Origin of the sequence: Kribbella catacumbae DSM 19601, assembly GCF_000372465.1 — a bacterium.
GTDB classification, from domain to species: Bacteria; Actinomycetota; Actinomycetes; order Propionibacteriales; family Kribbellaceae; genus Kribbella; species Kribbella catacumbae.
Window position 1 is genome coordinate 1 of record NZ_AQUZ01000009.1, and the last position, 55778, is coordinate 55778.

Below are 55778 nucleotides of genomic sequence, written 5' to 3' on the forward strand. Positions count from 1 at the left end.
GGGCATCGAGGTACCCGAGGCTGCGCGTGAGATGGGCGTTGCGGGAGTGGCGGTGCGACCTCGCGGTACTGCGGGGTGGTGGTGCGGGTCCGCGGTGCGGCGGGTGGTGTGGGTTCGCGGTGCGGCGGGTGGTGTGGGTTCGCGGTGCGGCGGGTGGTGTGGGTTCGCGGTGCGGCGGGTGGTGTGGGTTCGCGGTGCGGCGCGGCGGCGGGGGTGGTGGGGGACACAGGGCTTCGCCGTGTTGTGTGGTGGTGGGGTTACTGGAAGACGGTTGGGTTGTCTTGGAGCCAGGTGGTGAACGGGCGGGCGGGGTGGGTGGTGAGGAGTTCGACGGTGGGTTCTAGGGGGTGGGGGGTGCCTACTCGGGATGACCAGTAGGACATCAGGGAGGTGAGTTGGGCTGGGTTGCGCATGATGGGTGAGAGTTCTTCGAAGCCTTGTTCGGGGGTTAGGTCGACGGCGTTGATCGGTACGTCGGTGACTTGGGTGATCAGGTCGAGTTGGTGGCGGCGGGTCATCGATTCGGGGCCGGTCATGGGGTAGGCGCGGCCGTCGTGGGCGCTGCCGGGGCCGTCTAGCAGGACCTTGAGGGCTACGTCGGCGATGTCTTGCTCGTGGATCGGTGCCTCTTCGGCGTCCAGGTAGGGCATGCGGATCTGGCCGGTGGCGCGGAGTTGGTACGACCAGTAGATCGCGTTCGACATGAAGGTGCCGGGTTGTAGGCGGGTGGTCGCGTAGGAGCCGCTGGAGATGACTCGCTCGGCTTCGGCGTGTGGGTCGCCGGTGGCGTGGTCGTTGTCGGCTTGGGCGGACATCGATGAGAGCAGGACGACTTGCTTGACGCCTGCCTGTTCGGCGGATTGGGCGAAGAGGGTGGCGGTGGCGGGGTCGGCGTACAGGAAGACCTGGGAGATGCCGTCGAGTGCGTTGGCGAGGGAGGTCGGGTCGGAGGTGTCGAGGGCGACGGCGCCGGGGAGGTCGGCGGGTTCGCGGGAGGCGACGCGGGCGTCGAGGCCGTGGGTGGTGAGGCCGGCGTGAATGGCGCGGGCGATCTTGCCTCGGCCGCCGGTGATGAGGATTGACATGGAGTGGCTCCAAAAATGTAGTGACTACAATAATGGATCAAGTAAAACATGACGGCTAGGCTTTGGCCAAAGGGATTGCTTGGGCGCTGGGGAGTGGAGGAACGGTGGCGAAGGCTGGAGCGGAAGAAGCCGGCACAGGCGGGGAGGAGGTTGGGCGGCGGGAGCGGAAGAAGTTGCGGACTCGGCAGGTGATTTCGGATCTGGCGACCAGGCTGTTTATCGAGCGTGGGTTTGATCACGTGACCGTTGCCGAGGTTGCGCGGGCCGCTGATGTCGCCGTGCAGACCGTGTTCAATCACTTTCCGGCCAAGGAGGATCTGTTCTTCGACGAGCAGGGCTGGTGGGTCGGGCCGGCGCAGGCGATCCGCGAGACGCCACCCGGCGAAGACGTGATCGAGGCGCTCGAGCAGCACTACCTGAGCGGGATTCAGGCCCGCCTGCGATCCGGGCATCTGGCTACCTGGAAGGAGTTCACCCGGACCATCGAGGAGAGCCCGGCGCTGCTCGCCCGGCGGCGGAAGAATGCCGAGGAGATGGAGACGCTGATGGTCGAGGCGCTCCGGGAGCGAGACCCGCGGCTCACCCCGTTGATGGCGCAGCTGATCGCGGCGCAGTACGCGGCGGCTCAGAAGGTGCTGGAGACCGAGCTCGCCCGGCTGGTGCCCGACAAACCCTCCGGAGTCCAGTTGGCCCACGCCGACGGCGCGCTGACCAAGGCTGTGGGGATCGTGTTCGGGGCTCTGAAGCAGGGCCTGAAGGCCTGAATTCCCGGCCTGAGACACGAAGCGGGTACGCTGCTTGGTTGTGGCTGGACCTGATTTCGACGCTGACCTGAAGCAACTCGACGCGACCCTGACCTCGATCGAGAAAGTTCTCGATCTCGAGGGGATGCGCCGCGACATCGCCGACCTCGGCGAGCAGGTCGCCGCGCCCGATCTGTGGAACGACCAGGCCAACGCGCAGAAGGTGACCTCGAAGCTGTCGCGCCTGGAGGCCGACCTCGATCGGGTCACCACGCTGCGCGGGCGGATCGACGACCTCGGCATCATGGTCGAGATGGGCCGCGAGGAGAACGACGCGGACACCCTGGCCGAGGCGGACAAGGAAATGGGCTCGCTGAGCAAGGCGATCCAGTCGCTCGAGGTCCGCACCCTGCTGTCCGGCGAGTACGACGAACGCGAGGCACTCGTCACGATCCGCTCCGGCGCGGGTGGCGTGGATGCCGCCGACTTCGCCGAGATGCTGCAGCGGATGTACCTGCGCTGGGCCGAGCGGCACGGTTACGGCACCGAGGTCTACGACACGTCGTACGCCGAAGAGGCCGGGCTCAAGTCGACCACGTTCGGCATCAAGGCGCCGTACGCGTATGGCACGTTGAGTATCGAGACGGGCACGCACCGGCTGGTCCGGATCTCGCCGTTCGACAACCAGGGCCGCCGGCAGACCTCGTTCGCCGCGGTCGAGGTGGTCCCGGTGCTGGAGCAGACCGACGAGATCGACGTCCCCGACGAAGAGCTGCGGATCGACGTGTACCGGTCGTCCGGTCCGGGTGGACAGAGCGTCAACACGACCGACTCGGCGGTCCGGATCACCCACATCCCGACCGGCACGGTGGTCTCCTGCCAGAACGAGAAGTCGCAGCTGCAGAACAAGGCCAGCGCGATGGTGATCCTGAAGGCCAAGCTGCTCGCGCTGAAGAAGGCCGAGGAGCGGGCCGAGATCGACTCGCTGCGCGGTGACGTGCAGGGCTCGTGGGGCGACCAGATGCGTTCCTACGTGCTGCACCCGTACCAGATGGTCAAGGACCTGCGGACGCTCTACGAGTCGGGAAACACCAGCGGCGTGTTCGACGGTGAGATCGACGAGTTCATCGAGGCCGGCATCCGCTGGCGCCGGACCGGGCAAACCGCGGTCGAGCAGAACTAGTACTGCGCTCGCCCAGGCAGCCGTGACCCGAGCAAAACCAGCGCGAGCAGATCTCCGTGCCGACTGCACCAACTGCTTCGGCCTCTGCTGCGTCGCGCTGACGTTCGCGAAGTCCGCCGACTTCGCGATCGACAAGGATGCCGGCGACCCCTGCCCGAATCTGCACGAAGACTTCCGCTGCGGCATCCATCAGAAGCTAAGGCCACAAGGCTTTCAGGGCTGCACTGTCTACGACTGCTTCGGTGCGGGACAGAAGATCTCGCGACTGGCCGGCAAGAGCTGGCGTGAACAACCCGGTCAGAAGATGTTCGCCGCGCTTCCCGTCATGCGCCAACTGCACGAGCTGCTCTGGTACCTCGCGGAGGCCGTCGAGCTGGACGAGGCACGCTCGCTCCGTCCGGAGATCCACGAGGCGAGCGAGCGGATCGAGAAGCTGACCCTCGAACCCGACGTCACCAGCGTCGATCTGACCAAAGAACGCCAGCAGGTCAACGTGCTCCTGCTCCAGACCAGCGAACTGGTCCGCGGCAAGCAAAAGAAGAAGGACCGCCGCGGCGCCGACCTCATCGGGGCCAAGCTGCGCAAAGCAGACCTGTCGCGAGCCAACCTCCGAGGCGCCTACCTGATCGCCGCCGACCTCCGCGACGCGGACCTGAGACAAGCGGACCTGATCGGTGCCGACCTCCGTGACACCGACCTTCGCGGCGCAGACCTCACCGGCGCCCTCTTCCTGACGCAATCCCAGGTCAACGCCGCCCGCGGCGACGACGCCACCAGACTTCCCGCGGCGATCATCCGCCCGTCCCACTGGTGACCAGCGCGACCTAAGCTGGTGAGTCAGCGCGATCTGAGTTGGTGAGTCAGCGGCGTCATCAGCAGCGAGAGCGCGGTGATCGCGATGGCTACGGCGGCCAGCGCCCCGCCCTGTCCCCAAGAGGTGCCGGCCAGCGCCAGGTACGCCGTACCGACGGTTGCTGCACCAAGTGCGAGGCAGGTCTGCTGACTGGTGAGCAGGATGCCGCTACCTAGTCCAGCTTGCGCCGGCGGGACCTGACCGATGACCACACCCATCAGCGGGACCATCACCAGGCCGCTACCGAAGCCTGCGATCAGCATGGGGACCGCCAGCGTCCACGGGGTCACGTCGGGCCACAGGGCGAGCGCAGCGACCGCCAGTACGGCGTACCCGACTGACTGCACGATCCAGCCGCGCAGGATCAGCCCAGCGCCGTACCGCTGCTGCAGGCGGGGCCCGTAGATCGAGGTGATCAGGAAGCCGACCGCCATCGGCAGCAAGCTCAGACCGCCTTCCAGCGGGGACATCCCGGCTTCGCCCTGAGTGGCGAGCGCGAAGACGAACATGAACCCGCCGAAGCTCGTGAAGAAGGCCACGGCCAGCGACAAGCCGATCAGCATCGGGCGCAGCCGCAGTACCGACGGAGGGATGAGTGGCGCCGACCCGGCCTTCTCCGACCGATGCTGGTGTACGCCGAGCAGCGCGACGGCCGGGATCGTGGCGGCCAGCGACACCCAGGTCCACGTCGGCCAGCCGAGCGGGCGCCCCTCGGTCAGCGGCAGGAGCAGCAGCACCAACGCGAGTGCGAGCAGAGCGGCGCCGACCAGATCGACCCGCTGGGCCTTGTCGGCGCGAGTCTCCGGCAGCAACCTGACCGCCGCAGCGAGCGCGAACAGCCCGACCGGGACGTTGACCAGGAACACCGCACGCCAGCCAAGGCCGAAGACATCAGCCTCGACCAGTACGCCGCCGAGGATCTGGCCGAGCGCTGCGGCAGCTCCGCCCGCGACACCGAACATCGCCATCGCGCGGGCCCGATGCTCGCCGGTGAGCAGGCTGCTGATCGAGGCGAGCACCTGTGGCGTCATCGCCGCGGCAGCCGCGCCCTGGACGACCCGGGCCGCCAGCAGTACGCCGATAGTCGGCGCGATCGCGCAGATCAGCGACATCACCGTGAAGCCGATGAGCCCGGCGAGGAACAGCCGCTTGCGGCCGAAACCGTCGCCGAGCCGGCCGCCGACCACGAGCAGCGTGGCGTTGGCGATGCCGTAGCTGCCGACGACGAGCTGGAGCTCGCCCGCGTTCGCGTGCAGATCGGAGCCGATCGCGGGCAGCGCGACGTTGATGATGAAGAAGGACAGCATCGGCAGGAACGCGCCGAAGAGCAGTGTCGTGAGCGCGACCGGGCCGAGTGGTGACGAGGCCGGCGGCTGAGGCGTCACCTGGGCGGACTGGAGCTGGTCTGTCATGGGATCCAGCATGCGGCTTGTCCAATCCTGGTGGTGAGAGCCTGGTTATCCTGGTATTGGCAGCACCTGGCACCAGCCTTCTCCTGCGCCGATCGAGCCCGCACGATGGAGAGGTGAGTCTCCTGAGCAGTATGCCCGCCCGCACCGACAAGGCCGGCACCGACAAAGATGAGCGGCGCCGGGCGATGTCTGCGTTCCTGCGCAGCCGGCGGGAGCGGATCCGGCCCGAGGAAGTCGGCTTCGCGCCAGGAGCCAGACGCCGTACCCCGGGATTGCGCCGCGAAGAGGTCGCTCAACTGGCCGGCGTCGGCGTGACTTGGTACACCTGGCTCGAGCAGGGCCGCGACATCAACGTGTCGGCCCAGGTGCTCGAGGCGATCTCACGGACGCTGCGGCTGGACAGGCTGGAGCGTAACCACCTATACACGCTGGCGGGGATCGCGCTCGGAGCGGCGAAGAGCGAGTGCTCCTCGCTTCCCGGGTCGATCCAGAAGATGCTCGACCAGCTTTCGCCGTACCCGGCGCAGGTGGTGAACTCCCGGTACGACGTACTGGCGTTCAACGACGCCTATTGCAAGGTGATCCTCGACATCGCATCGGTGCCGATCGAGGAGCGCAATCTGCTCTGGCTGACCTTCGTGTCGGACGAGTGGCGGTGTGGTTTCGCCGATGCCGAGTCGATCAAGCTGCACATGGTCGCCGGCTACCGGGCCGCGTCGGCCGATCATCTGGGCGAGCCGAGCTGGCAGGATCTCACCGAGCGGCTGCTGGCCAGTTCGCCGTTGTTCGCCGAGCTCTGGGAGCGGTACGACGTGGCCGCGCCGAGCGCGAAGATCAAGGTGCTGGACAACCAGCGGGTCGGGTTGCTGCGGGTGGAGTCGGCGAACCTGTGGCTGAGCCAGCTCGGTCAGCACCGGGCGACCGTCTACACGCCGGCAGACGACGAGACCGAGGCCAAGCTGCACGCGCTCGTCAACGGCTGATTGCCGGGGGCAACTGCTGCCCCCGGCAACCAAAAGGCCGGTCGACGGGGCGGAGCGACCGGTCGGCGGAGACCGGCCGGTGAACCCGAGCGGGTCCACCGGCCGGCCCGGTCAGGGGTGGAGCGTCGTCAGGAGGTCGGGAAGTCGTCCGGTGTGCGGATCCGGTCGCGGACCCAGACGCCGGCCGGCTTCAGCATCGAAGTACCGGTGAAGTTGCTGCCGGCGCAGGTGCCCTCCTTGAAGACCGCGCCGGAGCGGAAGTCGTCGGAGAAGTTCCAGTTGGTCCAGCCGATCTTCTTGCTGGCCAGGAAGTCCAGGTATTTCTGCGAGTAGGTGAAGTCGTTGGCGCCTTCACCGGCGTAGTTCTGGGTGCCGAACTCGGTGACGAACAGCGGGATCTTGTCCGCGGCCCGCGACAGCGCGTTGAAGTACTCGTCGTGGTGCGAGGCGGCGTAGAAGTGGAACGTGTACATGAAGTTCGTCGCGTTGATCGGGTTGTTGATCACGTCGGCCTCGGTCCGGCCGTCGGAAACGCCCAGCGAGGCCCAGCCGTGGGTGCCGACGAACACCACGCCGTCGGAGTCCTTGGCCCGGATCACCGGGATCAGCTGCTCGGCGTACGACTTGATGCCAGCCCAGCTGACGCCGTTCGGCTCGTTGGCGATGTCGTAGATGATGTTGGTCTTGTTCTTGTGCCGGTCGGCGATCTCGGCGAAGAACGTCTTGGCCTTGGCCGTGTAGACGTTGGGGTCACCCGGGCTGAGCTGGTGCCAGTCGACCAGCGCGTACATCCCGCGCTTGGTGGCCTCCTCGATGTAGCCGTGCACCATGTCGGTGAACTTACGCGGGTCGGTCTCGTAGCCGCCTTCCTCACGGGCCACGTACATCGAGATCCGCAGGATGTCGGCCTTCCAGTCGGTTGCGAGCGCGTCCAGCGAGGCCGTCTTGACGCAGTTGGCGTACCACTGCAGGCCGTGGGTGCTCATGCCGCGCAGCTGGATCGGCTTGCCGTACTGGTTGCAAAGCTTGGTGCCGCAGACCCGCAGTTGGCCGTTGATCGAGACCGGAGTGCCGCCGGGACCGGGACCCTGCACGGTGTCCACCGACAGCGAGTCGGCGTTCGGGCCGCCGTTCGAGGTGACCGCGGTGGTCTTGATCTTGTTGGCACCGGCGACCAGTGTCGCGTTGGCGGTGACCGTCCGGTACGTCGTCCAGGCGCCGGTCCCCGGGAAGGCCAGGTCATCGACGGCCAGGGAGCCGTTGACGGTGACGTCGAGCGGGCGGTTGGCCGTCGTACCGTTGGCATAGCGGAAGGTCAGGGTGTACGAACCGGCCGTCGGCGCGGTCACGGTGTACTCCACCGAGCTGCCGACGACGTTGTTGAAGTTGACGAACCCGGAGCCGGTGAAGCCGGTGTGATTCGACTCGACGACGCCTTGGGAAATGGTGGCCGCTTCGGATTCGTAGCCGACCGGGGCGGCGGAACTGGTGCCGACGCTCATGGTCACGAGGGCGGTCGCGGCGAGCGCGACACTCGTGAACAGCGCGGACCATCGGGGGCGGATCATGGGAGGCCTCCTACTGCGTCAGGGGCGGGGACGAGAGGATTACTTATTAGGAAACTTTCCTAATAGATTTCCCCGGAATTTAGTCCTGATGCAAGGCGCTGTCAATTGGTCGCGGACGGTGACCGGGTTAATTCCCGCCTGGCGGAACGTGGTGACAGCGCTAGGCCGTGTCGCGGGAGGCCCAGCCGGACTTGAGGGCGGCGAGGGTGACGGCGATGGCCGGGCGGCGGGCGGTGGCGGTGCGCCAGACGGCGTACAGGCGGCGGCTCGGCGCCGGGTGCAGAGGGATCGCGACCACGCCGTCGGGCAGCGGACCGCGGCCGAGTCGGGGGAGCAGGCCGATACCGATGCCTTGGGCAAGCATCGCGAGCTGGGTCTGGTACTCCGCGATCGAGTAGGCGACCTCCGGCTCCACGCCCGCCTTGCGCATCGTGCGGATCAGCCACTCGTAGCAGATCGACCCGGTCGGCTGGCAGATCCAGCGCTCACCGACGAGGTCGTCGGCACGCACGAACTCCTTGCCTGCCAGCCGATGCGAGGCCGGGACGAGGACGTCGGCGGGATCGGAACCGAGCTTCACCCGGGACAGCTCGTCGGGGAACGTGAGCGGTGTGTTGTGCCAGTCGTGCACGATGGCGATCTGGATCTCGCCCCGGGTGACCGCGGCGACGGCCTCGAACGGGTCGCTTTCTGTCATCCGCACGTCGAGGGCAGGGTTCTCGTCGATCAAGCGGGGCAGTACGGCCGGCAGCAGCCCGCGCGCGGCCGTCGGGAACGCGGCGATCGCCAGGATCCCGGTCGCTTGGCCGCGCTGCTCCTCCAGCGTCAGCTCGGCGCTCTCGACCAGCTCCAGCACCTGTGACGCCGTGGCCGCGAGCTGCTGGGCGGCGTCGGTCAGGACGACCCCGCGACCGCGCTTCTCGATCAGGATCGTCCGCGTCTCGCGCTCCAGCTTCGCGAGTTGCTGCGAAACCGCGGACGGGGTGTAGCCAAGCGCCTCCGCTGCGCCGCCGACCGAACCGTACGTCGCGACGGCGTGCAGCGCACGCAACCGGCCCAGGTCGATCATGTAGCACTCCTACAGAGTTTGGCGTAGCAGGATTCGCTGGTGCTTAACTGTAGCGCGCCCAAGACTGGACCGCATGAACCCTCGTCACGTCCTGCTCGCGATCGCCGTCATGGTTGTCTGGGGCATCAACTTCGTCGTCATCGAGGTCGGCCTGCAAGACTTTCCGCCGTTGCTGTTCTCGGCGATGCGCTTCTTCTTCGCCGCCGTGCCAGCCATCTTCATCCTCGGCAAGCCCGCGGTCGCTTGGCGTTACGTGATTGCCGTCGGACTGGCGCTCGGGCTGGCGAAGTTCGGTCTGCTCTTCGTCGCGATGGACCATGGCGTCCCGGCCGGCCTGGCCTCACTCGTGTTGCAGAGCCAGGTGGTCTTCACCCTGCTGTTCGCAGTCGTCGTACTACGGGAGCGCCCGCGGCCGACGCAGTTGCTCGGCATCGCCATCGCCTGCTGCGGACTCGGTCTGATCCTGGTCGATCGTGGACTCGCGGCTCCGGTCGGCGCGCTCGGCCTGGTGATCGCGGCCGGCGCGTCTTGGGGTGTCGCCAACATCGCCACCAGGCGGGCCAAGCCGCAAGACACCCTGCGGTTCATGGTCTGGGTGAGCGCGGTCGCAGTACTGCCATTGCTCGTGCTCTCCCTGCTAACCGAGGGAGTGAGCAACGATCTGGATGCCCTGCGCAACATCGACCTGACCGGAGTAGGTGCCATCGGCTACCTCTCCTTCATGGCGACCCTGTTCGGCTTCGGCGTCTGGGGTTTCCTGCTCCGCCAGTACGACGCCAGCACCGTCGCGCCGTTCTCCCTGTTGGTACCAGTAATCGGGATGGCGGCGGCCTGGTTGCTCCGTGGCGAGCAGGTCGGCCTACAGCAGGCGATCGCAGCCGCACTGATCATCGGCGGCATGGCCTGCACGGTGATCCGCCGGCGCCCCCGGCCTCAGGCAGCCGCCCCCGAATTGGTGCTCAGTAAAGCTGCCTAAGGGCCGTCACTCGTACTGGTTGGCCGGGGGAGTTACGTTCTGTACTCCGGTGACGGTCAGTGCGGCGACGTCACCGTCGGCGCGCTTGGTCGGCTCGGCCCACTCGCCGGTCACGGTGACCCACTGGTTCTTCGGCGGGGCGGTCTGGCCGCGGGCCTCCACCATGAACGCGGTGCCGTCGGCGACGCAGCAGGTCAGGCCGATCCGGGAGACGTACCAGGTGCCGTTCTTGCCGGGCGTCACGAACCCGGTGAGCTGGAAGTTGCGGCCCTTCATACTCTCCTTCTCCCAGACCGCCCAGACGGCGTAGTCCCGGACTGCCAGCGGTACTGGTGCTGCGCCGGCGGTGCTTTCGCCGAGGAAGGAGTTGCCTTTCGGCACGGCAGGTTTGGCCGCGACGGGTGACTGCCGTTGCGCGGCGTCCGCACCGAGCGCCGGTGGGTCAACGACGAGCAGCGCGAAGATCGGGATCACCAGCAGCCAGGCAGCACGCGGCAACAGGTGACCATGGCCGTGGCCGTCGTCTGCTTGGTGCTCGCCGGGCTTCTTGCGAGTGTCGGCCAGTACGTCGGCGACAGCGAGCACGATGAGGATGGCGCCGGCCGCGAGCAGCATCCAGCGCATTCCTGGCTTCACGTAGCGCAGATAGGTGTTGGAGATGGCGAGCTGCATCACCGCCGCTCCGACGAACACGACGACCAGACCCGCGACATTGCGCCTCACAGCAGCCACCACCCGACGAGAAGACTGAACAGGATCGCGACCACGAACGTGGCCGGCGCGAATCTGACGGCGAACTTGGGTCCGAAGGTACCGGTCTGCAGTGCGATCAGCTTCACGTCCACGACCGGCCCGACCACCATGAACGCGAGCCGCGCGGTGAGCGAGAACTGTGTCAGGCTGGCGGCGACGAAAGCGTCGGCCTCGGAGCAGATCGCGAGCAGCACGGCGAGCACGCCGAGGACGAGCACCGAGAGCAGCAGGTTGCTGGCCACGTGGTCGAGCCACGACCGCGGTACGACGACGTTCAGCGTGGCCGCGGCCGCCGCGCCGACGACCAGGAAGCCGCCCGCGTGCAGGAAGTCGTGCAGCATCGACGAGCGGAAGACCTCGAGCTTCGCGGTGCCTTCGGCGTGCCGGTTCTTCGGCATCTTGAGCCACGAACTGCCCTTGCCGGTCAGCAGCCACAGCCAGCCCAGGACCATCGAGACGGCGAGCGAGCAGATCAAGCGGGCGACCACGACCTTCGGCTGCCCGGGGAACGCGACAGCGGTGGAGGCCAGTACGACGGGGTTGATGGCCGGCGCGGACAACAGGAACGCGATCGCCGCGGCCGGGGTGACGCCGCGATTCATCAGCGCGGCGGACACCGGCACGGAGGCGCACTCGCAGCCCGGCAGGATCACGCCGGACGCACTGGCGACCGGTACGGCGAGAGCCGGGTGCTTGGGCAGCGCCTTCGCGAAGAAGGACGGCGGGACGAACGCGGTCAGTGCGGCCGAGAGCAGCACCCCGAGTACCAGGAAGGGCATCGCCTGGACGGTCACGCCGACGAACATGGTCGCCCAGGTGCGGACGCCGTCGTCGGTGAACAGCCCGGAGAAGATCCTCCGCCCGAAGAGCGCGAGCGCGACCAGCAGGACGAGCGTCAGGGTGAACGCGATCGACGATCCGGCCGGTTCCTTCTCCGCTGGCGGCTCCGGTTCGGTGGAGGGCGCCGGCGGTGGGCCGACCGGTGCGTCGGGATCTGCCGTCGCGGCGGCGGAATCCCGCTCGCCCGTGGCCTCTGCGGAGTCGGCTGGCGTGCTCATGGGCGGCATCCTGACACAGCAGAACGCGCCCGGACGAGTACACACCGCACTCCTGAAATGAAAATCAGCGTCATTCCGCCGAATAGTCGCCATGCCCGGTTGCCGGCTCCTTCGATGACCGGGGGCGTGGCAAGGTGGAACGTATGGATGCCGACGTCGTTCAGGCCGTCAACCACCTCACTTCGCGCTGGGCCCGGGAGTTGCCGGCCGGCAATACCGTGGTGTCCGGGCTCGGGCTCTGGCCGTTGCTCGCGATGCTGGCGACCGCCGCTGATGAGCCCGGGCGTACCGAGCTCGCCGAGGCGGCCGGAGTCGACGCCTCGACCGGCGCCGCGAAGGCCGTCGAGTTGATGCAAGCCGTGGACAGCGCGGCTGACCTGCACGCGGCGCTCGGCGTCTGGGTGCACGAGCAGCTGAAGCTGAGCGAGTCGTTCGACTCCGTAGTACCGGCTGCGTTGAGTGGGACGTTGACGGGCGACCTTGCCGGCGACAAAGCGAAGCTCGACGCTTGGGCTGCGCAGCACACCGACAACCTCATCCGCGAGATGCCGCTCGACGTGACGCCGGACCTGGCCGTAGTACTGGCTTCCGCGCTGTCCTTGCGGACGACCTGGACCCGACCCTTCAAGGCACAGCTCGTGAGCCCGTACGCCGGTCCGTGGGCGGGCGGGTCCTGGCATTGGCTGGAGCGGGACGATCGCGACCTCGGCACGGTCCGCCTGTACGACGGGCTGACGGTGGTGACCGTGCAGGGTGATGCCGACGTGGATGTGCTGCTCGGAATCGGGTCGGCGGAGGCGGCGCAATCCGACGTACTGGCTGGGCTGCTTGCTGCGTCGATCGAACCTGCGAGCGGCCGGTCTGGCGCGGAGCTGATCGAGCACGGGGAGCCTGGGCAGGAGTTGGCGCCGGGGGTGAAGATCGGGCTGAACACCTCCTCGGTGCCTGACGTGAGGGTGTCGCTGCCGTCGTTCAGCGTCCAGGCCGAGCACGACCTGCTCGCCGCGCGTGAGCTCTTCGGCCTGTCTGCCGTGTCGTCAGCGCCGCACGGTTCCGGGCACTTCAGTGCGATCAGCCCGGAGCAGTTGGTGGTCGGGCAGGCCAAGCAGACCGTGCTCGCGCGCTTCTTCGCGACCGGCTTCGAGGCGGCCGCGGTGACGGCGATGGGGATGATGCGGACGTCGATGTCGACCTCTCAGTCGCGGCGGCTCGAGGTCCTCTTGGATCGCCCGTTCGCGTTCGTCGCGGTACACCGTGAGTCCCGGCTGCCTGTGGTGGCCGGCTGGATCGCTCAGCCGACCGAGCCCGCTTCCTAGAAGAGTTTGTTCAGGAGAGCGGACGCCTCATCGACGGCGGCTCGATCGCCGGTCAGCAGCAGGTCGAACAGCAGCCCGCGTGAGGCGGCCAGCCCGAGCCGCGCGTACGCCGGTGCCTGGTCGGCCGGGATGCCCGCGCGGAGGCAGAGGTCGGTCAGGGGTGGCAGCCACACGTTGATCAGGTCTGCCTTGAGGGCCTCGGTGTGGGGGAGGTCTTGCATGGCATGCGCGGACAACTCGAAGAAGAGCGGTCCGTAGATCAGAGCGGCCTCGGTGACGCGGCGCCAGAACCGCTCGGACAGCTCTGCGATCGGCAGGTCCTCGTCGCCGAGTGAGGCAAGCAGTTCGCGTTGCTGGTTCTCGACCTTGCGGACCACTTCGGCCAGCAGGCCTTCGCGCGAGCCGAAGTGATAGATCAGCATCCGATGACTGGTGCCGATGCTGGTCGCGATCGAGCGCAGGCTGGCGTCGCCGATGCCGTTCTTGGCGAAGTGCTCGACGGCGTCTTCGAGCAGCGACACGCGGCTCACGCCTGCTCGCTGACCTTCTTCAGGTTCTCGCCCTCGAGCGCGATGTACTCCCTGGTCAGCTTGGCGAGCAGCCGGCCGAACACCCAGCCGAGCGGTCCCTCCTGGACGATCGTCGAGGTCGCGACCGTGCCCTCGGGCGTCTGGGTAACCCGGTGACCGCCGGTGGTCTTGATGCCGGGGCCGCGCGAGACCCATTCGAAGTACTCGCCCTCGACCAGTTCGGTCACCTCCCAGACGGCGACCGGGAGCTTGGGCTGGCGGATTCGGGTCCGGGCCCCGAGGTGGATCTGGCCCTCGTCGAGCCGCTCGACGCTCTCGATGGTCGGAGTCCACTCGGGCCAGTTCGCGACATCGCTGAAGATCGCCCAGACCTGCTCGGCCGGGGCTTGGACGGTGACGGAGTGTTCGAAGCGCATGTACCAAATGGTACACGGACTTGCGGCACTCACAAAGGGCGGTCACAGCCGGTGGCTGAGCGTAAGAAACCGATCAGAACCCTGGTTGGTGAGTGCTGGCGGTCCGGGCTCCGGGTAGGGTCTGCGCCATGGCTGACCACAACACCACGGACAACGAGCAGGACCCGGGAGCGAGCACGCAGATGTTCCGCGCGTTCGTCGACGAGGGCCAGGCCGAGCCGACGGTAGAGCCGAAGGTCAACGGCCGCACGCTGGCAGTCGTCGGCGGCGTCGTCCTCCTGATCGCCATCATCGCCGCCATCCTCGTCCTCTGACCCAAGCTCTCACCGGGTTGACAGCCGCCGACTTCCACCGCCGACGGCCCTTCTAGCGACCCTGTCGGCGACCCCACCGGGCGCGGTTTCCGGAGGTCGTTGACTTAGTGACCCCGGCGGATGGAGCATGAGGGCTCGTCTAGTTGGGGAGGTCCTGAGCGATGGCGGACGTTGTGCGGGCGGCGCTGGTTCAGACGAACTGGACCGGGGACCAGGAGTCGATGACCAAGGCCCATGAGGAGTATGCGCGGCAGGCGGCTGCCGCGGGAGCCAAGGTCATCTGCTTCCAGGAGTTGTTCTACGGGCCGTATTTCTGCCAGCTGCAGGATCCCAAGTTCTACGAGTACGCCGAATCGGTGCCCGGGCCGACGGTTGAGCGGTTTCAGGCGCTTGCCGCGGAGCTGGGCATGGTGATGGTGCTGCCGGTGTATGAGCTGGAGCAGCCGGGGGTGCTGTACAACACGGCGGCGGTGATCGATGCTGATGGCAAGTATTTGGGGAAGTACCGGAAGAACCATATTCCGCAGGTGAACGGGTTCTGGGAGAAGTTCTACTTCCGGCCGGGCAACCTTGGGTACCCGGTGTTCGACACGGCAGTCGGCAGGATCGGCGTGTACATCTGTTACGACCGGCACTTCCCGGAGGGGTGGCGGGCGTTGGGGCTGGCGGGGGCGAAGATCGTGTTCAACCCGTCGGCGACCAGTCGCGGGTTGTCGTCGTACCTGTGGAAGCTGGAGCAGCCTGCGTCGGCGGTGGCCAACGAGTACTTCATCGGGGCGATCAACCGGGTCGGGATCGAGTCCGAGTTCGGGGACAACGACTTCTACGGGACGTCGTACTTCGTCGATCCGGAGGGCAAGTTCGTCGGGGAGGTCGGGCATGACCACGACCCCGAGCTGATTGTCCGGGATCTGGATCTGAGCCTGCTCGACACCGTGCGCGACCGGTGGCAGTTCTACCGGGATCGCCGGCCGGACGCCTATGGGGACCTGACCAAGCCGTAACCGGAGGAGCCCAAGAATGTCGCTGCTGGTCAAGGGTGGAACCGTCATCGGGCCGACCGGTGCGCAACCGGCCGACGTCCTGGTCGAGGGCGAGAAGATCGTCGCGCTGCTCGATCCGGCGTACCGGGAGGCCGTGCAGGCCGATGAGGTGATCGATGCCACCGGCAAGTATGTGATCCCGGGCGGGATCGACGCGCACACGCACATGGAGCTGCCGTTCGGCGGTACTGCGGCCAGCGACACCTTCGACACCGGTACTCGGGCCGCGGCCTGGGGCGGTACGACGACCATCATCGACTTCGCCGTCCAGCGCACCGGTGAGGTGGTGCAGGACGGGCTGGCCGCCTGGCATGCGAAGGCCGAGGGCAACTGTCACATCGACTACGCGTTCCACATGATCCTCGGCGGCGTCGACGCCGAGGCGCTGAAGGCGATGGACCAGCTCGTCACGGACGAGGGCATCACCAGTTTCAAGCTGTTCATGGCCTACCCGGGCGTCTTCTACTCCGACGACGGGCAGATCCTCCGGGCCATGCAGACCGCCCGGGAGAACGGCGCGATGATCATGATGCACGCGGAGAACGGCATCGCGATCGACGTACTCGTGCAGCAGGCGCTGGCTCGCGGTGAGACCGACCCGATCTACCACGGGATCACCAGGCCGGCCGCCTTGGAGACCGAAGCGACGAGCCGGGCCATCACCCTGGCCGAGGTGGCGCAGGACTGCCCGCTCTACATCGTGCACCTGTCGGCGAGCGGAGCCCTCGAGGCCGTTGCAGCGGCGCGCAACGACGGCCGGAACGTGTTCGCGGAGACCTGCCCGCAGTACTTGTATCTGACGCTGGAAGACCAGTTGGGCGCGCCCGGGTTCGAAGGCGCGAAGTACGTCTGTTCGACGCCGCTCAGGAGCAAGCACGAACAGCACGCCAAGGATCTGTGGAAAGGGCTCAGGAGCAACGATCTCGCGGTCGTGTCGACCGACCACTGCCCGTTCTGCTTCAAGGACCAGAAGGAGCTGGGCGTCGGCGACTTCTCCAAGATCCCGAACGGGATCGGCGGCGTCGAGCACCGCGTCGACCTCGTCTACCAGGGCGTCGTGGACGGTCAGCTGTCGCTGGAGCGTTGGGTCGAGACGATCGCCACGACACCGGCCCGGATGTTCGGGCTGTATCCGCAGAAGGGCATCATCGCGCCGGGCTCGGATGCCGACCTGGTCGTCTACGACCCGAACGGGACCACCCGGATCGGGGTCGAGACGCACCACATGAACATGGACTACTCGGCGTACGAAGGGGTAGAGATCGCGGGCCGGGTGGGCACGGTGATCTCGCGGGGCGAGGTGATCGTGGCTGACGGCAACTACCATGGCCGCAAGGGCCGCGGCAGGTACCTCAAGCGCGGCCTCTCGTCTTACCTGGTCTGAGGGGGAGCAACCGTGGACTTCGGAGTGGTGTTCCAGTGTGATCCGCCCGCGTCCGCGGTGGTGGACCTCGCGCGCAAGGCCGAGGAGGCCGGCTTCAGCCACGTGTGGACGTTCGACTCGCATCTGCTCTGGCAGGAGCCGTTCGTCATCTACAGCCAGATCCTGGCCGCGACCGAACGCGTCATCGTCGGGCCGATGGTGACGAACCCGGGCACCCGCGACTGGACCGTGATCGCATCCCAGTTCGCCACCCTGAACGAGATGTTCGGCAATCGCACGATCTGCGGCATCGGCCGCGGCGACTCGGCGTTGCGCACGCTCGGGGCCAAGCCGGGCACGATCGCCGAGCTGAAGCAGTGCGTCGAAGTGGTGCGCGAACTCGCCGCCGGGCGCACGGTCGAGTACCGCGGCCAGCAGCTCAAGTTCAGCTGGGTCGAGGACGGCAAGCTCGAGGTCTGGGTCGCGGCGTACGGCCCCAAAGCCCTGCAGGCGACCGGCGAGGTGGGCGACGGCTACATCCTCCAGCTCGCCGACCCCGACATCGCCGCCTGGATGATCTCCGCCGTACGCCGGTCCGCCGAGCAGGCCGGTCGCGATCCGGAGCAGATCACCTTCTGCGTGGCGGCTCCCGCGTATGTCGGCGACAACCTGGAGCACCAGCGCGACCAGACCCGCTGGTTCGGTGGGATGGTCGGCAACCACGTCGCCGACATCGTCGCCCGGTACGGCGAATCGAGTGCGGTGCCGCAGGCGTTGACCGACTACATCGCGGGCCGCCAAAGCTACGACTACGCCGAGCACGGGCGGGCCGGCAGCACCCACACCGACTTCGTGCCCGACGAGGTGGTCGACCGGTTCTGCATCCTCGGCCCGGTTGAGAACCACCTGGCCAAGCTGGAGGAACTGAAGGCGATCGGCGTCGACCAGTTCGCCCTCTACCTCCAGCACGACGCCAAGGAAGAGACGTTAGCTGCCTACGGCAAGCACATCATTCCCGCTTTCAACGGGTGAAGTGTCGCCGTGGCAGCAAGTTGCGGGCAATCCCGTGGAATCAGTGACGGGATTGTGAAAGCGTGCCCGGATGGGCATTGAACTGCGACCGCTGACGGACGAGGACCACGAGCTGATCGAGCTCGCGCGGCGAACGGTGGACGAGAACACCGACGGTCCCGACGGCGTGTACACGATGGGTGCGGCGGTCCGGGCCGCCGATGGCCGGATGTTCGCCGGGATCAACCTGTACCACTTCACCGGCGGCCCGTGTGCCGAGCTCGTCGCCCTCGGCCGGGCCCGCGCCGAGGGCGCCCGTGAGCTCACCACCATCGTTGCGGTAGGCAACGAAGGCCGCGGCGTCCAGGGGCCGTGCGGCCGCGACCGTCAGATCTTCGTCGACTACCACCCGCAGTTGCGCGTCATCTTGTCCACAGCCCAAGGCCTCGGCAGTGTCGTCGCCACCGACCTCCTCCCAGAAGGCTTCCCCTGGACACCTTCTGGGGCGGACGTCGTCTGAATCAGGCTGGGCCGTACGGGAAGACGGTGTTCGGGTCGTAAGTCGCCCGGATCTCGGCCAGGCGAGTGAAGGTGCCGGCCGGCCAGGACGCTTCGTACGAACCCGGGACCTTCAGGCCGCCTGCGTAGTTGATGGTGGTCTCGGTCGCGATCCAGGGGCGGAGTGGTTCTAGCAGCGCGTCGGCGGCCGGGGGCAGGACCGTCGCGAACAGGCTGGGGTCGGGGACTCCGGCCATGAAGTACGTGTAGGCGCCGCCGCGACCCCCGACCGCACTGCCCTCCGGTACGTCGCGCCGCGTGGCTCCGCCGAGGTGGCGGATCTCGATGGCGACGAACGGCACCTGCTGGTCGGGACCGGCCGCTCCGAGGAAGGCTTCGACGAAGTCGGCGTCGATCTCGTTCAGCAGTCCGCCGCGATCCCAGCCAGGTCCCGGATCGGTGGGGTCGTTGTGGATGGTCGCGATCGCCGCCGCCGGCAGTTCGGCGACCGCGTCGATGATGGTGGGACCGACGTCGCGGATCGGCTGGAAGAGGCGTTCGCCTTCGGCCGGGTCGCCGACGAACGCGAAGCGCGCGCTGAGCACGGTCTTGCCCCGCAGTGGTTCGGGGATGAACTCCAGCGGCGGCAGCCGGAGGATGATGACGGACGTGGTCGCCGTTTCGGGGAGTGTCTTGGTCCACTCGGCCCAGGTGGACAGCGCATCGGCGATCTGGGGAGCGTCGAAGAACACCGAACCGCCGTACAGGGTGGAGAGCTCGACGAGTTCGAAGTCCATCGAGGTGACGATGCCGAAGCCGCCCTTGCCACCGCGCAGTGCCCAGAACAGGTCCGGGTTCTCGGTCGCGCTGGCCGTGATGACCTCGCCGGAGGCGACCGCGACCCGGAAGGCGCGAGCCCAGTCGGAGGAGAAGCCGTAGGTCCGGGCCAGCGGGCCTAGACCGCCACCAAGTGTGTAGCCGATACAGCCAACGTTGGCGGACGCGCCGGCGATCGGCGCGAGACCGTGTTCGGCCGCGGCCTCGATGACGTCGGCCCAGCGGCAGCCCGCGTTGATGTGGGCGATTCGCTGATCGGCGTCGATGGTCACGCCGGCAAGCCTGGACGTGGTGGCGAGGATGCCGCCGGTCACGGGAGTGGCGGAGCCGTGGCCGGTGGCGAGCACGCGCACCGGAGTACCGGCTGATGCTGCCAGCCGGACGAGGGCTGCAGCGTCCTCCTCCGAGGTGAGGCCGACGGCGACGTCAGGGGTGTGCAGGGTGGCCGTGTTCCAGGCCGCGACCTCGGCAGCGAAGTCGTCGTCGCCGGGGCCTAGCACCGGGCCTGCGACAGAACTGCGGAGTTGGTCGATCAGGGTCATGATTGCCTTTCTTTCTGGGGTCATTCGCTGATTCCCGAGCGCTCGACGCCTGCCACGATCCAGCGCTGGAGGAAGACGAACATCACCACCAGCGGCAGGATCGCGATGGTGGCGGCGATGAACAGTTGGGGGAGGTCGATGGTCTGGGCGGTGAGGAAGGTGGACAGGGCGATCTGGACCGTCCAGGCGGACTGGTCCGGTGCGATCACCAGCGGCCAGAGGAACGCGTTCCACGATCCGATGAAGGTGATCGTGGCGATGGCGGCGATGAACCCCTTCGAGTTCGGGACCACGATCCGCCAGAAGGTGCCCCAGTACGCCGTACCGTCCAGCGCCGCGGCTTCTTCCAGCTCCCGGGGGAAGTTGAGGAAGTACTGCCGGAACAGGAAGGTCGCGAAGGCCTGGAACAACCCGGGGATGATCAGTCCGCGCAACGTGCTCACCCAGCCGAGCGACGACACCAGCACGAAGCTCGGGACGAACGTCACGGCCGCCGGGATGAGCAGCGTCGCGACGATGAAGTAGAAGACCGCGTTCGCGTATCTGAACGGGATCCGGGCCAGGCCGTAGCCGGCCAGGCCGGAGATCACCAGGACGCCGACTGTCTGCACCACCGCGATCACCAGTGAATTGATCAACGATCTGAGCATCGGGACGGCCGGATTGTTGAACAGTTCAGCGATGTTGCTCCACTGCAGCGACGACGGGAACAATTTCCACGACGGTGACGTGATGTCCTGTTCGGTCGCCAACCCGTTGCGCACTAGGAGATAGAACGGCAGCAGGAACAGCAGCGCGCCGACCGCCAGGACGACGTACCGGATCACAATGCCGGTCTTGTCGGCGCGGGATCGCTGGATCACCGCCATCTCAGTCCTCCCTCCGGCCGAGGCCGAGAAAACGTCCCTGCCCAAGGGCGACCAAGGCGATCAGCAGCGTGAGGATGACGGCTCCCGCGCTGCCATGGCCGAAGTCCTGCCCTTGACCCAGCGCCGCGTAGTACAGGTAGACCAGGGGCGGTCGCGCGTACGGCGGGTACTGCCCGGAGCTGGACAGCAGGTTGTAGAACTCGTCGAAGGCCTGGAACGCGTTGATCAGAAGCAGCAGCAGTACTGCGGTCGACGTGGCGCGCAACTGCGGCAGGGTGAGGAAGCGCAGCACCTTCCACCCGGTCGCGCCGTCGATCGCGGCGGCCTCGTAGAGCGACGGCGCGATCCGCTGCAGCCCGGCGAGGAACAGGATCATGTAAAAGCCGGCCTGCAACCACATCCGGGCGGTCACGATCACCAGCCAGTACCACGGCGGCTGCGTCACCGAGAGCCAGGCGATCGGCTCGATCCCGAACCAGCCGAGCACCGTGTTCATCAGGCCGAACCGGACGCCGGAGAAGATCGACAACTTCCAGATCAGCGACGCCACGACGTACGAGCAGGCGGTCGGCAGGAAGAAGACCGAGCGGAAGAAGGTCTTGGCGAACCGGGCCCGGTTCACCAGCAGCGCCAGGCCGAGCGACGCGACGAACGTGGTCGGCACGATGAACAGCGCGAACACCACGAAGGTGATCAGGCTGGACCGGAACGCCGAGTCCGCCAGCATGTCCACATAGTTGCCCAGGCCAACGAAATTGGCCGGCGTGACCGTGTTGTGCGCGTCGAAGAAGCTCAGCCAGATCGACCACAGGATGGGGATGTAGACGAACACCACCAGGCCGAGCACGAACGGGCCGACGAAGATCAGGAACCAGAGATTGCGGTCGTGCCTTCCGCGCAGTCTGGTGGTGACGGTTGACATCAGCCGGCGACGCGCTGCAGTTCCGCTTCCACGATCGCCTTGACCGCCTTGATCTCTCCTGCCGGATCGGTGCCGTTCTTGATGATCCGGTTGAGCGCGTCGGAGTACGCAGTACCGGATTTCGGTGTCCAGAGCAACGGCGTCTGGGCGTGCCCGTTCTCGTTGACGAACTTGACCGCGTCGGCGGCCGGACCGGACTTCAGCTTCTCCGCCTTCTCGGCCAGGCTCTTGCGGGCCGGGATGTGGAAGCCGAACGACTGGGCCCAGTCGAGCTGCTTGTCGGCCTGGTCCACCCACAGCCACTTGATGAACTTCTTGGCGGCATCGACATTCTTCGACTTGGCGTTGACCGCGGAGCCGTAGGCGCCGACCGGCACGCTCGGCGCGCCCGTCGAGCTGTTCAGCTTCGGCCAGGGCAGTACGCCGAAGTCGTCCGGGAACGCCTTCTGGATCTGCGGGAGAGTCCACAGCCCGGTGAACTGCATCGCCGTCAGCCCCTGAGTGAAGGCCGACGGGTCAGACCAGTCGGTCGGTGCCCCGAGCAACAAGGCCTTCGAGGTGAACAGCTCCCGCAGCTTGCGCAGCGATTCGACCGCGGCCGGGTCGTCGAAGCCGAAGGTGTTGTCTTCCTTGAGGTAGTCGAGCCCGGCCGACCAGAGCGCAGGACCACCGAGGATGCCGACGCCGCCGTCGTTGCCGACGAACAGGCCCTTGACCTTGTCGGTGGTCAGCTTCTTGGCCGCGGCGAGCAACTCGTCGACCGTCGTCGGCGGCTGGATGCCCGCGGCCGAGAGCAGGCTCTTGCGGTAGACGAGCAGCTGCATGTCCGTCACCTGCGGAATCGCGTACAGCTTGCCCTGGTACGTCATCCGCGCGATCAGCGACGGCGTGAAGTCGGACTTGGCGTCGCCGAGCAGGTCGGTCAGGTCGACCACCTGACCGCCTTTGACCATGTCGATGCTGGGGCCGTTGCCGTACTCGAAGACGTCCGGCCCACCATCGGTCAGCAGCGCCGAAGCGGCCTTCTTGTCATAGTCGCCCGGCGACCACTGCACGGTCACGGTGGCGTCGGCGTACTCCTTGGCGTACCGCTCGACGGCCTGCTGGGTGCCGGCTTCGCCGTACTGGTGGTACCACTGCGACAACGCCGGCTTGCTGCCCGAGGAGCCGCTGTCCGGCGACCGGCCTGTGTTGGATCCACAGCCCGCCACTGCCATCGCGGCCATCCCGCCGGCTCCGATCAGGAACTGTCGCCGGTTGAATCCGTTGCCACGAGCACCCGACATCTCGACGTACCTCCGCAGGTTTTCGGCGCGGTCCCACAGCCGCGCACCGATCCTCCGACCCTACGACCGTCGAGGGCTGACGTCGTGCCATTCCGCGCCGTGAATAATCACCTGCTCGACTCGACTTCCTCGGGTAGGCTGCGCGCCATGTTCGATCCCCGTGCCTAGAGAGCGCTCGCCACCGAGCCCGTTCATCGCACCCCGCTCCACTGACGGAGCCGGGGCTCTCTAGGAGCGTCTTCACATGCCTGGCACAACGCGTGCCGGGAGCTACCGTGACGTCCTGCTGCTGCCGAACGCGCTGCGCACCTTCGTGCCAGCGCTGTTCGGCCGCTTGGCGTACGGCCTGCTCCCGCTGTCTGCCCTCTTCACCGTCCACCAAGCCACCGACTCGTTCGCGACTGCCGGCCTGGCCGTCGCCGCCTTCGGCTTGGCCTCCCTCTCCATGCCACTCAAGGCGCGCCTGGTCGATCGCTTCAGTCAGCGCCGAGTCCTCCCGCCCCTGGCCGTGCTCTGCGCATCAGGTCTCGCCGTTGTCGCCTCAGCCGGTACTGCGAACGCCGTGGCGCTGGTGATCCTCGTCGGCGTCGCCGGCCTCTTCGCGCCACCGCTCGGCCCGTCGATGCGCGCCACCTGGCGGCTCATCACCGACAACTCCGACCTCAAGCAGCGCGCCTATGCCCTCGACTCGATCTGCGAGGAGTCGCTGTATCTGGCTGGACCACTCATCGCGGGACTCCTGATCAGCTTCTGGTCCGCGCCGGTCGCGTTGAGTTGCGCCGCTGTACTCATGGTCGGCGGCACCCTCGGAATGGTCGCGACGCCGTTGGCGCGGCAGGTCGCTGAGCAAAAGGCCGGCGGCCGCTTCCTGGATCCCGGCCCGCTGCGCGTCGCGGGTCTGCGGCGGATCCTGCTGGTCATCCTCTTCGTGGCCGGAGGCATCAGCGTCGCCTATGTCTGTGTGGCAGGCGTCGCGCAGGATCAGGGCCTTGCAGGCGCGGCCGGCTTCGTGGAAGCGGGCATTGGCCTGGGCAGTGTGATCGGCGGGCTCACGTGGGACCGCCGTACACACACTCGCTCCCATTGGCATCACCTGGCCGGCCTGATCGCGCTGCTGGCAGTCGGTCTGCTGGCCGCGTCGCTGGCCACGAACCTGATCGTGCTCGGCGTGGTGATGGCCGTCGGTGGACTGGCGGTAGCTCCGCTCTTCGTCGTTTCCTACCTGGCCGCCGACGACCTGACCCCACCACACCAGCGCACCGAAGCCAGTACCTGGATCAACACCGCCAACAACCTCGGCAGCTCGGCCGGCTCGTCGTTGGCCGGCCTGGCGATCGACCGCACCACGCCCTCCCACGGCTTCCTCGCCGCGGGGGTTCTCCTCGCAGTACTGGCGCTGGTCAGTTCTGCGCTGCGAGCACCTTCTCCATCGAGTCGAAGAAGCCGTTGTAGCCCATGATCGTGGCGTCGATCTGCTCCTGGGTGAAGTCGCCGGCGAGCTGAGTCAGCGTCATCTCGGTGCCACCGGCGACCTCTTCGAACACCACGACGATCGGGACGTCGGAGGGGTTCGCGGGGTCGTCGGTCATCGTGAAGGCCAACCGCTCGGGCGGGGCGACCTCGGTGTACTCACCGACCCAGTTGATCTGGTGGCCGTCGGGCAGTTGCATGATGGCCTTCCAGGCGCCGCCGACGCGGACGTCCAGGGCCAGCGTGTCCAGCGGTACGTCGACCGCGTCGGTACCGAACCAGACGGAGAAGTGCTCCGGCTTGGTCCACGCCTCGAAGACGAGCTCGCGGGGTGCGTTGAAGGTGCGGGTGACAACTACGTCAGACATCGTCGTTCTCCTTGGCGGGGTTGCTCTTGGGGTTGGTCTGTTGCAGCCGGTCAAGATAGCTGCCGAGCGATTCGAAGCTGTCGGCCCAGAACTTGGCGTAGTCGCCGATCCAGTCGGACGCCGCGGCCAGCGGTCGCGCATCCAGCCGGGCCGGCCGGTACTGCGCGTCGCGCCCCCGGCTGACGAGCCCGGCGGCCTCGAGCACCCGCAGGTGTTTCGACACCGCCGCGAAACTCATCGCGAACGGCTCCGCGAGCTGCCCGACCGTCGCCTCACCCTCCGACAACCGAGCGAGCATCGCCCGCCGAGTCGGATCCGCAAGAGCCGCAAACGTGCGACTGAGCTGGTCGGTCGACATCTCCTGACTCCTATTCAACTACTTAGTTCTAAACCGATGAGTTGAATATAGCCGACCCAGGCAGATTGTCAAGCGCGCGGGTGGGCAGGGATGGCCGGAGGTGCCGATTTGGTTACGGAGTATATCCGGGTATATATACAGGCGCATATCGTTGTCTACATGAAGACGATGATCGACCTGGATGACGAGGCGCTCGCGCTCGCGGCGAAGGAGTTGGGGACCGTGACGAAGAAGGACACAGTGAATGCTGCGCTGCAGTTCGTCGCCCGGCGGCGTGAACGCATCGAGGCGCTGCTCGACGACCCGTACGCGTTGGGTGTCGGGCCGGACATCGCCGACCCCGACATCATGCGAGAGGCCGATCGTTGAGCACGGTGACCGCCGTCGGCAAGCTCTACCTGGTCGACACGTCGGCGCAAGCCCGCTCCGGCCATCCCGCCGTGCGGACCGTGATCGCCGGTCTGATCGTCGACCGTGCGGCCGCGACCTGTGTGACGGTCGATCTCGAGGCCGGCTACTCGGGGCGAAGTCTGGAGGATGTTCAGAACATCGCCGCACGCCGGAAGTCTCTGTACACGGTCCTGCCTGTCACCGAGGCCATCGCGGAACGAGCCCGCGAGGTGCAGGTTCGGATGGCGGCGCGCGGTCACCATCGCGCCGCGGGGGTGGTGGACCTACTCACCGCAGCCGTCGCGGAGCAGCATGATGCGGTGATCCTGCACTACGACACGGACTTCGAGCACATCGCGGCGACCACCGGTCAGCCGCATCTCTGGGTCGCACCTCGCGGGTCACTCGACTAACTCGCCTGTGCCCTCAGGCGTCCGAGAGGCGGGCGATGGTGGCGCCGGCTCGGCGGACTATCGGGACCGGGCCTTCGGGGAGGATGTCGCCGATGAAGGTGTAGTGGCGGAGGATCTCGGGGTCGACGTTGCCGGGGCGGTGGCGGCTGTGGTCGCGGACCCAGTCGATGATGTCGCCCCAGCCCGGGGCTGCCAGCGAGCCGCCGAAGTGCTGGACGGAGAGGCCGGCGCACAGATTGCCGAAGGCCAGCCGGTGGGCGAGGGGCCAGCCGCGCAGGGTGCCGAGTACCAGTGAGGCGAGGAAGACGTCGCCTGCGCCGGTCGGGTCGTAGGAGCGGACCGGCAGCGCCGGGATGTGCTCCTCCTCGCCCGTCTCCGAGTCGATCGCCAGTACGCCGTCCGACCCGTTGGTCACGACAGCGAGGGGGACTCGCTCGGCGAGTTTGTGCAGCGCGGCCTTGGGGTTGTCGGTGCGGGTGTAGGCCATCGCCTCGCTCGCATTCGGCGTGAAGGCGTGGAACCCCTCCAGCACGTCGAGGACCGCGGGGGACCAGGTATCGGTCGGGTCCCAGCCGACATCCCCGAACAGCAGCGCGCCGGACTCGCGGGCCTCGGCGGTCCAGCTCGGCAGCTCCTCGGCAACAGGCACGATCGCGGTCCGGGTCCGCAGGCCGGTACCGACCAGCTTGCTCGGGTCGCCCGGCGCCTCGTGCGCGTGGGTGACCATCGCGCGGTCCCGGTCGATCGACATCGACACCGTGACGGGCGAGTGCCAGTGCCCGATCCGGCGCGAGTGCGACAGGTCGACGCCCTCCTGGTCGGCCAGCGTGCGCCAGCAGAAGTCGGCGTACACGTCGTCGCCGAAGACGGCGGCCAGCCCGCTGCGCAGGCCGAGCCGGCTGGCGGCGATGGCGAAGTTGGCGACGCCGCCGGGGCAGGAACCCATGCCCTCGGCGAAGATCTCGGTACCGGTGGTCGGGGCGGACTCCAGGCCGGTCAGCACGATGTCGAGGAACACGGTCCCCTGCACGAACACGTCGTAGATGTCCGGCTCGTCCATCTCGGTGACACTGCTCCTTCGTCGGTGAATTCTTGGCGCTGACTGAATTGTCGGTGCTCGGTGGTCTGCTCTCTTCGTAGCATCATCAACCGGCCACCACCATTGATTTGGGAGGAACACGATGAGTTCTGGGGTGTGTTCGTGATCCCGACCTGGATCGCGGTGATCGGTGTCGCCGTCACCGCGCTGAGCCCGTTCGTGGCGCTCGGCGGAGTCGCGCTGGGTGCCTACCTGACCCGCAAGTCCGATCGTGAACTGGACACCTGGCGGCACCGCGAGGAGACGATGCGGATGGTCCGCTGGGCGGTCGAGCAGATCCTGGACGGCGACGAGGCGGGGACGGACGCCGGAGTGGTGACGCTGCGCTCACTGATGCGGTCGGAACTGTTACAGCCCGAGGACTACGACCTGGTCGCCGCGCTGACCGCCGCCGTGGCCATCGACCGGGTCGGTTCGGCCGCGTACGCTGATATCGCGGAAGAAGGCGCCGACGTGGTTGAGGGAGACAGTGCCGATGAGTGAGAAGAAGACCGTCAGGGTCTCCCGCCAGGCAGTGGAGTTGGCCCGCCTGCACGTAGAAGCCGCCCGCAAGGCCGGCCGCAAACCCGAGCCCGGCCTGGCCCGGATCGCGACTGCTCGCCCCGAGCACGGTCCCGGAGCCCCCGCACCCGCCTAGCCGGTACTGCGTACGCCGGGTATCGGACGTGGCGGCATGCCTAGTCGGAGCGGCGAGTTGAAGCACCTACACTGATCGACGGCCGCTCCGGTGGCGTACGGTGCCCTCGTGGTGACCTGACCGCCACTCCCTGTTCCCGACCACGGCCGGAAGCTCACGTGATCCGCTTCGAGAATGTTTCCAAGACGTACGAGGGTCAGTCCAAGGCTGCCCTGCTGAACGTCGACGTCGAGATCGAAAAAGGCGAGTTCGTCTTCCTGGTCGGCACCTCCGGGTCCGGCAAGTCGACGTTCCTGCGCCTCGTCCTGCGCGAGCACCGGACCACCAAGGGTCACGTCATGGTGGCCGGCAAGGACCTGAACCGGCTGGCCAGCTGGCGGATCCCGCAGATGCGCCGGCAGATCGGCACGGTCTTCCAGGACTTCCGGCTGCTGCCGAACAAGACCGTCTCGGAGAACGTGGCGTTCGCGCTGCAGGTGATCGGCAAGCCGCGCTCGCACATCCGCAAGACGGTGCCCGAGGTGCTGGAGCTGGTCGGCCTGGACGGCAAAGAGGACCGGCTGCCCGACGAGCTGTCCGGCGGTGAGCAGCAGCGCGTCGCGATCGCCCGGGCGTTCGTCAACCGGCCGATGATCCTGATCGCCGACGAGCCGACCGGAAACCTCGACCCCGGGACGTCGGTCGGCATCATGAAGCTGCTGGACCGGATCAACCGGACCGGGACGACCGTGGTGATGGCCACCCACGACGTCTCGATCGTCGACCAGATGCGCAAGCGCGTGATCGAGCTGGAGAACGGTCATGTCGTCCGCGACGAGTCGCGTGGCGTCTACGGCTACCAGCACTGACTACAGGGACTGACTGACTGATGCGCTTGAACTACATCCTCTCCGACCTGGGCATCGGCCTGCGCCGGAACCTCTCGATGACGATCGCCGTCGTCGTCACCATCTGGGTCTCGCTGTCGCTGTTCGGTAGCGCGCTGCTCGCCCGCGAGCAGGTCGACCTGATGAAGGGGAACTGGTACGACAAGATCCAGATCTCGATCTTCCTCTGCACCAAGGACTCCGGCGGCCGCGGCTGTACCGGCACCGAGGTGACCACGGAGCAGAAGAACCGGATCAAGCAGGTGATCGAGTCGAACCCGGACACCGCGCCGGAAGGGGTGTTCGGCGAGACCAAGAAGGAAGCGTTCGAGCAGTTCAAGAAGCTCTACAAGGACTCACCGATCGTCAGCACGGTGACCGAGGACCAGATGCAGGAGTCCTTCCGGGTCAAGCTGAAGGATCCACAGCGCTACCAGAACCTGGTCAGTGCCGTGTCGGGTCTGCCGGGCGTCGACACCGTGCAGGACCTCAGACAGTATCTGGATCCACTCTTCAACGCGCTGAACAAGCTCAGATGGGGCGCGTTACTGGCCGCCGGTCTGCTGCTGGTCGCGGCGCTGATGCAGATCTCCAACACGATCCGGCTGGCGGCCTACGCCCGGAGAAGGGAGATCGGGATCATGCGCCTGGTGGGCGCCTCGAACTTCTACATCCAGCTGCCGTTCTTGCTGGAGGCGATCCTGGCGGCCCTGATCGGCGCGGTCCTTGCCTGCGGCACCTTGTGGCTCGGGGTCTACTTCCTGGTCAAGAAGCAGGCCGAGGAGACGTTCCGGGTCTGGCAGTGGGTCGGCGCGTCCGAAACCTTCCGCGCCACGCTCATCATGGTCGTGGTCGGTCTGGTGCTGGCGATCATCCCGACATTCCTGACAACGCGGAAATACCTCAAAGTCTGACCTGGGTGACTTATCGTGCAGTAGCACGTCACCTTCACCCATAGCAAGGGGTCGACTGTGGTCCCGCACTTCCCCGGTGCGAACCCGCGCAAGCGGGGGAGCATCAAGCGAGACGACAGCATCGGCGCCACCGCCTTGCCGCATGCACGATCCCTCAGGCAGCGCCTGCTCGGGTCGCCGCAGCGGCAGACGGTCATCGCCGCTTGCTGCGTTGTCCTGTCCCTGTCCGCCGGAGCCCTGGCGGTGGTCCCGTCTGCCCAGGCGGACCCACCGGATCCAGCGAAGAAGAAGAAACAGCTCGACTCGCAGATCACCGAGTCCCGGGCCGACCTGAAGCAGTCCTACGACCAGGTCGCCAAATCCGTTGCCGCGTACACCCAGGCGGAAGCGCAGTACAAGGTCGTGCAGACCCGGTACGCCGTTGCGCAGGGCAAGCTTGCTGCGGCGAAGGCGGCCGACGCGGTTGCCGCGGGCAAGCTCCGCCGGGCCGAGCGGGCTTTGCGGGCGGCGATCGCCGCTGTGGACGCGGGGGAGCAGGTGCTCATCCGGCAGAAGCAGGTGGCCGGCCGCGCCGCGCAGTCGGCGTACCAGCAGCAGAACAGCCTGGTCGGGTTGTCCATCCTGCTGAACGGCGCCTCGCCGGCCGACGTTGCCAACGGCATCCAGGTGCAGCGGAACGTGTTCGGCATCCAGGGCAACACGATCACCAGGCTGAACAACTCCCAGGCGCAGCTCGCGAACCAGCGGGTCAAGGTCGCCGAGGCCGAGAAGATCGTCTCCGCCCAGCGCGCCGAGGCCGCGCGGACGGTCAAAGAGGTCACCGCGCTGACGCAGCAGGTCGCTGCCGAGAAGGCTGAGGCCGCCAAGCTGGCCCAGGCCAAGCTGACGACGTACAAGGCAGCTGAGCGGGACAAGAACTCCGAGCTGGCGCAGTACAACGCGCTGGTCGCGGAGCGGAACCGGGTGCAGCTGATCCTGATCGCGCGGGCGAAGGCCGAGAAGATCGCCGCCGCCAAGCGCAAGGCGGCCCGGGAGGCGGCCGAGCGCGAGAAGGCGCGCAAGGAGAAGCGGCCGCCGCGCCAAGTACCGGATCCGCCGGATGAGTCGTCGGGGCTGAGCTACCCGCTCAACACCTACATCACCTCGCCGTTCGGGATGCGCTTCCACCCGGTCCTGCACTACTGGAAACTGCACGACGGCACCGACTTCGGTGGCGGCTGCGGTACGCCGATCCGCGCCGCCGCGAGTGGCGTCGTCACGGACAAGTACTACAACGGTGGTTACGGCAACCGGCTGTTCGTATCACACGGCGTGATCGACGGGTCGTCCATCACGACGGTCTACAACCACTTGTCGAAGTACAAGGCACGCGTCGGCCAGCGGGTCGCGAAGGGCCAGATCATCGGGTACGTCGGGACGACCGGCTACTCGACCGGCTGCCACCTGCACTTCATGGTCTACCAGGACGGCACCGTGGTTAATCCGATGAAGTGGCTGTGAGTCATCTGGGATACTGGCCGGATGGTGAAACAGACCGGCCACAAACCGATCGCGCAGAATCGTAAGGCGCGACACGACTACCACATCGACGACGTGGTGGAGGCCGGACTTGTGCTGACCGGGACCGAGGTGAAGTCCCTGCGGCTGGGTCGGGCCTCCCTCGTCGACGCCTTCGCGTCCGTGCGGGGCAACGAGCTGTGGCTGCAGAACCTGCACATCCCGGAGTACACGCACGGCACCTGGACCAACCACGAGCCCCGGCGGACCCGCAAGCTGCTGCTGCACAAGGACGAGATGCAGAAGCTGATCAAGGCGGTCGAGCAGCAGGGCGTCTCGCTGATCCCGCTGTCGCTGTACTTCAAGGACGGGTACGCGAAGGTGGAGCTGGCCACCGGCCGCGGCAAGAAGGATTACGACAAGCGGCACTCGCTGGCCGAGCGGCAGGCGAACCGCGAGGCGCAGCGGGCGCTGAGCGACCGCCGCAAGGGGTAATAAGGGTCTGCCCAGGGGTGGGTCCGGGCGTCACCCTATGGGGTGGAGGGCTGCGGCGGGGCACGCTGAAGGCATGTCCACTTCAGACCTGCTGGTGACGCCGGCCCAACGGGACCGCGCAGTCGAGATCCTGCAAGAGATGTACGCCGACGGCCGCCTGGAGCGTCTTGAGTTCGACTCCCGGCTGGAGTTGGCGCTGAAGGCCCGTACCCGGGCCGAGCTCAACGGCACGTTCGACGGCCTGGTCGCGCGCCCGGTCCCGACGTTCGCGCCGGCCGCCTTCACCCGCCCGGTCGCGGTCCGGCAGTCCGACGGCCGTGGGCTCGGGCTGGTCTCGCACTGGCTCGGGTTCCCGACGTTCTTCGTCGGCCCGGCGCTGGTCGCGGCGAGCGCGGGCAGGCAGAACCCGGCGGTCCGCAAGCACGCCGTGGAGGCGCTGAACTTCCAGTTGAGTGCCTTCGGGATCTTCGCGTTACTGGGCATCGTGACGGCGGTGACGGAGGGGTTCACCGGCTTCCTGTTCCCACTGGTCGGCCTCGCCTGGATGGTCCTCACCGGCATCGGCGGCATCGCCGCCCTGCTCGGCTCGGACTTCCGCTACCCGTTCACCCTGCGCATGATCAAGTGACGGGAATCTGAGGTGCGGCAGGCTTGCTGGACTTGATAGTGTGGAGGTTCCACGGCCAGTCAGGATGCTTTCGGGCCATGGGGTTTGACAACTCAACAGGGGGTGAACGGTTTCGACTTTGGCTGTACGTTTCGAGAGAAGCGGGCCGAGGATCCAGGGTTATCTCGTAAACGATCTCTGGAAAACAATAACTGCCAACACTAACGTGCGCAGTAGCTTCTCTCTCGCCGCCTGACGGCCTGAGCTAAAAGAAGCGGTCAGCCCGGGGTTGCTTCCGACCCGGTTCCTGGCCTCAGCTAGGGAGCTTGCTTCGTTAACCCGGTCGCGGGGTTAACGCGGGACATTTACAGCGACTGAGCTCGTCAGCAACCCTGTCTGTGGGAGTGCTGGAGCTGAGAAAAGCGACTAACAGACTGCGCCCGGAGAAGTCTCGAGTCGGCACTGAAGGACGCGGGTTCGATTCCCGCCACCTCCACCCCTGTTGAAGTGCCTGGTCAGAGCGTTTCTGGCCAGGCACTTTGTCGTTGATCCACCGTTAGTCGGTGGATCCTGCAGGCACGCCTAGGTCCTGCCAGATGATCGACTCCTGCTGCAGGTGCCGTGCTGCCGCCGCGCTGTCGTCCTGGTGGGTGGCGCACCGGCCGAGGCCGCGATGGGCCTTGGCCTGCTCGAACCGGAGCCCGATTCCCACCGCAAGCTGGAGTGCCTCCTCATGACAGCGACGGCTGTCCTCGACGTTTGCGCCGGCAAGATGCGTCGCGCCCATGGTGTTGAGAATCTCCACCCGGAGGTCGACGGCATCGAGTTCGCCGGCGAGCTGGAGAGCCAATCGATACTGGCGGAACGACTCCTCGTACCGGGCCAGACGACCATGGGCCGACCCGAGGGTCGCCAACGTGGTGACCTGATCGGGTCGCGCGTTGATGGCACGTAGTACCGCAAGGGACTCCTGCAGGCAGCTAACGGCGTCAATCGGTCGATCGAGCCGGAGGTACACGCCTCCCAATCCGCCCAGAGCCCGGCCCTCAGTCAATCTGTCCCCAAGGTCTCGGGCAATGCCCAGCGACTTGGTGAAGCAGGCCATGGCGGAGCGGTGATCACCAAGCCGGGTGTGAATGATTCCGAGGTAGCGCAACGCAAGCCCTTGGTTGTCCCGATCGTTGAGTGCGCCGAACAAACTCATGGCTGACAAGAAGAGGCGCAGGCCGTCCTGATACCGGCCGAGTCGCTCGTACACCACCGCCAGATTGGACAGGTAGATCGCCTTGGCGTGACGCCTAACGTCCGACGGCTCGTCGAGAATTGGTGTCAGGGCGTCCATCGAATAACGCGCAGCCACTTCGTATTCGCCGGCCAGTCGATGGACCTGCCCTAGTTCGCTCCGCGCCACGGCCTGACCGAAGAGGTCGCCGGACTCGACAGCGAGTTCCAGACTGCGCAGCGCGCGCTCGTGTCCTTCCGCATGTCTGCCGACCCGCCGGAGAACCTGACTGAGGTTGCTGAGCGTAATGCCCTCGCCCAGCGGGTCCGCGCTGCGCCGAGCCGAGACCGCCGCGAGCTCGTGGCTGGTGATCCAGTCTTCCTGATACCCACGCAGGTCATAGAAGGGGCGCAAGGCCCAAGCCAGCTGCCAGACGTACGTGTCCCATCCCTCGGCAGCAGCGTACTCAATCACGGCGAGCAGGTTGGTGCGTTCGATCTCGAGCCAGGCCAACGCCGCATGGTCGCTCTCGGCGACCTGCGGGACGGCTGCTGGAATTCTCGTGATCGCCAACTCGTACTCCCTGCGGTAAGGATCGAGCGGGCGGCCGGCCTCCATGGCGACATGCAGGAAATAGTCCAGCAGTCGCCTGGTGGATTCGCGTCGCTCATCCGTAGCCTCCTCGGCCTCCGCGGCGCCCCGGGCGTGGATCCTCAGCAGGTCGTGGAACTGGTACCGGTCGGGGCCGGACTGCTCCACCAGGTGGACATCGACGAGTTCTTCCAGGATCCGGTCAGCGGACTCGAGCGTAACGCTCAGTACCGCGGCGGTGGCGTAGCTGTCGAAGGTGGTCATCGGCTGCACGCCGAGCAACCGGAACGCTCGCCGCAACGTGGGTGAAAGCTGCTGATAGGACATTCCGAACGCGGAGGCCACGCTCTGGTCTCCGGCGTCCAGCTCCGACAGCGGGTTCCGGTCGCTCAGCCGGCGGAGCAGATCGGCCGGCGTCCACGACGGCCGGTGCCGAAGCCGTGCGGCCGCGATCCTGATCGCCAGGGGCAGCTGGGCGCATCGCACCACAATCTGCTCAATCGCGGCATCTGCCGGATCCGAACCGGCAACCACGGTGAAGAGTTCTCGGGCATGGTCACCAGGCAGTGTGCCGAGTGAGATCGGCACCGCCCCGTCGAGGCCGATCAGTCGCCGCCTGCTGGTCACCAGCGTCACGCATCCGGCTGAGTCGGTCAGCAACGGTGCGACCTGCTCCTCAGTTGCCGCGTTGTCCAAGACGACCACGGCCTGCAGCCCGGCCATCTCCCGGCGCCATAGCGCCGCGCGGTCCGACACCTCCTGTGGTGTTCGTTCGCCCGGCACCCCGACCTGTCGCAGCAGCACAGCCAATGCGGCCTGGGGTCCCAGCGGCCGTTCGCCGGGAGTGTAGCCGTGCAGGTCGAGGTAAAGGAGTCCGTCCGGAAATCTCGGCGCGAGGGCATGGGCAGCCTGTACGACCAAGGCGGTCTTGCCGACACCTGCCATTCCGTCCACGCTGCAGACCAGACCACCCGGCTCGCTCTCGATCAGCCGGCCTAGTCGGTCGAGCTCAGCGCCGCGGCCGGTGAAACCAGGCACCCGGCGCGGCAGAAAGTTCCGACCGGGCAGAAGTGAGCTCTGGTCGGCCGCCCGGCCGCCGCGGCGCTGCTCGATCAGCGTGTTCCGTTGCTCCGGGGCGAGTTCGAGCGCATCGGCCAGCGCTTCCAGCGAGCTGCGCCGGGGCCGGGCGATGTGGCCCCGCTCGATGTTGCGGATATTGCGCACGCTCATCCCCGAACGTTCCGCGAGTTCTTCCTGGCTCAGACCGGCCGCCTGTCGAGCGGCCCGCAGGAACGCGTCCACTCCCGGCGCGGGCTGGGGGTCGGGATCGGTCACCGGCCCAGCGTAAGCGGACTTTCCGGTCAAGTTGCCGGTCCTCCTGCCTGGTGTCCGCACCGGCCAGACGGTTGTGTAGTTGCCGACTCATCCGAAGATGGAGCACCCAGACGGGGGAACGGCGATGAATATTCCGAGGAAACGGGCGACGATCGGAGTCGCGGCGATCGCAGCCCTGACGATGCCACTGGTCGTCATATCTGCAGCTGCGCCGGCTGCCGGAACGTCTGCAGTGGCGAGCCAGCCGGCCGCGGACGTGGCTACTGCGGTGACCTATGCGCCGCAGTCCGGTCCGATCGGCCAGCACCCCACGGCCACCGGGGCGCAGTCGAGCCCGATCCGCCGCGCCATCCTCGACAACATCGCGCACACCCCGCAGCAGCAGACGATCCGGGTGGTGGCCTGGAACTTTGACGACCAGGGGATCACCACCGCGCTGATCAACGCGCACCGGCGCGGGGTTCACGTGCAGGTTCTGGTGTGGGACCAAAACTGCGGCAGCGGGACGGTCCATCTGCGGGCTGTCCTGGGCGTTTCCGGCGACGCGAGCTTCTTCAAGTGCATCCAGAACTCCGCCCGCGGGCCGGAAGGCAAGGGCCAGCTGCATCAGAAGTCGTTCACGTTCTCCCGGACTGGTACCGCGAGCCACGTTTCGCTGGTGACGTCGTACAACCCGACGGACCACGCGAACGAGAACCAGTACAACGTCGCTCTTCAGTTCGTGAACAACCAGACCATGCACGATGACCTGAAAGCGCTGTTCGTCCAGCAGACTGCCGATCAGCCGCGGCCGGCCCAGTGCCAGACTGCCGCGGCCAATGACGGCAGGCTCTTCCAGCACTTCTTCAACGGCTACGGCGTGATGGCCTACCCGCTGGACTGCATCGCCGAGGACCCTCTGATCACCCGGCTGCGAACGATCCCTAACCCTGACCATGCGGTGATCCGGGTGGCGACCTCGGGCTTGACCAACGAGCGGGCCCGGCGGATCGCGGAGGAACTGGTGCGGTTGCGGAAGGCCGGCGCCTGGGTGAAGGTCATGCATACCGCCGGAGCGGGACCGGTGGTGCGGAGCATCCTCGACGAAGGTGGGGTCACCCGGCTGGACACGCAGACCTGCGGCGGCGCGCCGGCGAACGACGTCAGCTTCAACCACTCGAAGATGTTACTGGTGAGCTACCTGTCGGCCGGGACGCGGACCTACCGCAGCTGGGTCGGGTCGGACAACATGGCCGACTCCTCGATCAACTCCGACGAACTCATGGTCCAGGTTCCTCAACAGGTGCACTACGAGGCTCTGACGGACTTCTTCGACTTCACCTGGCAGCGCGAAGCCGCACAGTGCTGAGCCGCCATTGGCCCGCCGACGCCTGAAGGTCGGACAAAGCCCCGCCGAAATGGCGGGGCTTTGTCATGTCCTGGTGCCTTGGAGAACGGTATCTCGACAGTGACAACGCAGTCACTTGGCGTGTTGGTGCCAACGGCATATCCGCGCCTTGCCGGGGAATTTTCGCGGGCATAGTGTCCGTCCGCGCGCTCCACCGGCGGTGGACTAGCGGAGGGGGTTGACTGAACGATCGGTGGGGAGCCGGAGCGTTCCAGGCGGAAGTGGTGCGGCCGCCTGCCAGCCCGGCGTGGCGCAACCCGCCCAGCACCATGTCGCGAAGGGACCACTCAGATGGTCTTGTTTCAGCGTTCCCGCAAACCCGCCACCGTTCTGGCGATCGCCGGCCTCACCCTGGCCTCCGTCGCCGGATTCGGCACCTCGGCATCCAGCGCCGCGCCGAGTGCGGCACCACCAAGGCCGTCACCGGCCCAGTCGAAGGTCTTCGCAGCCCAAGCTGCTTCGACCCTGGTGGCGAACCGGCCGGCCGGACTGCAAGCCGGCAAGAGCGACGGCTTCATCGCCAAACCCGTGATCTCCGAGCCGTCCGGCCTGCAGTACGTGCCGTACGAGCGGACGTTCAAGGGACTCCCGGTCGTCGGCGGTGACTTCGTCGTCGTCACCGATGCCACCGGTGCCGTCAAGGCAACCTCGGTCGCGCAGACCAGCGCGATCCCGGACCTTGCGACGAAGGCCGGTGTCAGCGCCGCGACCGCCAAGGCGACCGCGACCAAACAACTCAAGCGCGTCACCTCGAGCACCCAGCCGACGCTGGCCGTGTACGCCCTCGGCAGCACCCCGCGACTGGCCTGGCAGTCCCGCGTCAGCGGCAGCAACGGCCGGCAGCCTTCAAGCCTGTCCGTGTACGTCGATGCGGCCACCGGCAAGGTGCTCGGTACTCAGGAGCACGTGCTGGCCGGCAACGGTACGGCCTTCTACAGCGGGCCGAGCCCGCTGACGCTGGCCACCACCCAGTCCGGCAGCACCTTCTCGATGAAGGACCCCGTCACCACCAACCTGGCCTGTCAGGACTCGGCGAACAACACCACGTTCACCGGCCCGGACGACAACTGGGGCAACGGCAACGGGACCAGCAGGGAGACCGGCTGCGTCGACGCGCTCTTCGCGGCGCAGAGCCAGAAGAAGATGCTGACCGAGTGGCTGGGTCGCAACGGCATGGACGGCAACGGCGGTGCCTGGCCGATCCGCGTCGGCCTGAACGACCAGAACGCGTACTACGACGGCACCCAGGTGCAGATCGGCAAGAACACGGCCGGCCAGTGGATCAGTTCGATCGACGTGGTGGCGCACGAGATGGGGCACGGCATCGACGACCACACCCCGGGTGGGATCTCCAAGGCTGGTACGCAGGAGTTCGTCGCCGACACGTTCGGCACGGCCGTGGAGTACTACAGCAACCAGGCGGCGGCGTACGACCCGCCGGACTTCCTGATCGGCGAAGAGGTCAACCTGGTCGGCCAGGGGCCGATCCGGAACATGTACAACCCCTCAGAGCTCGGCGACCCGAACTGCTACTCGAGCGCGATCCCCGGCATGGGCGTGCACACGGCGGCCGGACCCGGTAACCACTGGTTCTACCTGCTGTCCCAGGGCAGCAACGGTTCGCCCGCGAGCCCGACCTGCAACAGCTCGACGGTGACCGGCATCGGAATCCAGAAGACGATGCGGATCATGTACAACGCGATGCTGATGAAGACGAGCACCAGCTCGTACCTGAAGTACCGCACCTGGACGCTGACCGCGGCCAAGAACCTGTTCCCGGGCAGCTGCACCGAGTTCAACACCGTCAAGGCGGCGTGGGACGCGGTCAGCGTTCCGGCGCAGACGGCTGATCCGACTTGCACCACTGGTGGTGGCGTCACAGTCGGCAACCCGGGCAACAAGACCGGGACCGTCGGTACTGCGATCGCCGCGTTCACGTTGTCGGCGACGGGCGGCACCGCGCCGTACACCTGGTCGGCCAGCGGATTGCCGGCCGGCATCACGATCGGCTCGTCCACCGGCACGATCTCCGGTACTCCGACTGCCGCGGGCACCTACAACGTCACGGCGACGGCGACAGCGAGTGCCGGCGGGTCGGGCAACACCTCCTTCACCTTCACCATCACCGGTGGCGGCGGAGGTTGCTCCGGGCAACTACTAGGTAACCCGGGCTTCGAAACCGGTACTCCGGCGCCGTGGTCGGCGACAGCAGGAGTAGTCACCAACCAATCAGGACAGGCCACCCACAGCGGCACCTGGAAGGCCTGGCTCGACGGCTACGGATCAACCCACACCGACACCCTGAGCCAGTCGGTCACCATCCCGGCGGGGTGCACCGCGACCCTGTCGTTCTGGTTGCACATCGACACGTCCGAGACCACCACGTCGATCCAGTACGACAAGCTGACCGTCAAGGCCGGCGCGACCACCCTGGCGACGTACTCGAACCTCAACAAGGCAACCGGCTACCAGCTACGAACCTTCAACGTCTCGGCCCTGGCCGGCACAACCTCCACCATCACCTTCACCGGCACCGAAGACAGCTCCCTACAAACCTCCTTCGTCGTCGACGACACCGCCCTCAACCTGAGCTGAGGACGGCGCAGAGGCCCCGGCAATCCACCAGTTGCCGGGGCCTCGGCACCTCCCAGGTTGCCGAGGACCTGAAGTCACCACTTTGGGCACCGGCCAGTCGCCTGAGCGCCGGTCATCCGCCTGCCCGGTGCTCAAGGTCGCGTCCCTGCCCATCCGGCCCAGCACCTTGAGCACCGGCCAGCCGCCTGAACGCCGGTCATCCGCCTGCGCGGTGCTCAAGGTCGCGGGTACCACGGTCGGGGCGCTCCACCACGACGGAGGAGCCCGCGTGTTGGGTGGGTGGGAGCTGGCTGAGCGGGCGTGGGGTCAGTTCAAACTCATACGCGGTTCGCCGTTGAGTAGGCCTGTGCCGGTGATGGTGCAGGTGCCGCCTCGGTTGAGGGTGTAGGTCTGGCGGACGCAGGAGCGGAGGGCGAGTTGGCCCCAGTAGTTGGGGTGGATGGATTCCTGGATGAAGTAGTTCGAGCCGACGGTGGTGACGGTGCGGATCTGGTTGATCCATTCGGTCTTGTCGACGGCGGTGGCTTGGGTCCAGGAGGACAGGCCGACCTCCTCGTACAGGCCGACGGTCTTCTCGCAGAGGCGGCGGCCGTTGAAGGTGGACTGGAGTTCCAGGACGCGCGTGTTCGTCAAGCCGGATTGGCCGATCGCCGCGCGGACGGTGTTGTTGATGGTGGCGAGGGCTGTCGAGTTGGCCCAGTCGGCGTCGGCGTTCCAGAAGCCGCAGCCGCCGACGCTTTGCCGGGTGTAGCCGGTTTGCCCATACCGGAATCCGCTGCCGGCCGGGATGGGTGACGGGTAGGTCTGCACGAGCAGCGTCCACGCGTTGTCGCCGTACCCGGCGTTGCGCATCGCGGTCCGGACGTTCTGGAACGACGTCGCGATGCGAGCCCGTACTGCGGTGACGTTGGCGGAGGTGAAGTTCGCGACCACCGACGCGTCGTCCTTGCAGTAGTCCGGGAACCACGACGGCGAGAGCAGGAAGTCCGTCACGCAGGACGTCACGATCGACGCGAAGTTGAAGTCGTTGCCGCCGATCGAGACGACCACCTGCTTCACGTTGTGGGTCGCCGCGAACTGCTGCAGGAGTTTCGCCTGGCCGAGCTTGCCGGCGCCGTTGTCGTAGAAGTCGAGCCCGGGCTTGAAGTCGTCTCCGGTGGCCGTGCCGGTGCGGGCACCGGAGCAAGCCAGGTTGAGGCCGCCGACACCGCCACCGATGTAGGCCTCGGCGGACCTACTGCGGTGACAGCGAGGGATCGTCTCCGCGGTCCCGGCGGAGTTGTCGTGGTAGGCGTGGGCACCGAGCGCGTCGGCCGGTGCCTCGGAGTTGTTGGAGCTACCGGCCCAGCGACCCGCTTCGCCGGAGATGTAGGAGTCGCCGACGGTGACGACGTACGGCGTACCGGAGCCGGGGCCGTCTGCGTGGGCTGCGGGGGCGGTGACGACCAGGCTGCCGGCCGTCAGGGTGAGAGCGGTGATGGTCAAGGACAAACGACGCCAGCCAACAATTGCCGAGTTCGGGGTTAGCACCGGAAGGCCTCCTCGCCGAAGGGCGGTGACCACCTTGGACCCCGTGTTGGTCACCGTGCAGCGAGAATGTACTCTCCGGTAACGTCCGCGGATAGACCGAGAGCGCTGGCACGTTTGCGCCCTGTCACCACCGGGTCAGGTTGCTTCCTCCGTGCCCGGGTACCGCGGCGACCACCAGTCCCGCCAGCGCTTGTCGATCGCCTCGCGCGCGGTGTCGTCGACGCCGTAGAACGTGAGCACGGCCATCGCGGCGCCGTTCGGCTTCTGCTCGGTAGCGCCGATGTGGCTGAGTACCAGCAACCCGTCGCCCCACTGGTCGACCGTCACCCCGACCTGATGCTCCGACCGGAACCACACCTGCCCGGTGACCGACTCGCCAACCACCTCAGCCTCGTACTGCGCCCCGACAGCAGCGTCGAGCCCCAACTGCTCAGCTGGTCCCGTACTGCGACCGCCCGCGCCCGAGTAGAAAAGCGTCCGCCGGCTCTCGCCCGGGTGCCGCTCCATGGCGAAGCGAAGCTGCTGGACGAACGTGATCCAGCCCTCGGTGATGTCGTCGTAGTACGCGTCCCACTCGGGATCGTCGCTGTGTGGTGCCCGGGTCAGGGTGATTTTCGAGCCGCCCTCATGCGGCTCGACCACGAACCGGTCGCCACCCTGGATCTCCAGCGTGTGCGTCTGGCCGTCCTCGGTGAACGCGGTGAAGAAGATCAGGTCGATCTCGGCGTCCAGCCCTTCGTACTCCCAGCCGTGCCAGTGCTGGATCTTCTCCTTGTCCCGCAGGGCATTCCAGACCGCCTCGACCGGCGCGGCCACAGTCACCACGATCTGCGGAGTCTCTTCACTCATGACTTCTCTCCTCCTGTACTGCGGGGCGCGGGGTGGCCGCCGGCGATCAGCCGGTAGGGCCGGCCACCTTCGGCGTCGAAGGCCTCGACGACCTGCCGGACCGCTTCGGTCAACGCGTCGGTGAAGCGATGGACGTCACCGGGCTCGGCGAACCGAACCTCGGTCTCGAGGGTGAAGGTCAGCAGCCGCTTGCCCGAGGCATCGGCCTTGTTCTGCATCCGGGCCACGTCGCGAACGGTGCCGGCGGCAACTTCCACCAGGTGCTCGGCGGCGTGCTGATCGCCGAGCCGGCTGAAGGCGCGACCCATCACGGCCGGGTCGACGACGAAGGAGCCGGAGGTCGCGCGCAGGATCCGCTCGACGCACCCGCGCCGCTGACGCTCCTCGACCAGCTCCACCAGCCCGGCCTTCTCGAGCTCCCGTAGGTGGTAGTTCACCCGCTGCCGCGGCAGTTCCAGGGTCGCGGCCAACTGGGTCCCCGACGCAGGCTCCTGCAGCAGATCAAGCAACTGCCGGCGCAGCGGGGACAGCGCGGCCCGCACTTTCTCAGGCTCCTCCAGCAGCTTCATGCCGACTACTGTCGTATTGACAGTTTCATTTGTCAATACGGCGGGCCCGGACCGCCACCACTCACAAAGTCGGTTGGTCGGGGTCCGGGGCGGCGGCGCTGAGCGGGGGATGCGGCGGCGCACGGGGGTTTATGAGTGGTGGCGGTCCGGGGGATGCAGGAGTATGGCCGTCATGTCTGGCTTTGGGCCGCAGTTGCCGGTGGGGACTCAGGTGGTGTTGCGGGTTGAGCGGCCCGCCGCGGCCGGTGGTATTGCGCAGCGTGGGGCGACCGGGCGCGTCAGTGGGGTCACGGCTGATGGCAGGTATGTCGTCCGGCTGGTCGATGGACGGGAGGCGACGGCGAAACGGGATCAGCTGAGCTTGCGGACGGCCTACCAGAGTGACGCGGTCGCGGTGGATCAGCCGGATGGCGATCGGCTGGTGCGGGAGCACACGATCTACGCGGCGGTGGTCGGATCGCGGGCGTTCGGGCTGGACACGGATGCCTCGGACACGGATACGCGTGGGGTGTACGTCGCGCCGACGGAGGCCTTCTGGTCGCTCGGCAAGCCTCCGATGCATGTCGACGGGCCCGACGAGGAGTGGTTCTCCTGGGAGGTCGAGCGCTTCTGCGAGCTCGCGCTGAAGGCGAACCCCAACCTGCTCGAGGTGCTCCACTCGCCGTTGGTGGTCAGTCAGACTCCACTTGGTGAGGAGTTGGTCGGTCTGCGGGAATCGTTCCTTTCGCAGCTCGCCTACCAGACCTACTCGGGCTACGTGCTGAGCCAGTTCAAGAAGATCGAGGCGGACTATCGCCGCGACGGTGCGCCGAAGTGGAAGCACGTGATGCACCTGATCCGGTTGTTGCTGGCGGCCCGCACCTTGCTCACCTCGGGAAAGCTGGTCGTTGACGTCGGCACCTATCGCGAGCGGCTACTGGCAGTGAAGCGCGGTGAGCTCCCCTGGGACGAGGTCGAGCGCTGGCGTCTCGAGCTGCATGCGGAGCTCGAGAACGCCTTGCAAATAACAGTTCTGCCCGCGACGCCCAACGTCGCTAAGGTTGACGCCTGGCTCAGATCGGTCCGGAGGAGGAGCATCGGTGACGCGTGATATGCGCCAGCTCGACTACCCCGAACTCCGCGCCATCATCACCGGCCAGCCCTACCGCTTGCTCTTCGCCACCGTCTCCGGCGCCCATCTCTACGGCTTCCCGAGCCGTGACTCCGACGTGGATCTGCGCGGAGTCCATCTGCTGCCGGTCGAGAAAGTGGTCGGTCTGACGACCGGACCCGAGACGCTGGACCGCACCTGGTTCCAGAACGGGGCCGAGGTCGACCTCGTGACGCACGATCTGACGAAGTTCGTCCGGCTGATGCTCCGCCGCAACGGCTACGTGCTCGAGCAACTCCTGTCGCCGCTCGTGGTGGCGACCACCCCGGAGCACGAGGAGTTGATCGCTCTGGCGCCGGACTGTCTGACCCGGTGGCACGCGCATCACTACCGGGGGTTCGCGAACACCCAGTGGGACTTCTTCGTGAAGAAGAGCGAGCTGAAGCCGCTGCTCTACACCTTCCGGGTGCTGCTGACCGGGATTCACCTGATGCGGACAGGTGTCGTGCAGGCGGATCTCCGCGAGCTGGTCGAGCTCGCGGAGGCGCCGGCGTACTTGGGGGAGCTGATGGCCGCGAAGGCGGAGGCTGAGCACGGGCCGCTCGTTGGGCCGTCTCGCGAGCAACTCGAGCGGGATGTGACGGCTCTCCAGGCGACGCTCGACCAGGCTGAGACCGACTCGAAGCTGGCCGACCGGCCAACGGCCGACGCCGCGCTGCACGAGTTCATCGTGCGAACCCGCCTCAGCTGACCGGATAGCGGTCGCTCGCAGGCCCTCCGGAGACCGGGTGGCCGATACCGGCGCGCGCTGTGCAGCCGGGGGAGCGGACTTCTAAAGTATTTACTTAACCGTGTGAAGCTATTGACACCTGCTCTGTTCGGGTAAATAGTTCCGTCTTGAAAACAATCGGAAAGCAGAGTGAATCAACAGTGTCGAACATCAAGGTGCTGCAGCTCCGCTCGGCGGGTGTCAGCCTCGTCCTGGACTGCTCCGGTCCGGCCCTTCCGTCCGTGCTGCACTGGGGTGCGGATCTGGGCCCGCTGGACGAGGCGGCTCTGGTTGGCCTGAGGCTGGGAGCGGGCGCGGTACAGGCCGGCAACGGGCTCGATGACAACAAGCCGGTCGCGATCATCCCGGAGTACTCCGCGGGCTGGTTCGGTCTGCCGGGGCTGAACGGGCATCGCGACGGACAGGACTTCTCGGCGTCCTTCCAGCTCACTGAAATCGCCCAGAGCGGCAACACGGTTCAGGTCACCGCTGCCGATCCGCAGGCCGGACTGAGTCTCGCTCTGGTGATCGAGCTGACCGATTCCGGGCTCGTCCGGGCCAAGGCCGAGCTGACGAACACCGGCGCATCGGCGTACACGGTCGACGGGCTGGTGCTCGCGCTGCCGGTACCGACCGAGGCGACCGAGTTGCTCGACATGACCGGTCGGCACATCGGTGAGCGGCACCCGCAGCGACACGCGTTCACTCAAGGCGCGCATGTCCGCGACAACCGCCGCGGCCGCACTGGCGCCGACGCCACCCTGCTGCTGATCGCGGGCACCCGCGGCTTCGACTTCGGCACCGGCGAGATCTGGGCCGTGCACACCGCTTGGAGCGGCAACCACCGCTCGTACGCCGAACGCGGCATGAGCGGGTACGCCGTCATCGGCGGCGGCGAACTCCTGCTTCCGGGTGAAGGCCGGCTCGCGCCCCAGGGGTCGTACAGCACCCCGTGGCTTTACGGCTCGTACGGCGTCGGCCTCGACCAGGTATCGACCCGTTTCCACGAGTTCCTGCGCGCTCGCGAGACGCACCCGAAGACGGACCGCCCGGTCGTTCTGAACACCTGGGAGGCCGTGTACTTCGATCTCGACCTCGACAAGCTGAAGACGCTCGCCGATGCGGCTGCCGAGGTCGGCGCCGAGCGGTTCGTGCTCGACGACGGCTGGTTCCGCGGCCGCCGCGACGACCATGCGGGTCTCGGCGACTGGTACGTCGACGAGGGCATCTGGCCGAAGGGCCTGCACCCGCTGGTCGACCACGTCACCGGGCTCGGCCTGCAGTTCGGCCTCTGGGTCGAGCCGGAGATGGTGAACCCCGACTCCGACCTGGCCCGCGAGCACCCGGACTGGATCCTTGCCACCGGCAACCGGATGCCACCGACGGCGCGGCACCAGCAAGGCCTCAACCTGGGCATCCGGGCGGCGTACGACTATCTGCTGGAGCGACTCGACTCGCTGCTGAACGAGTACGAGATCAGCTACCTCAAGTGGGACCACAACCGCGACTTCGTTGACGGAGGCAACCAGCAGACCGGTACGGCGGGCATCCACGAGCAGACGCTGGGCGTGTACCGGCTGCTGGACGAGCTCAAGCGACGCCACCCGGGCCTGGAGATCGAGTCCTGCTCGTCCGGCGGTGCCCGGGTCGACCTCGCCATCCTGGAGCGGACCGACCGGGTCTGGGGTAGCGACAGCAACGACGCGCTGGAGCGGCAGAAGATCCAGCGCTACACGCAGTTGCTGTTGCCGCCGGAGCTGATCGGCTGCCACGTCGGCCCGCCGCAGGCGCACACCACCGGCCGGACGCAGAGCCTCGCCTTCCGGGCGACCACCGCGTTGTTCGGCCACTTCGGCATCGAGTGGGACATCAGCGCGGCTTCGGCCGAGGAGCGCGAAGAGCTGGCAGGGTGGGTCGCGCTGCACAAGGAGCTGCGGCCGCTGCTGCACACCGGCCGGGTGGTTCGCGCCGACCGTGGCTCCGACGACTTCCTGCTGCACGGCGTGGTCGCGCAGGATGGCTCGCGTGCGGTTTACTCCGCTGTCCAGCTGGCACAGTCGATCACCTCCGACTTGGGCCGGGTCCGGCTGCCGGGTCTCACCAAGGACCGGGTCTACCGGGTACGCAAGACCCCGACGCCCGGCCCCCAGTCGCGTACTGCGCCCTGGTGGGTCGACGGCGGCACGGTCGAGCTGAACGGGGCCGCGCTGGCGTCAGTCGGCGTACAGGTTCCGGCGCAGTTCCCCGAGAGCGCGATCCTGCTGGACGTCCAAGCGATCGACTGAAGGTCCATCGACTGAGGAGGTATCCGTCCCCGTGACCACGACGACGAGTGCGCCGAGCGGCGCGACACGAAAACGACGAAGGTACGGGGATCTGAAGGTCGCGATGATCTTCCTGGCTCCCGCGACGCTGGGCTTTGTGGTCTTCTACATCTGGCCTACGTTGCGGGGTGCCTACCTCAGTTTCACCGAGTACAGCCTGCTGTCCGCGCCGGAGTTCAACGGGCTGGACAACTACGACCGGATGCTGCACGACAGCTTCTTCTGGAACGCGCTCGGCGTCACCGTCGAGTACGTCGTGATCAACATCGGCCTGCAGACCGTACTCGCGGTCGGCATCGCGATGCTGATGTACCGGCTGACCCAGTCGATCACGGTCCGGGCCGTGATCCTGGCGCCGTACCTGGTGGCGAACGTCGTGGTCGCGCTGGTCTGGTACTGGATGCTCGACTTCCAGATCGGCATCGTGAACCAGGGCCTGACCTGGATCGGGATCGATCCGGTGGCCTTCTTCGGCGACTCGCACTGGGCCATCCCGACGATCGCCGGGATCAACGTCTGGCGGCACATGGGCTACACGGCGCTGATCGTCTTCGCCGGCCTGCAGATGATTCCGAAGTACGTCTACGAGGCGGCCGAGATGGACGGCGCGTCCGAGCTGAAGACGTTCTGGCGGATCACGCTGCCGCTGCTCCGGCCGATCCTGGCGATGGTCCTGGTGGTCACCATGATCGGCTCGTTCCAGATCTTCGACACCGTCGCGGTGACGACCCAGGGCGGCCCGATCAACGCGACCCGGGTGATCTACTACTACATCTACGAGCGGGCGTTCACCCGGTTCGACTTCGGCTACGCCTCCGCGATGGCGATGGTGCTGTTCGCGATCCTCGCGGTCGTCTCGCTGCTGCAGTTGCGGCTGCTCCGGGCCAAGGAGAGTGACCTGGCATGAGGACTCGCCTGAATCCCGGGCGCGTGGTCGCCTGGGCCTGCCTGATCGTGTTGATGATCCTGACCTTGTTCCCGTTCTACTGGATGCTCCGTACTGCGCTGTCGAACAACACTCAGCTGTCCGGTCACCCCAACGCGCTGCTCCCGGTGGAGACGACACTGGGCGCCTTCAAGCGGGTGCTCGGGCTGTCGTCCGTCGCCGAGGCGCAGGCCCAGGGTGGATCCGGTGCCTCGGTCAACTTCTGGCTGTACCTGCGCAACTCGTTGGTGGTGGCAACTGTCACCACGGTCTGCCAGGTGTTCTTCAGCGCGATGGCGGCGTACGCGTTCGCCCGGCTGCGCTGGCCCGGCCGGGACAAGGTGTTCGCGCTGTTCCTGGCCGCGCTGATGGTGCCGCCGATCTTCACCACGCTGCCGAACTTCGTGCTGATCAAGAACCTCGGCCTGCTGAACAGTTTCGCCGGCATCATCTTGCCGGGGGCGTTCATGACGCCGTTCGCGATCTTCTTCCTGCGCCAGTTCTTCCTCGGCATCAACCGGGAGCTGGAGGAGGCGGCGATGATCGACGGCGCCGGTCACCGCCGGATCTTCTTCGGCCTGATCCTCCCGATGAGCGCCGCGCCGATCACGACGCTCGCGGTGCTGACCTACATCAACTCCTGGAACGACTACTTCTGGCCACTGCTGGTCGGTCAGCAAGAGCAGGTCCGCGTACTGACGGTTGCCCTGGGCATCTTCCGCTCGCAGACCCCGCAGGGCAGCCCGGACTGGGCGGGCCTGATGGCCGCGACGCTGATCGCCGCGCTGCCGATGATCCTGCTGTTCCTGGCGTTCGCGAAGCGGATCACCAACTCCATCGGTTTCTCCGGGATCAAGTGAGGTGACCTCGATGAATCTGTCACGACGTACCTTGCTCAAGGCGGGCCTCGCAGGGCTGGCCGCGTCCGCTGTCGCGGGCTGCAACAACGGCGCCGCCGACCGGCCGGCCGGCGAGATCTCGTACTGGCTGTGGGACTCGGCCCAGCTGCCGATGTACGCCGAGTGCGCCAAGCTGTTCCAGCAGCAGAACCCGCAGTACTCGGTCAAGATCGAGCAGAACGGCTGGGCCGACTACTGGAACAAACTCGTCACCGGCTTCATCTCCGGTACCGCACCCGACGTGTTCACCTCGCACTCGTCGAAGTACCCGCTGTTCGCCGACAAGGACCAGGTGCTCGCGATCGACGACTTCGTGGCCCAGGACAACGTTGACCTCGGCATCTACCAGAAAGGTCTCGCTGACCGCTGGATCGGTGCCGATGGCAAGCGGTACGGCCTGCCGAAGGACTGGGACACCGAGGCCTACTTCTACAACAGCGCCTTGGCCGAGGCGGCCGGGATCAGCACCGAGCAGCTGAACTCGATGACCTGGAACCCGCAGGACGGTGGCACGTTCGAGCAGATCGTCGCGCGCCTCACGGTCGATAGCAAGGGTCGCCGTGGGGACCAGTCCGGCTTCGACAAGGACAACGTGAAGGTCTACGGACTCGGCTTCGGTGACGCGGGGGGCGCGGACGGGCAGACCAGCTGGAGCTGGTACGCCGCGACCAACGGCTGGAAGTACTCCGAGGGCGAGCCGTGGGGCACCAAGTTCTTCTACGACGACCCGAAGTTCGCCGAGACGATCGGGTGGTGGCGTGGGCTCATCACCAAGGGGTACATGCCGACACTCGCGCAGGCGAAGTCCGGGATCGACTCCAGCGCCACGGCGGCCTTCGGCGCGGGCAAGTACGCGATCACTCCGAACGGGTCGTGGATGCTCGGCACGTACGGTCAGCTCAAGCAGGTGAAGACGAAGCTGGCCCGGTTGCCGCAGGGGCCGAACGGCAAGCGGATGTCGATGATGAACGGCCTCGCCGACAGCATCTGGGCGGGCACCACCCGCAAGGAGGCGTCCTGGGCGTGGGTGAAGTTCCTCGGCTCGCAGCAGGCGCAGGACATCGTCGCCAGGGCGGGCGTGGTCTTCCCGGCGGTCACCGCCAGCATGCCGGCGGCAAAGGCATCCTTCGCCAAGGCCGGCTGGGACGTCACCCCGTTCCTCGAACCGGTCGAGGCGGGCGACGTCTTCGCCTTCCCCGCCAACCCGAACGCCGCCGACGTCTCAGCAGTGATGACCCCGGCCATGGAGTCGGTGATGGGTTTCCAGTCCGACCTCGGCTCCCTGAGCAAGGCCAACGACGACGTCAACCAGATCCTCGCCGCCAACTCCTAGACCGGGGTCGGACCCTGGGCCGTCCCTGACTCGGCATACCCCAGCGGGAGTACGTCGTACTGCGTCCGGGGGCGCAGGGTGCCCCCGGGGGAGTAGGTGAGGTGTAGCCGCCGAGGCGACGCGGTGAGGGTGGTCCGGAAGACACGATCGGTGCAGTTGGAAACTGCGAACACCGAGGAGTGTCATGAACGAGGAGAAGCCGGTCCGGATCGGCGATCGGGAACGAGAGGAAGCGGTCACGCGGCTGGGTGCGCACTACGAGGCCGGCCGGCTGAGCGCCGAGGAGCACCAGGAGCGGGTCGGCGAGGCGCTGCAGGCGAAGACGCAGACGGAGCTGGCTGGGCTGTTCGAAGACCTTCCAGGCGAGCGGGCGGCCGGGGCGGAGCAGGGCTCGGCGCAGGATGAGCAGTGGGCTGGGCCGTGGGGTTGGGCCTGGCCGCCGTGGACGGCGCCGCAGGACCAGGCCGGGGCGCGGGACCAGGCTCGGGGCTCGGCGGCCGGGAGTGGCGGGCGCTCGCAGGCGCAGTACGGGCCGCCTTGGATGCGTGGCGGGCGGGGGCCGTTTGGGCGGGTTCCGTTGCCGTTGCTGATGGCGCTTGGCGTTGTCGCCGTACTGGCCTCGATCGCGTGCACGGTCGGTGGTGGGCATCCGCCGCTCCTGCCGTTGCTGTTGATCGTGGCGGGCGTGGTCATCGTCAAGAAGCGCAGGCAAGGGCAGGGCGCATGAGGGCGGCGTACCGGGTGATGGCGTCGCTCATCGCCCTGGCGGTGGTGCTGCAGATCGCCTCGATCGCGATGGCCGGGTTCACCATCGCCGGTGATGCGGAGGACGGCGCGACGATCGGCGCCGACTACAGCAACTTCGGGCAGAGCTACCACAGCATGGCCGGTACGGCGATCGGCTTGCTCGCCCTGGTGTTCCTGATCGTGTCGTTCATGACCGACGTACCGCGCGGCCGCATGCTGGCGGGGATCGTGGTCGGTCTGGTGGCCCTGCAGTTCGCGCTGGCCGTCGTGTCCTTCGGGATCCCGGCGCTCGGCATCCTGCACGGGATCAACGGGCTCGCGATCGCCGGCGTCGCCGGGATGGCATCTCGCCGGGCCGCGACCGTGGTCCAGCCCGCGACCAGTGCGTAAGTGGAAGGGGCGCCTGATCGCCCTCGGAGTGACGCTGGCGGTCCTCGTACCGCTGGCGTACCTCTGGGCGACCAGCCTCGTCCCGAACGACTACTCGGCGATGGACATGGGGTACGCCGACTATGGCGGCGGTCCGTCGTCTGGGCACCAGCATCATGGTGGGCAGCATCAAAATGGGAAGGGCGTGGCCGACCTGACCGGGCCGCGGACCGGCAAACCCGATGTCGCCGTCACGCTGGTCGCCAAGAAGCAGAAGTTCACTCTGGCGAGTGGTGAGTCGATGGACGGGTTCACCCTCAACGGGTCGTCGCCGGGGCCGCTGATCCGGGCGAAGCAGGGTCAGCTGGTCGAGGTGACGCTGGTGAACGAGTCCGTGCCGGATGGCGCGACGCTGCACTGGCACGGGATCGATGTGCCCAATGGTGAGGACGGGGTCGCCGGGGTCACGCAGGACGCAGTACCGGTGGGTGGGAAGCATGTCTATCGGTTCCTGGCCGATGACGTGGGGACGTATTGGTATCACTCGCATCAGGTGTCGAGTGAAGAGGTTCGGGGCGGGTTGTTCGGGACGATCGTGATCGATGGCGCTGACGACGACGTGATCGCGGCGATCCACACCTATGACGGGAAGCGGACGATCAATGGGCGGACCGGGTCGCAGCGGGTGGAGGTTGCCGCGGGCAAGAAGGTGCGGGTGCGGGTGATCAACACGGACAACACGATCGTGCGGACCGGGCTGGTCGGCGCGCAGTACAAGGTGATCGCGGTCGACGGGCGCGAGCTGCACGGGCCGACGCCGGTGACGGCAGCGTTTCCCTTGGCCGCTGGGGCGCGGGTTGATCTCGAAGCCGTGGTGCCGGCGTCGGGCGCGTTGAGGCTGGATGCGGGGACTGTGTCGATGGAGATCGGCTCCGGTACTGCGTCCGCCGAGCCGTTGCCCAGCGCAACCGTCGATCTGCTGAGCTATGGGACGCGCGCACCGCTCGGGCTGGATCCGGCGAAGGCCGATCGGCGGTTCGAGTATCGGATCGGCCGGCGGCCGGGCTTCCTCGACGGGGTGCCGGGGCTGTGGTGGACGATCAACGGGCACAAGTTCCCCGACGTACCGATGTACATGGTGGCCGAGGGGGACGTGGTGGTGATGAAGATCAGCAACTCCAGCGGGCAGGCGCACCCGATGCACCTGCACGGTCACCATGCGGTCGTGCTGTCCAGAAACGGCGTCGCCGCGACCGGAACGCCGTGGTGGATCGACACGCTAGAGGTGGGCGACAAGGAGACCTACGAGATCGCCTTCCTCGCCGACAACCCAGGCATCTGGATGGACCACTGCCACAACCTGCCGCACGCGTCGGAAGGATTGATGACGCACCTGGCATACGAAGGCGTCAGCACGCCGTACCAGATAGGCGGCAAACACGGCAACGAGCCCGAGTAGCCGTTCAGGCCGAGGTGGTTGCTCTAAGCATCAGTTGTTGGCTGAGGCGTTGGGCCTGGGCTCGGTGGAGGGCTGCGATGCGTTCGCAGGCCGCGTCGACGGCGGCTCGCTGGGAGGTGTAGTAGCCGTACCAGTAGGGATCGTCCGGCTGTGGATCCGCGTGGTCGTCGATATCGGCGTACCAGTCACAGCCTGCGCGGAACACTCGTGCGTGCAGGTGGATCTCCGTGCCCAGGTTGTTCATCGCCCGCATCCCGTGAGTAGAGAAACCGTGCGTTGTACAGCTCCATCATGAAACTGTTCAGCGCCGATTCCGCGACCCGACACGCGGGCGGGCGGGCTCAGAGGACCAGGACGGTGATCCGCTGGGCGGAGTTGTTCGCGAAGCCGCCGCGGTTCCAGGGCGCCTCGATGGGCTGGACGCGCCCACTGCGGTCGTGGGCACGGACGGTCAGCACGTGCTCACCGGGGACCGCGTCCCAGTCGAAGGAGAAGCCGCGCCAGGACAGGTCGTTGCTCTCGGCATCGAGTTTCGCGTCCTGCCAGCTGACCCCGGCGTCGACGCTGACCTCGACCCGCTCGATCGGCGCCCAGCCGGACCAGGCGCGCCCCTGCAGGACGACCGGTCCCGCGGTGACGAAGCGGTGCCGGCTCATGAAGTCCGGATGCCCGGGCGGGATCAGCAAAGCGCGTGGCTCGATCCGGGTCACCCCGACGCCGACCTCGTTCGGCTCCTGGCGGATCCGGTACGCGACCGCGTTCTGGTAGCCGGTGAACTCGTGGTCGATCAGCTCGATCGAGCGCAACCACTTGACGCTCGCCATCCCGTACCAGCCCGGCATCACCAGCCGCAGGGGATACCCGTGCTGCGGCGGCAACGGCGCGCCGTTCATCTCCCAGGCGACGATCGCGTCGGACTCCATCGCCTCGGTGATGCTCAGCCCACGCTGGTAGTCCTGTTCGACGCCACGCTCGAAGCCGTGGTCCGCGCCGGTGAACACCACGTCGATCGCGTCCTTGCGGATCCCGGCCGCCCGGATCAGACCGGCCAGCGGTACGCCGGTCCACTCCGCGGTGCCGACCGCTTCCATCAACCAGGGCTGGCTGATCGGCCGCGGTTGCAGCCCGGCGCGACCGTTGCCCGCGCACTCCAGTGTGACCCGGACCGTCTGCCGGCCCATCGCCCGCAGCTCGGTCAGCCCGAACGAGAGTGGTTGCTCGACGCAACCGTCAATCGTGAGCTGCCAGGTGGCCGCGTTGGTGGCCGGAATGTCGTAGTGCACCAGCACGTAGTGCAACCCCGGCGGCGTCAGCTCGTACCGCAGCGCCTCCAGCGGAATCCCGTGGTTGCGAGCCGCCAGCTGCAACTCGTCCCCGGTGATCCCCTCGCCGGTATCCGCCAGCCGTCCCCTGCCACTGAACTGTTCGATCGTCATCTGCCGACCCCTTTCCCCCACGCGCCAGCCTAAGTCACCAAGGGTGGACGAGTCATCAGAGCCAGCCAGAAGGCTGCCGCCGTACCGCGGTCCGGCCCTGGGGCGGGCGTCACGACGTACCCATGACATCCGTCAGCCCCATCCACCCTGCAGCAGGGTGGATGGGGCTGACGGTCGGATCAGGCCGGGAGGGTCCAGACCTGGTTGCTGCGGGTGAGGCAGTCCCAGATCTGCAGCCGGGTGCCGTCCGCCGAGCTCTGGCCGGTCGCATCGAGGCAGCGTCCGGAGTTCGGGTTGCGGAGCGATCCGTTCGCCTGCGCCTGCCAGGTCTGAGCGACAGTGCCGTTGCAGTCGTAGAGCTGAACCAGGGTGCCGTTCGCCGTACCGGCGGCGTTGATGTCCATGCACTTGCCCAGGGCCCGGATGGTGCCGTCAGTGCCGACCGTCCAGGTCTGCGCGTTGGTGCCGTTACAGGTCCAGAGCTGGACTGCCGTTCCGTTCGCGCTGTTCGCGCCGGCGACGTCCACACACTTGCCGCCGATGCCCTTGATCGTGCCGGTCTTGCCGCCCGGCGGGTTGCCGGTACCGCCCGCAGCATCGAAGATCGCGCTGACCAGGGACGTGGCGCCGCTGGTGTCCTGCGACAGCTCCCAGTTCATGATGCCGCCGGCGTTCGCCACCGCCCACTGGGTCTTGCGCTTGATCGTGGGGATGCCGTTGTAGCACTGCTGGGCGCCGTTGATGGTGGCGCAGTCGACGTTGGCGTTGTTGGCGTTCATCCCGACGATCTGCGAGTACGTCAGGTAGGTCGGCCGGCTGTAGAACGGCACGCCGAGCACGGTCTTGGCGGCCGGCAGACCGCGGCCTTTCCAGAAGTTGGCCGCGTTGATGGACCAGTCGTAGTTGGCGTGCGGGCTGCCGCCGTCGTACGCCATGATGTTCAGGAAGTCGACGTAGCCGAAGACCGCCGGCTGGACGCCGTTGGCGGTGCCGCCTTCGGAGACCACCGCAGCGGTGAGCAGCTTGCCCCTGCTGTGCATGGCGGTGCTCAGCTGCGACATCAGAGCCGTGAAGTTGTTGCCGGAGGTGCCCGGGTCGGGGTACTCCCAGTCGATGTCGACGCCGTCCAGGTTGTGCGTGTTGACGGCGTTGACCACCGCGTTGACGAAGGTCGTCCGGGCGCCGGAGTTGCCGGCGAGGGCTTCGAACGCCGAGTCGTTACCGTCGTTCCAGCCGCCGATGGCCAGCGAGACCTTCACACCGTTGCTGTGTGCGAGGCTCACCAGCGAATTCAGCTTGCCCGTGTCCGGGATCGCCTGCAGGGTGCCGTTGGAGTTCGGCAGCGCGAACGCGTAGTTGATGTGGGTGAGCTTGCTGTACTGGATGCTGTTGACGCTGCCGGACCAGGACGGCATGTAGCCGACGCTCTTGAATCCGGCCGGCAGTGCGGCGGCAGCGGTCGGCGCGGTGACAGCATTCTGTGCGGCGTCGGCCGACCGGGCCGGGGCGACGACCGTCAACAGCCCGGCGACGCCAGTGGCCAGCGCGAGGCCGGCAACGGCCCACCGACTTCGGAGTTTCATCCTTGATGACTTCATGGGGGCGGTGTCCTTTCGGATGGACCCTCGCACCGCTCCCGTCCAGCTCAAGAGATCGACGAAAGCCGTCCGGTCGCAGGGGGCAGCGAGCGAACGGGTCGCCTTCTCGAGGCACCTTCTTGGGGGCGGAAACTGCGAAGGTGAATATAGAAGAGATCTGACCGAAGTCAGGGCAAGTCAACCTCGGATGACTTACCGGCGTCAAGGCGTCATCAGCTATCAGAATGCGCATTCTCAGCGTGGAGATCCTATGTATCTGGGCCCGGCCGGATCAGATGTCGGGCGCCTCGGAGCGGGACGTGCGAGTGATCGCGATCGAGGCGGCGACCACGCAGGCCATCCCGGCGAGCTGGATGACGGCCAGCCGCTGGCTCAGGATCAGGAAGCCGGCGGTCGCGCCGACGGCCGGCTCGATGCTCATCAGGATGCCGAACACGACCGGCTTCATCCGCCGCAGCGCGAGCGTCTCCAGCGAGTAGGGGAGGACGGACGAGAGTACGGCGATCGCCAGCCCGAGTGCGAGGGACCGCCAGTGCAGCAACTCGCTGCCCGCGGTGACGAGACCGGCGGGTGCGGTGATGAGCGTGCTCACCACCATCGCCAGCGCGAGACCGTCGAGCTGGGCGAATCGCCGGCCGGTCTCCGCGCTGAGCAGGATGTAGCAGGCCCACAACGCGCCGGCGAGTCCGGCGAACCCGACGCCGAGCCAGTCGACCGCGGACAGCTCATGCCCATTGACCAGTACTACGCCCAGCGCCGCGCCCGCGACGGCGACCAGGTCCCGGCGCTTGCGTGACATCGCCGCGGCCAGGCCGAGTGGGCCGATGAACTCGATGGTGACTGCGACGCCCAGCGGCAAGCGCTCCAGCGACAGGTAGAAGGAGAGGTTCATCAGGCCGAGGACGATGCCGAAGGCAACTACCGCGAGGAAGTCCCGGCGGGTGCGGTTGCGCAGGCTTGGGCGGGCGATCAGCAGGAGGATCGGCACGGCTAGCGCGAGCCGGACG

At 67.1% G+C, this 55778-nt stretch carries 55 protein-coding genes and 1 other RNA gene (1 of these 56 running past the window's edge); 33 read left to right on the top strand and 23 right to left on the bottom strand.

Annotated features, from left to right (window positions below; translation table 11 throughout):
• Window positions 1-257: 257 nt before the first annotated feature.
• Window positions 258-1085, bottom strand: coding sequence for an SDR family oxidoreductase (locus A3ES_RS46995; protein WP_020387017.1), 828 nt, complete (start codon window positions 1083-1085; stop codon window positions 258-260).
• Window positions 1086-1189: 104 nt separating this feature from the next.
• Here A3ES_RS46995 and A3ES_RS47000 point away from each other — a divergent pair, with 104 nt between their 5' ends.
• Genes A3ES_RS47000 through A3ES_RS0111810 form a run of 3 tightly spaced genes read left to right on the top strand, consistent with a single transcriptional unit; the run spans window position 1190 to window position 3825 of the window.
• Entirely contained in the window at window positions 1190-1849 is a 660-nt protein-coding gene (locus A3ES_RS47000) for a TetR/AcrR family transcriptional regulator (RefSeq protein ID WP_020387018.1), read from the top strand.
• Window positions 1850-1889: 40 nt separating this feature from the next.
• A complete protein-coding gene (gene prfB, locus A3ES_RS0111805; protein ID WP_020387019.1) occupies window positions 1890-3011 on the top strand; it encodes a peptide chain release factor 2 in 1122 nt (373 codons plus the stop codon).
• Window positions 3012-3033: 22 nt separating this feature from the next.
• Window positions 3034-3825 carry a pentapeptide repeat-containing protein gene (locus tag A3ES_RS0111810; RefSeq protein ID WP_020387020.1) on the top strand — a complete coding sequence of 264 codons (792 nt, stop codon included), beginning with the start codon at window positions 3034-3036 and terminating at the stop codon, window positions 3823-3825.
• A gap of 23 nt (window positions 3826-3848) precedes the next feature.
• Here A3ES_RS0111810 and A3ES_RS47005 read toward each other — a convergent pair whose 3' ends face one another.
• The gene (locus A3ES_RS47005; protein WP_063745947.1) at window positions 3849-5276 is read right to left on the bottom strand and encodes an MFS transporter; all 1428 of its coding nucleotides are present in this window, start codon (window positions 5274-5276) and stop codon (window positions 3849-3851) included.
• 113 nt (window positions 5277-5389) lie between these two features.
• On the opposite strand from A3ES_RS47005, the gene A3ES_RS0111820 reads away from it, so the two are divergent.
• Window positions 5390-6259 (top strand): helix-turn-helix transcriptional regulator, encoded by an 870-nt coding sequence (locus A3ES_RS0111820; protein ID WP_202806489.1) that lies wholly within the window; start codon window positions 5390-5392, stop codon window positions 6257-6259.
• Between the two features lie 128 nt (window positions 6260-6387).
• Here A3ES_RS0111820 and A3ES_RS0111825 read toward each other — a convergent pair whose 3' ends face one another.
• Window positions 6388-7827, bottom strand: coding sequence for a cellulase family glycosylhydrolase (locus A3ES_RS0111825; protein WP_020387023.1), 1440 nt, complete (start codon window positions 7825-7827; stop codon window positions 6388-6390).
• Between the two features lie 160 nt (window positions 7828-7987).
• Window positions 7988-8896, bottom strand: coding sequence for a LysR family transcriptional regulator (locus tag A3ES_RS0111830; RefSeq protein WP_020387024.1), 909 nt, complete (start codon window positions 8894-8896; stop codon window positions 7988-7990).
• Between the two features lie 73 nt (window positions 8897-8969).
• Between A3ES_RS0111830 and A3ES_RS0111835 the strand changes: the two genes are divergently transcribed.
• Window positions 8970-9872 carry an EamA family transporter gene (locus tag A3ES_RS0111835; RefSeq protein ID WP_020387025.1) on the top strand — a complete coding sequence of 301 codons (903 nt, stop codon included), beginning with the start codon at window positions 8970-8972 and terminating at the stop codon, window positions 9870-9872.
• A 6-nt stretch (window positions 9873-9878) separates the two neighbouring features.
• Here A3ES_RS0111835 and A3ES_RS0111840 read toward each other — a convergent pair whose 3' ends face one another.
• Window positions 9879-10595: a TIGR03943 family putative permease subunit gene (locus A3ES_RS0111840; protein WP_020387026.1), complete on the bottom strand. Its 717-nt coding sequence runs from the start codon at window positions 10593-10595 to the stop codon at window positions 9879-9881.
• Entirely contained in the window at window positions 10592-11683 is a 1092-nt protein-coding gene (locus A3ES_RS0111845) for a permease (protein ID WP_020387027.1), read from the bottom strand. The genes A3ES_RS0111840 and A3ES_RS0111845 overlap by 4 nt, the downstream gene beginning before the upstream one ends.
• 143 nt (window positions 11684-11826) lie before the next feature.
• On the opposite strand from A3ES_RS0111845, the gene A3ES_RS0111850 reads away from it, so the two are divergent.
• On the top strand, window positions 11827-12999 hold the full coding sequence (locus A3ES_RS0111850; protein WP_020387028.1) for a serpin family protein: 1173 nt from the start codon (window positions 11827-11829) through the stop codon (window positions 12997-12999).
• On the opposite strand, the gene A3ES_RS0111855 is transcribed toward A3ES_RS0111850, so the two are convergent.
• Both A3ES_RS0111855 and A3ES_RS0111860 read right to left on the bottom strand, forming a co-directional pair.
• Window positions 12996-13529, bottom strand: coding sequence for a TetR/AcrR family transcriptional regulator (locus A3ES_RS0111855; protein ID WP_020387029.1), 534 nt, complete (start codon window positions 13527-13529; stop codon window positions 12996-12998). The two genes, A3ES_RS0111850 and A3ES_RS0111855, sit on opposite strands and share 4 nt — an antisense overlap.
• Window positions 13526-13945, bottom strand: a complete 420-nt coding sequence (locus A3ES_RS0111860) for an SRPBCC family protein (RefSeq protein WP_020387030.1) — start codon at window positions 13943-13945, stop codon at window positions 13526-13528. The genes A3ES_RS0111855 and A3ES_RS0111860 overlap by 4 nt, the downstream gene beginning before the upstream one ends.
• Before the next feature lie 128 nt (window positions 13946-14073).
• On the opposite strand from A3ES_RS0111860, the gene A3ES_RS0111865 reads away from it, so the two are divergent.
• The 5 genes from A3ES_RS0111865 to A3ES_RS0111885 all read left to right on the top strand — a co-directional run bounded on the left by A3ES_RS0111865 (window position 14074) and on the right by A3ES_RS0111885 (window position 18196).
• Window positions 14074-14259 (top strand): hypothetical protein, encoded by a 186-nt coding sequence (locus A3ES_RS0111865; protein ID WP_020387031.1) that lies wholly within the window; start codon window positions 14074-14076, stop codon window positions 14257-14259.
• A 161-nt stretch (window positions 14260-14420) separates the two neighbouring features.
• Window positions 14421-15263 (top strand): nitrilase-related carbon-nitrogen hydrolase, encoded by an 843-nt coding sequence (locus A3ES_RS0111870; protein ID WP_020387032.1) that lies wholly within the window; start codon window positions 14421-14423, stop codon window positions 15261-15263.
• Between the two features lie 16 nt (window positions 15264-15279).
• Window positions 15280-16686 (top strand): dihydropyrimidinase, encoded by a 1407-nt coding sequence (hydA, locus tag A3ES_RS0111875; protein WP_020387033.1) that lies wholly within the window; start codon window positions 15280-15282, stop codon window positions 16684-16686.
• Window positions 16687-16698: 12 nt separating this feature from the next.
• Window positions 16699-17697 carry a TIGR03842 family LLM class F420-dependent oxidoreductase gene (locus A3ES_RS0111880; RefSeq protein WP_020387034.1) on the top strand — a complete coding sequence of 333 codons (999 nt, stop codon included), beginning with the start codon at window positions 16699-16701 and terminating at the stop codon, window positions 17695-17697.
• 70 nt (window positions 17698-17767) lie between these two features.
• A complete protein-coding gene (locus A3ES_RS0111885) occupies window positions 17768-18196 on the top strand; it encodes a cytidine deaminase family protein (protein WP_020387035.1) in 429 nt (142 codons plus the stop codon).
• A 1-nt stretch (window position 18197) separates the two neighbouring features.
• Here the strand turns inward: A3ES_RS0111885 and A3ES_RS0111890 are convergent, their stop codons facing one another.
• Genes A3ES_RS0111890 through A3ES_RS0111905 form a run of 4 tightly spaced genes read right to left on the bottom strand, consistent with a single transcriptional unit; the run spans window position 18198 to window position 22630 of the window.
• The gene (locus A3ES_RS0111890) at window positions 18198-19553 is read right to left on the bottom strand and encodes an FAD-binding oxidoreductase (protein WP_020387036.1); all 1356 of its coding nucleotides are present in this window, start codon (window positions 19551-19553) and stop codon (window positions 18198-18200) included.
• 20 nt (window positions 19554-19573) lie between these two features.
• Window positions 19574-20422 carry a carbohydrate ABC transporter permease gene (locus tag A3ES_RS0111895; RefSeq protein ID WP_020387037.1) on the bottom strand — a complete coding sequence of 283 codons (849 nt, stop codon included), beginning with the start codon at window positions 20420-20422 and terminating at the stop codon, window positions 19574-19576.
• A 1-nt stretch (window position 20423) separates the two neighbouring features.
• The gene (locus A3ES_RS0111900; RefSeq protein WP_020387038.1) at window positions 20424-21344 is read right to left on the bottom strand and encodes a carbohydrate ABC transporter permease; all 921 of its coding nucleotides are present in this window, start codon (window positions 21342-21344) and stop codon (window positions 20424-20426) included.
• Complete coding sequence (locus tag A3ES_RS0111905) at window positions 21344-22630, bottom strand: ABC transporter substrate-binding protein (protein ID WP_020387039.1); 1287 nt, start codon at window positions 22628-22630, stop codon at window positions 21344-21346. The genes A3ES_RS0111900 and A3ES_RS0111905 overlap by 1 nt, the downstream gene beginning before the upstream one ends.
• A 244-nt stretch (window positions 22631-22874) precedes the next feature.
• Here A3ES_RS0111905 and A3ES_RS0111910 point away from each other — a divergent pair, with 244 nt between their 5' ends.
• Window positions 22875-24089 (top strand): MFS transporter, encoded by a 1215-nt coding sequence (locus A3ES_RS0111910; RefSeq protein ID WP_020387040.1) that lies wholly within the window; start codon window positions 22875-22877, stop codon window positions 24087-24089.
• Here the strand turns inward: A3ES_RS0111910 and A3ES_RS0111915 are convergent.
• Together A3ES_RS0111915 and A3ES_RS0111920 are read right to left on the bottom strand one after the other, a co-directional pair.
• A complete protein-coding gene (locus A3ES_RS0111915; protein ID WP_020387041.1) occupies window positions 24031-24468 on the bottom strand; it encodes an SRPBCC family protein in 438 nt (145 codons plus the stop codon). The genes A3ES_RS0111910 and A3ES_RS0111915 overlap by 59 nt on opposite strands.
• On the bottom strand, window positions 24461-24826 hold the full coding sequence (locus A3ES_RS0111920) for an ArsR/SmtB family transcription factor (protein ID WP_020387042.1): 366 nt from the start codon (window positions 24824-24826) through the stop codon (window positions 24461-24463). The genes A3ES_RS0111915 and A3ES_RS0111920 overlap by 8 nt, the downstream gene beginning before the upstream one ends.
• A gap of 159 nt (window positions 24827-24985) precedes the next feature.
• Here A3ES_RS0111920 and A3ES_RS0111925 point away from each other — a divergent pair, with 159 nt between their 5' ends.
• Both A3ES_RS0111925 and A3ES_RS0111930 read left to right on the top strand, forming a co-directional pair.
• Window positions 24986-25195: a type II toxin-antitoxin system VapB family antitoxin gene (locus A3ES_RS0111925; protein WP_020387043.1), complete on the top strand. Its 210-nt coding sequence runs from the start codon at window positions 24986-24988 to the stop codon at window positions 25193-25195.
• A gap of 5 nt (window positions 25196-25200) precedes the next feature.
• Window positions 25201-25629 (top strand): PIN domain-containing protein, encoded by a 429-nt coding sequence (locus tag A3ES_RS0111930; RefSeq protein WP_020387044.1) that lies wholly within the window; start codon window positions 25201-25203, stop codon window positions 25627-25629.
• Window positions 25630-25642: 13 nt separating this feature from the next.
• Here the strand turns inward: A3ES_RS0111930 and A3ES_RS0111935 are convergent, their stop codons facing one another.
• On the bottom strand, window positions 25643-26689 hold the full coding sequence (locus A3ES_RS0111935) for a carbohydrate kinase family protein (RefSeq protein WP_020387045.1): 1047 nt from the start codon (window positions 26687-26689) through the stop codon (window positions 25643-25645).
• Between the two features lie 141 nt (window positions 26690-26830).
• On the opposite strand from A3ES_RS0111935, the gene A3ES_RS0111940 reads away from it, so the two are divergent.
• The 8 genes from A3ES_RS0111940 to ssrA all read left to right on the top strand — a co-directional run bounded on the left by A3ES_RS0111940 (window position 26831) and on the right by ssrA (window position 32243).
• Window positions 26831-27211, top strand: a complete 381-nt coding sequence (locus A3ES_RS0111940; RefSeq protein ID WP_157630468.1) for a hypothetical protein — start codon at window positions 26831-26833, stop codon at window positions 27209-27211.
• Window positions 27204-27365 (top strand): hypothetical protein, encoded by a 162-nt coding sequence (locus A3ES_RS53965; protein ID WP_157630469.1) that lies wholly within the window; start codon window positions 27204-27206, stop codon window positions 27363-27365. The genes A3ES_RS0111940 and A3ES_RS53965 overlap by 8 nt, the downstream gene beginning before the upstream one ends.
• A 158-nt stretch (window positions 27366-27523) precedes the next feature.
• On the top strand, window positions 27524-28213 hold the full coding sequence (gene ftsE / locus A3ES_RS0111945; RefSeq protein WP_020387047.1) for a cell division ATP-binding protein FtsE: 690 nt from the start codon (window positions 27524-27526) through the stop codon (window positions 28211-28213).
• Between the two features lie 20 nt (window positions 28214-28233).
• The gene (ftsX, locus tag A3ES_RS0111950; protein ID WP_020387048.1) at window positions 28234-29145 is read left to right on the top strand and encodes a permease-like cell division protein FtsX; all 912 of its coding nucleotides are present in this window, start codon (window positions 28234-28236) and stop codon (window positions 29143-29145) included.
• Window positions 29146-29202: 57 nt separating this feature from the next.
• Entirely contained in the window at window positions 29203-30645 is a 1443-nt protein-coding gene (locus tag A3ES_RS0111955) for a M23 family metallopeptidase (protein ID WP_020387049.1), read from the top strand.
• A gap of 21 nt (window positions 30646-30666) precedes the next feature.
• Entirely contained in the window at window positions 30667-31137 is a 471-nt protein-coding gene (gene smpB / locus A3ES_RS0111960; RefSeq protein ID WP_020387050.1) for an SsrA-binding protein SmpB, read from the top strand.
• 73 nt (window positions 31138-31210) lie between these two features.
• A complete protein-coding gene (locus A3ES_RS0111965; protein ID WP_020387051.1) occupies window positions 31211-31765 on the top strand; it encodes a DUF1707 and DUF4870 domain-containing protein in 555 nt (184 codons plus the stop codon).
• 98 nt (window positions 31766-31863) lie between these two features.
• Window positions 31864-32243, top strand: a transfer-messenger RNA (tmRNA) gene (gene ssrA / locus A3ES_RS52130).
• Window positions 32244-32300: 57 nt separating this feature from the next.
• Here ssrA and A3ES_RS51205 read toward each other — a convergent pair.
• Window positions 32301-34892: an ATP-binding protein gene (locus A3ES_RS51205; protein WP_169501769.1), complete on the bottom strand. Its 2592-nt coding sequence runs from the start codon at window positions 34890-34892 to the stop codon at window positions 32301-32303.
• A gap of 124 nt (window positions 34893-35016) precedes the next feature.
• Between A3ES_RS51205 and A3ES_RS0111975 the strand changes: the two genes are divergently transcribed.
• Together A3ES_RS0111975 and A3ES_RS0111980 are read left to right on the top strand one after the other, a co-directional pair.
• On the top strand, window positions 35017-36240 hold the full coding sequence (locus tag A3ES_RS0111975) for a phospholipase D-like domain-containing protein (protein ID WP_157630470.1): 1224 nt from the start codon (window positions 35017-35019) through the stop codon (window positions 36238-36240).
• A 330-nt stretch (window positions 36241-36570) separates the two neighbouring features.
• On the top strand, window positions 36571-38874 hold the full coding sequence (locus tag A3ES_RS0111980; RefSeq protein ID WP_020387053.1) for a M4 family metallopeptidase: 2304 nt from the start codon (window positions 36571-36573) through the stop codon (window positions 38872-38874).
• Between the two features lie 306 nt (window positions 38875-39180).
• Here A3ES_RS0111980 and A3ES_RS0111985 read toward each other — a convergent pair whose 3' ends face one another.
• The 3 genes from A3ES_RS0111985 to A3ES_RS0111995 form a co-directional block, all read right to left on the bottom strand.
• The gene (locus A3ES_RS0111985) at window positions 39181-40359 is read right to left on the bottom strand and encodes an SGNH/GDSL hydrolase family protein (RefSeq protein WP_020387054.1); all 1179 of its coding nucleotides are present in this window, start codon (window positions 40357-40359) and stop codon (window positions 39181-39183) included.
• Window positions 40360-40539: 180 nt separating this feature from the next.
• Window positions 40540-41253 (bottom strand): SRPBCC family protein, encoded by a 714-nt coding sequence (locus A3ES_RS0111990; RefSeq protein ID WP_020387055.1) that lies wholly within the window; start codon window positions 41251-41253, stop codon window positions 40540-40542.
• Window positions 41250-41822 (bottom strand): winged helix-turn-helix domain-containing protein, encoded by a 573-nt coding sequence (locus A3ES_RS0111995; protein ID WP_020387056.1) that lies wholly within the window; start codon window positions 41820-41822, stop codon window positions 41250-41252. Before A3ES_RS0111995 ends, A3ES_RS0111990 begins: the two co-directional genes overlap by 4 nt.
• A 172-nt stretch (window positions 41823-41994) precedes the next feature.
• Between A3ES_RS0111995 and A3ES_RS0112000 the strand changes: the two genes are divergently transcribed.
• From A3ES_RS0112000 to A3ES_RS0112040, 9 genes are all read left to right on the top strand, one after another.
• On the top strand, window positions 41995-42912 hold the full coding sequence (locus tag A3ES_RS0112000) for a nucleotidyltransferase domain-containing protein (protein WP_020387057.1): 918 nt from the start codon (window positions 41995-41997) through the stop codon (window positions 42910-42912).
• Entirely contained in the window at window positions 42902-43663 is a 762-nt protein-coding gene (locus A3ES_RS0112005; protein WP_157630471.1) for a nucleotidyltransferase domain-containing protein, read from the top strand. Before A3ES_RS0112000 ends, A3ES_RS0112005 begins: the two co-directional genes overlap by 11 nt.
• A gap of 146 nt (window positions 43664-43809) precedes the next feature.
• Window positions 43810-45966: an alpha-galactosidase gene (locus A3ES_RS0112010; protein WP_237744925.1), complete on the top strand. Its 2157-nt coding sequence runs from the start codon at window positions 43810-43812 to the stop codon at window positions 45964-45966.
• A gap of 31 nt (window positions 45967-45997) precedes the next feature.
• Window positions 45998-46912 (top strand): carbohydrate ABC transporter permease, encoded by a 915-nt coding sequence (locus A3ES_RS0112015; protein WP_237744926.1) that lies wholly within the window; start codon window positions 45998-46000, stop codon window positions 46910-46912.
• On the top strand, window positions 46909-47790 hold the full coding sequence (locus tag A3ES_RS0112020) for a carbohydrate ABC transporter permease (RefSeq protein WP_026162792.1): 882 nt from the start codon (window positions 46909-46911) through the stop codon (window positions 47788-47790). Before A3ES_RS0112015 ends, A3ES_RS0112020 begins: the two co-directional genes overlap by 4 nt.
• Before the next feature lie 10 nt (window positions 47791-47800).
• Window positions 47801-49162: an ABC transporter substrate-binding protein gene (locus A3ES_RS0112025; RefSeq protein ID WP_026162793.1), complete on the top strand. Its 1362-nt coding sequence runs from the start codon at window positions 47801-47803 to the stop codon at window positions 49160-49162.
• A 184-nt stretch (window positions 49163-49346) separates the two neighbouring features.
• Window positions 49347-49889 (top strand): DUF1707 SHOCT-like domain-containing protein, encoded by a 543-nt coding sequence (locus A3ES_RS0112030; RefSeq protein WP_020387063.1) that lies wholly within the window; start codon window positions 49347-49349, stop codon window positions 49887-49889.
• Window positions 49886-50299, top strand: a complete 414-nt coding sequence (locus A3ES_RS0112035) for a hypothetical protein (RefSeq protein ID WP_026162794.1) — start codon at window positions 49886-49888, stop codon at window positions 50297-50299. Before A3ES_RS0112030 ends, A3ES_RS0112035 begins: the two co-directional genes overlap by 4 nt.
• A complete protein-coding gene (locus A3ES_RS0112040; RefSeq protein WP_026162795.1) occupies window positions 50292-51737 on the top strand; it encodes a multicopper oxidase family protein in 1446 nt (481 codons plus the stop codon). Before A3ES_RS0112035 ends, A3ES_RS0112040 begins: the two co-directional genes overlap by 8 nt.
• Window positions 51738-51741: 4 nt before the next feature.
• On the opposite strand, the gene A3ES_RS47015 is transcribed toward A3ES_RS0112040, so the two are convergent.
• The 4 genes from A3ES_RS47015 to A3ES_RS0112060 all read right to left on the bottom strand — a co-directional run.
• A complete protein-coding gene (locus A3ES_RS47015; RefSeq protein ID WP_157630472.1) occupies window positions 51742-51981 on the bottom strand; it encodes a hypothetical protein in 240 nt (79 codons plus the stop codon).
• A gap of 97 nt (window positions 51982-52078) precedes the next feature.
• The gene (locus tag A3ES_RS0112050; protein WP_020387067.1) at window positions 52079-53173 is read right to left on the bottom strand and encodes a sulfite oxidase; all 1095 of its coding nucleotides are present in this window, start codon (window positions 53171-53173) and stop codon (window positions 52079-52081) included.
• A 179-nt stretch (window positions 53174-53352) separates the two neighbouring features.
• Window positions 53353-54756: a glycosyl hydrolase family 18 protein gene (locus tag A3ES_RS0112055; RefSeq protein ID WP_020387068.1), complete on the bottom strand. Its 1404-nt coding sequence runs from the start codon at window positions 54754-54756 to the stop codon at window positions 53353-53355.
• A gap of 286 nt (window positions 54757-55042) precedes the next feature.
• Window positions 55043-55778 carry the 3' portion of an EamA family transporter gene (locus A3ES_RS0112060; RefSeq protein WP_020387069.1) on the bottom strand. It continues 119 nt past the right edge of the window, so only the last 736 of its 855 coding nucleotides appear in the window; its start codon lies off the right edge, out of view; the stop codon is at window positions 55043-55045.

Excerpts from the sequence above, each read along its gene's own strand:
- A3ES_RS0111990 (WP_020387055.1), bottom strand. The coding sequence starts at position 41,253 with ATGAGTGAAGAGACTCCGCAGATCGTGGTGACTGTGGCCGCGCCGGTC.
- A3ES_RS0111825 (WP_020387023.1), bottom strand. The coding sequence starts at position 7,827 with ATGATCCGCCCCCGATGGTCCGCGCTGTTCACGAGTGTCGCGCTCGCC.
- ftsX (WP_020387048.1), top strand. The coding sequence starts at position 28,234 with ATGCGCTTGAACTACATCCTCTCCGACCTGGGCATCGGCCTGCGCCGG.
- A3ES_RS0111920 (WP_020387042.1), bottom strand. The coding sequence starts at position 24,826 with ATGTCGACCGACCAGCTCAGTCGCACGTTTGCGGCTCTTGCGGATCCG.
- A3ES_RS0111895 (WP_020387037.1), bottom strand. The coding sequence starts at position 20,422 with ATGGCGGTGATCCAGCGATCCCGCGCCGACAAGACCGGCATTGTGATC.
- A3ES_RS0111845 (WP_020387027.1), bottom strand. The coding sequence starts at position 11,683 with ATGAGCACGCCAGCCGACTCCGCAGAGGCCACGGGCGAGCGGGATTCC.
- A3ES_RS0111935 (WP_020387045.1), bottom strand. The coding sequence starts at position 26,689 with ATGGACGAGCCGGACATCTACGACGTGTTCGTGCAGGGGACCGTGTTC.
- A3ES_RS0111905 (WP_020387039.1), bottom strand. The coding sequence starts at position 22,630 with ATGTCGGGTGCTCGTGGCAACGGATTCAACCGGCGACAGTTCCTGATC.
- A3ES_RS0111910 (WP_020387040.1), top strand. The coding sequence starts at position 22,875 with ATGCCTGGCACAACGCGTGCCGGGAGCTACCGTGACGTCCTGCTGCTG.
- A3ES_RS0111980 (WP_020387053.1), top strand. The coding sequence starts at position 36,571 with ATGGTCTTGTTTCAGCGTTCCCGCAAACCCGCCACCGTTCTGGCGATC.
- A3ES_RS0111925 (WP_020387043.1), top strand. The coding sequence starts at position 24,986 with ATGAAGACGATGATCGACCTGGATGACGAGGCGCTCGCGCTCGCGGCG.
- A3ES_RS0111975 (WP_157630470.1), top strand. The coding sequence starts at position 35,017 with ATGAATATTCCGAGGAAACGGGCGACGATCGGAGTCGCGGCGATCGCA.
- A3ES_RS0111890 (WP_020387036.1), bottom strand. The coding sequence starts at position 19,553 with ATGACCCTGATCGACCAACTCCGCAGTTCTGTCGCAGGCCCGGTGCTA.
- A3ES_RS0112055 (WP_020387068.1), bottom strand. The coding sequence starts at position 54,756 with ATGAAACTCCGAAGTCGGTGGGCCGTTGCCGGCCTCGCGCTGGCCACT.
- A3ES_RS46995 (WP_020387017.1), bottom strand. The coding sequence starts at position 1,085 with ATGTCAATCCTCATCACCGGCGGCCGAGGCAAGATCGCCCGCGCCATT.
- A3ES_RS0111885 (WP_020387035.1), top strand. The coding sequence starts at position 17,768 with ATGGGCATTGAACTGCGACCGCTGACGGACGAGGACCACGAGCTGATC.
- A3ES_RS53965 (WP_157630469.1), top strand. The coding sequence starts at position 27,204 with ATGAGTGAGAAGAAGACCGTCAGGGTCTCCCGCCAGGCAGTGGAGTTG.
- A3ES_RS0111860 (WP_020387030.1), bottom strand. The coding sequence starts at position 13,945 with ATGCGCTTCGAACACTCCGTCACCGTCCAAGCCCCGGCCGAGCAGGTC.
- A3ES_RS0111915 (WP_020387041.1), bottom strand. The coding sequence starts at position 24,468 with ATGTCTGACGTAGTTGTCACCCGCACCTTCAACGCACCCCGCGAGCTC.
- A3ES_RS0111965 (WP_020387051.1), top strand. The coding sequence starts at position 31,211 with ATGTCCACTTCAGACCTGCTGGTGACGCCGGCCCAACGGGACCGCGCA.
- A3ES_RS0111870 (WP_020387032.1), top strand. The coding sequence starts at position 14,421 with ATGGCGGACGTTGTGCGGGCGGCGCTGGTTCAGACGAACTGGACCGGG.
- A3ES_RS0111865 (WP_020387031.1), top strand. The coding sequence starts at position 14,074 with ATGGCTGACCACAACACCACGGACAACGAGCAGGACCCGGGAGCGAGC.
- A3ES_RS0112000 (WP_020387057.1), top strand. The coding sequence starts at position 41,995 with ATGTCTGGCTTTGGGCCGCAGTTGCCGGTGGGGACTCAGGTGGTGTTG.
- A3ES_RS47015 (WP_157630472.1), bottom strand. The coding sequence starts at position 51,981 with ATGAACAACCTGGGCACGGAGATCCACCTGCACGCACGAGTGTTCCGC.
- A3ES_RS47005 (WP_063745947.1), bottom strand. The coding sequence starts at position 5,276 with ATGACAGACCAGCTCCAGTCCGCCCAGGTGACGCCTCAGCCGCCGGCC.
- A3ES_RS0112035 (WP_026162794.1), top strand. The coding sequence starts at position 49,886 with ATGAGGGCGGCGTACCGGGTGATGGCGTCGCTCATCGCCCTGGCGGTG.
- A3ES_RS0112030 (WP_020387063.1), top strand. The coding sequence starts at position 49,347 with ATGAACGAGGAGAAGCCGGTCCGGATCGGCGATCGGGAACGAGAGGAA.
- smpB (WP_020387050.1), top strand. The coding sequence starts at position 30,667 with ATGGTGAAACAGACCGGCCACAAACCGATCGCGCAGAATCGTAAGGCG.
- A3ES_RS0111850 (WP_020387028.1), top strand. The coding sequence starts at position 11,827 with ATGGATGCCGACGTCGTTCAGGCCGTCAACCACCTCACTTCGCGCTGG.
- A3ES_RS0111900 (WP_020387038.1), bottom strand. The coding sequence starts at position 21,344 with ATGTCAACCGTCACCACCAGACTGCGCGGAAGGCACGACCGCAATCTC.
- A3ES_RS0111995 (WP_020387056.1), bottom strand. The coding sequence starts at position 41,822 with ATGAAGCTGCTGGAGGAGCCTGAGAAAGTGCGGGCCGCGCTGTCCCCG.
- A3ES_RS0112050 (WP_020387067.1), bottom strand. The coding sequence starts at position 53,173 with ATGACGATCGAACAGTTCAGTGGCAGGGGACGGCTGGCGGATACCGGC.
- A3ES_RS0112025 (WP_026162793.1), top strand. The coding sequence starts at position 47,801 with ATGAATCTGTCACGACGTACCTTGCTCAAGGCGGGCCTCGCAGGGCTG.
- A3ES_RS0112020 (WP_026162792.1), top strand. The coding sequence starts at position 46,909 with ATGAGGACTCGCCTGAATCCCGGGCGCGTGGTCGCCTGGGCCTGCCTG.
- A3ES_RS0111835 (WP_020387025.1), top strand. The coding sequence starts at position 8,970 with ATGAACCCTCGTCACGTCCTGCTCGCGATCGCCGTCATGGTTGTCTGG.
- hydA (WP_020387033.1), top strand. The coding sequence starts at position 15,280 with ATGTCGCTGCTGGTCAAGGGTGGAACCGTCATCGGGCCGACCGGTGCG.
- A3ES_RS0111830 (WP_020387024.1), bottom strand. The coding sequence starts at position 8,896 with ATGATCGACCTGGGCCGGTTGCGTGCGCTGCACGCCGTCGCGACGTAC.